This is a genomic window from Kitasatospora sp. NPDC029367 (assembly GCF_055569135.1).
This window is the reverse complement of sequence record NZ_JBVHYH010000013.1, coordinates 57,672-111,937: the sequence shown is the minus strand read 5'-3', so window position 1 is coordinate 111,937 and position 54,266 is coordinate 57,672. Positions and strand designations below refer to the sequence as shown.

Below are 54,266 nucleotides of genomic sequence, written 5' to 3'. Positions count from 1 at the left end.
ACCACCCCACAGAGAAACCTGGGGGGGGGCGGCGAGTGGGGGGGCAACAAAAACCCCCCCCACCCCCCCCCCCCCCCCCCCCCCCCCCCCCAGGGGGGGCACCCCCCCCCCCCCCCCCCCCCCCCCCTGCGGCGTGTGGGGGCTGTGGGGGTGGGGGGTTGGGGGTTGCGGGGGGTTCAGAGCCGTACGGGCAGCTCCCGCAGTGCGGGCAGCACCTCGGCGGCGAAGGTGCGCAGCGCGGCGAAGGCCGTGTCGGCGGGCAGGGTGCCGTACTCGAAGGCGGCGTTGACCCGGGTGACCCCGGCGGCGGCGAGTTCCGCGATCTGCTCGACGATCTGCTCGGGCGAGCCGGCCAGCAGCCGCTGGTAGGCGAGTTCCTCGTCGGCCGGGTCGACGGCGGCCGGGACCGGCGGCCGGCCGCCGGTCGGGTAGGCGCCCTCGGCCAGCGCCCGGGAGGTCTGGATCTGCCGGGCGACCTCGCGGGCGGCGGCCCGGCGCCCGGCCGGGTCGGTGCCGACGTGGACGAAGCGGTTGACGGCGTACTCCAGGCCCTGGGCCGCGACCCCCTCCTCGGCCGCCAGGGCGTTCACCGTCTGCCACTGGGCGGCGAGTTCGGCCGGGGTCGACAGGGCCAGTCCGAGCAGGTGGAAGCCGCGCCGGACGGCGAAGCGGGTGGACTCCGGCGACACCGCGGCGGCCCACACCGGCGGGTGCGGGGTCTGGTGGGCGGGCGGCAGGACGGTCACCGGGGCGTCGATCCGGTGGAACTCGCCCTTGTGGGTGACCTCGGTCTCGGTGAGCAGCCGCAGCACCAGGTCGGCGGACTCCTCGAAGGCCGCCCGGCTCCGGTCGAGGTCGCGGCCGAAGCCGAGGAACTCGTGCGGCTGGTAGCCGCGGCCGATGCCGAGGTCCAGGCGGCCGCCGGAGAGCTGGTCCAGGGTGTTGACGTCGGCGACCAGGCGGACCGGGTCCCACAGCGGCAGCACCAGGATGCCGGTGCCGATCCGCAGGTCGGGGGCGAGCGCGGCGGCCTGGCCGAGCAGCAGCAGCGGGGAGGAGCTGAGGCTGTAGCCGGAGAAGTGGTGCTCGGTGATCCAGATGCCGGAGAAGCCCCGGTCGTTGGCCCATTCGACCTGCCGGGCGAAGTCCAGGTACTTCTGCCGGGCGGAGGACCGGTCGACCGACGGGGAGATGCTGAGGTAGGTGATTCCGACGCGCATGACCGGGGTTCGCTCCTCTGGGAGGTTCGGCGGAGGGGTGGACGGAGGGGGCTGGACGGGCGTGGTGCCTCGGGCGGCGGTGCCTCGGGCGGTGGGTGCGTCAGACGGCGGTGCGTCAGGCGGCGGGCAGGACGGACTCGGCCAGCAGGCGGTCGAGGTGCGCGGCCAGCTCGGCCGGCGTGGGGTGGTCGAAGGCGACCACCGGCGGCAGGGTGAGCCCGGTGGCGTCGGCGAGCCGGTTGCGCAGGTCCAGGACGGTGAAGGAGGAGAAGCCGAGGTCCTGGAAGCGCTCCCGCTCGCCGATCCGCGCCGGGTCGGCGTAGCCGAGGACCTCGGCGGCCTGTTCCGTGACCAGGGCGAGCAGCACGGCGGTGCGGTGCCGGGGCCCGGCGTCCGTCCAGCGCCGCAGCAGGGCGGCCGGGTCCTCGGCGGGCGCCCGCTCCGCGGTGGTGGCCCCGGGCAGCGGCGCGGGTGCGGGGCCGGCGCCGGACGGACCGGGGGTGGCCAGCCAGTGGACCACCGGGGCGAAGGGATGGCCGGGCACGGTGTCGGGGTCGGCGGCGGGCGCCGGCCCGGTCGGCCCGCCGACCGGCAGCCCGTGCACCTCGGCCCCGGCCAGCGCGGCGGCGAGCGCCCTCGACTGGGGCCGTTCGCGCAGTTGCACGGCCAGTTGGACGGCCTCCGGGTGGATCGCGGCGGTCAGCGCGGCGAGCGTGCTGTGCGGGCCGAGTTCCAGGTAGGCGGTGACGCCGTGGTGCTCGCGCAGGGTGCGCACGCCCTGCTCGAAGCGGACGGTGGCACGGATCTGCTCGGTCCAGTACCGGGGGCCGGCGATCCGCTCGGGGTCGGCGGTCTCGCCGGTGACATTGCTGATCACCGGCAGGCTCGGGGCGCGGTAGCCGATCCGCTGCGCCTCGGCGTGGAAGCGCTCCAGCACCGGGTCCAGCTGGGCGGAGTGGAAGGCGTGCGAGACCCGCAGCCGGCGGGTGCGCAGGCCGAGGGCGGTGAGCTCGCGGTCGAGCCGGGCGATCGCCTCGGCGTCGCCGGAGACCACGGTGGAGGCCGGACCGTTGACGGCGGCCAGGCCGAGCGCCTCCCCGTACGGTGCGAGCAGTGCGGTGAGGCGCTCCTCGGGGGCCTGGACGGAGAGCATCGCGCCCACGCCGGCGGGCAGTTCGTCCATCAGCCGGGCCCGGGCGGCGACCAGCGCGGCCGCCGACTCCAGGCCGAACACCCCGGCCAGGTGGGCGGCGGACAGTTCGCCGATCGAGTGGCCGAGCACCGCGACCGGCGGGGGCAGCCGGGTGCCGAGCAGCCGGGCCAGCGCGGTCTGGTGGGCGAACAGGGCCGGCTGGGTGTAGCGGGTGCGGTCCAGCAGTGCGGCGTCGGCGGAGCCCGGCTCGGCGAACATCACGTCCCGCAGCGGGCGGTCCAGGTGGGGGTCGAGGGCGTCGCACACCTCGTCCAGGGCCTTGGCGAACTCCTGGTGCTCGGCGTGCAGTTCACGCCCCATGCCGGGCTGCTGGGAGCCCTGGCCGGTGAAGGTCCAGGCGGCCCTGGGGGCGGCGACGGCGGTGCCGCGCACGAGGGCGGGGTGGGTACGGCCGGCCGCCAGGGCGCGCAGGGCCGGGGCGATCTCCGCCGGGCGGTCGGTCAGCACGGCGGCCCGGTGCGGGAACCGTGCCCGGCCGTGGCCGAGCCAGTGGGCGGTGTCCCCGGCGCGGTCCGCGGCGCCGGCCTCGGCGTGCGCGGCCAGCGCCAGCGCGTGGTCGCGCAGCGCCTCGGGGGTGCGGGCGGTGAGCAGCCAGGGCCGGTCGGCGGGGCCGGCACCCGGTTCGGCGGGCGGCGGTTCCGGGGCCTCCTCCAGGACCAGGTGGGCGTTGGTGCCGCTGATCCCGAAGGAGGACACGGCGGCCCGGCGCGGGCGCTCCCCGCGCGGCCAGGGCGCGGCCTCGGCGAGCAGTTCGACGGCGCCCTCCGTCCAGTCGACGTGCGGGGTGGGCGCGTCCAGGTGGAGGCTGGCGGGCAGGGTCTCGTGCCGCAGGGAGAGGATCAGCTTGATCACCCCGGCGGCTCCGGCGGCGGCCTGGGTGTGCCCGATGTTGGACTTCAACGAGCCGAGCCGCAGCGGGCGTTCGCGCTCGACGCGGCCGTACACCGCGAGCAGGGCGCGGGCCTCGATCGGGTCGCCGAGCGTGGTGCCGGTGCCGTGCGCCTCGACCGCGTCGACCTGGTCGGGGGTGAGCCGGGCGTCGGCCAGCGCCTCCCGGATGACGGCCTCCTGGGCCGGTCCGCTGGGGGCGGTGAGCCCGTTGCTGGGGCCGTCCTGGTTGACGGCCGAACCGCGCAGCACGGCCAGCACCCGGTGGCCGTTGGCGCGGGCGTCGGAGAGGCGCTCCAGGAGCAGCAGGCCGACGCCCTCGGCGAGCCCGGTGCCGTCGGCGCCCGCCGCGAAGGCCTTGCACCGCCCGTCCGGGGCCAGTCCGCGCTGGCGGCTGAACTCCAGGAACACCCTCGGGTGGGCCAGCACGCAGGCCCCGCCGGCCAGGGCGAGGTCGCTCTCGCGCGAGCGCAGCGAGCGGGCGGCCAGGTGCAGCGCGACCAGCGAGGAGGAGCAGGCGGTGTCGACGGTCAGGGCCGGTCCGTGCAGGCCGAAGTGGTAGGCGAGCCGGCCGGAGGCGACGGAGCCGGCGTTGCCGGTCATGAAGTGGCCGTCGAGCTCGCCGGCCACCTCGTGCGGGCGCGGGGCGTAGTCCTGGCCGATCATGCCGACGTACACGCCGGTCCGGGTGCCGCGCAGGGCGGCCGGGTCGAGGGCGGCGGACTCGAAGGTCCGCCAGGCGGTCTCCAGCAGCAGCCGCTGCTGGGGGTCCATGGCGAGCGCCTCGCGCGGGCCGAGGCCGAAGAAGGCGGCGTCGAACTCGCCGGCGCCGTCCAGGAAGCCGCCCTGGCGGGCGTACGAGGTGCCGGGGGTGGCCGGGTCCTCGTCGAACAGCGTGTCGAGGTCCCAGCCGCGGTCGGCGGGGAAGTCGCCGACCGCGTCCCGGCCCTCGGCGAGCAGCCGCCACAGGTCCTCGGGGGTGCGCACGCCGCCGGGCAGCCGGCAGGCCATGCCGACGATCGCGACCGGCTCGTGCGCGCGCTCCTCCAGGGCCTCGATCCGGCGCCTGGCCTGGCGCAGGTCGGCGGTCGCGCGGCGCAGGTAGTCGCGCAGCCGTTCCTCGGTGCCGCCGGGGGTGGCGGTGGGTTCGGTCGTCCCGGGCATCTCAGACCTCCGTTCCGGGATGGTTGAGTTCGTCGTCGAGCGCGGCGAACAGTTCCTCGTCGCTGGCCGTCGCGAGGTCCTCGGCGCGCTCGCCGTCGTCCTCGGCCGGGGTGTCGTCCAGGCGCCAGAGCAGCTCGCGCAGCCTCCGGCCGACCGTCCCCCGGACGCCGTCCGCGGCGGCCAGCGCGGGCAGCAGGGACTCCAGCCGGTCGAGCTCGCGCAGGAACGGGTCCGGCGCGGCCTCGTCCTCGGGGGCCAGGGTCCGGTGCAGGTGGGCGGCCAGCGCCGAGGGGGTCGGGTGGTCGAACACCGTGGTCGGGGCGAGCCGCAGGCCGGTGGCCGCGCCCAGGCGGTTGCGCAGTTCGACGGCGGTGAGCGAGTCGAAGCCGATCTCCTTGAAGGCCTGGTCGGCGGCGACGGTCCCGGCGCCGCCGTGGCCCAGCACGGCGGCGGCCTGGCCGACCACCAGTTGGAGCAGGGCCTCGGCCCGCCCGGCCGGGTCGAGGCCGGCCAGCCGGTCCAGCAGTGGGGCCGGGGCCCCGGTGGCGGGCGCACCGGCGGCGCTGCGCCGGGCGGGGGCGCCCGCCAGGGAGCGCAGCAGCGCGGGCACGGTGCCGGCGGCCCGGCCCGCCCGCAGGTCGAACCGGGTGGTGACGACGGCCGCCCGGCCGGTGGCGCGGGCCGCGTCCAGCAGGGCGAGGCCCTCCCGATCGGTGAGCGGCACCAGGCCGCCCCGGGCCAGTCGGGCCCGGTCGCCGTCGGTGAGCTGCCCGGTCAGTGCGCTGGCCCGCTGCCACAGGCCCCAGGCGAGCGAGGTCGCGGGCAGGCCCTCGGCGGCGCGGCGCTGCGCGAGGCCGTCCAGGTAGGCGTTGGCCGCCGCGTAGTTGGCCTGCCCGCCGCCCCCGAGCACCCCGGAGACGGAGGAGAACAGCACCAGGTCGGCGAGGTCGGCGTGCCGGGTCAGCTCGTCCAGGTGGCGGGCGGCCCGGGCCTTGGGGGCGAGCACCGCCTCCAGCGCGGCCGGGTCGAGGGCCTCCAGGACGCCGTCCGCGAGGGCGCCGGCGGCGTGCACCACCAGCGTCAGCGGGTGCTCGGCGGGGACGGAGTCGAGCAGCGCGGCCAGCGCCGCCCGGTCGGCGACGTCCACCGCGGCGACGGTCACCTCGGCGCCCAGTCCGGTGAGTTCGGCGGCCAGCTCGGCGGCGCCCGCCGCCTCGGGGCCGCGCCGGCCGGCCAGCAGCAGGTGCCGCGCGCCGTGCTCGGTCACCAGGTGCCGGGCCGTCAGTGCGCCGAGGGTGCCGGTGCCGCCGGTGACCAGCACGGTGCCGGCCGGGTCGAGCGGCGCGGGGACGGTCACCACGACCTTGCCGGTGTGCCGGGCCTGGCCGAGGTGGCGCAGCGCCTCCCCGGCCCGGGCGACCGGCCAGGCGGTGATCGGCGGCAGGGTCAGCACCCCGCGCTCGAACAGCGCCAGCAGCTCGGTCAGCAGCTCGCCGATCCGCTGCGGACCGGCCTCCAGCAGGTCGAAGGAGCGGTAGCGCACGCCCGGGTACTGCTCGGCGATCCGGTCGGCGTCGCGCAGGTCGGCCTTGCCCATCTCGACGAAGCGGCCGCCGCGCGGCAGCAACCGCAGCGAGGCGTCGACGAAGTCCCCGGTGAAGGAGTTCAGCACCACGTCCACCCCCGCGCCGGCCGTCTCGGCCAGGAACAGCCCCTCGAAGTCGAGCGTGCGGGAGGAGGCGGTCCGGGCCGGGTCGACGCCGAGCGCCGCCAGGGTGTCCCACTTGCCGGGCCCGGCCGTCCCGTACACCTCGGCGCCCAGGTGGGTGGCGAGCTGGACGGCGGCGATGCCGACACCGCCGGCCGCCGAGTGCACCAGCAGCCGCTCGCCCGCGCGGAGCCCGGCCAGGTCGACCAGGGCGTAGTGGGCGGTCAGGTAGGCGGCAGGGACGGCGGCGGCCTGAGCGAAGCTCCAGCCGGCCGGGACGCGGGCCAGCAGCCGGTGGTCGGTGACCGCCACCGGGCCGATGCCCCCGGACACCAGGCCGGTGACCCGGTCGCCGGGCGCCAGGCCGGTCACCTCCGGGCCGACCTCGGTGACCACACCGGCCGCCTCGGTGCCCAGCAGGGCGCGGTCCGGGTAGACGCCGAGGGTGATCAGCACGTCCCGGAAGTTCAGTCCGGCGGCCCGCACGGCGATCCGCACCTCGCCGGGGGCGAGCGGGCGGGCGGCGTCCGGGGCGGGGAGCAGGGCCAGCGCGTCCAGGGTGTCCCCGGTGGGGGCGAGCCGCCAGGGGCCGTCCCCGGGGGCGGTGAGCTCGGGCCGGGCGGGCAGCGGGGCGAGCGCCGGGGCGAGCACCGTGCCACGGCGCAGGGCGAGTTGGGGCTCGTCCAGGGCGAGGGCGGTGGCCAGCGCCGCCCGGGAGTCGGGGTGCCCGTCGGTGTCCAGCAGGCGGAACCGGCCGGGGTGCTCGGTCTGGGCGCTGCGCAGCAGGCCCCAGAGGGCGGCCGCGACGGGCTGGACCGGGCGGTCGGCGGGGCCGGTGTGCTGGGCGTCGCGGGTCAGCACGGCGAGGCGGGTGTCGGCCAGGTGGTCCTGGGCGAGCCAGCGTTGGACGAAGGCGAGCAGGGCGGCGGTGGCGGCGCCCGGGTCCGGGTCCGGGTGCGGCTGCGAGTCCGGGTGCGGGTGCGGGTGCTCGGGGAGGGTGAGTGGCAGGACGGCGAGGGCGGGCGGGGTGGTGGTGAACAGGGTGGCGGGGTCGGGGAGTTCGGTGGTGGTGGCAGTGTCGGTGGGGTCGGCGGAGAGGTGGTGCTCGGGCAGTTCGACCACCGCCTGCCCGGCGGGGGCGGCCGTCGGCGGGGGCACGGGCATCCAGTCCAGGTGGTACAGGGCGTCGGCCCGCCCGACCGGGCGGGCGGCGGTGAGTGCGCCGGGGGCGAGCGGGCGCAGGGCGATCCGCTCGGCGGAGAGCACCGGCCCGCCGAGCGGGTCGGTGGCGGAGAGCGCGACCGAGTCGGCGCCGTGCCGGGTCAGCCGGACCCGCAGGCTGGTGGCGGCCGTGGCGTTGAGGGTGACGCCGGTCCAGGCGAAGGGGAGTGCCGTTCCCCGGTCGGCGTCCTCGGGGGTGCCGTCCTCGGGGGCGACGGACTCGGGGGTGCCGTCCTCGGGGGCGGTGAGGCCGGCGGCGAGGGGGTGCAGGGCGGCGTCCAGCAGGGCGGGGTGGATGCCGTAGCGGGCGGCGTCCGGGTGCGCGGCCTCGGGGAGTTCGACGGTCGCGTAGACGGCGTCACCGGCGCGCCACAGGGCGCGGACGCCCTGGAAGGCCGGGCCGTAGTCGTAGCCCCGGTCGGCGAGCCCGGGGTAGAGGTCGGCCGGGTCCACGGGTGTGGCGCCGGGCGGGGGCCAGGCCGCCGGCCGGTCCTCGGGGGCGGCGGCCGACCGGCGGTCGGGCAGGAGCAGGGCGGTGGCGTGCCTGGTCCACGGCTCCTGTGGGCCGGCGGCGGCCGGGCGGGAGTGGACGGCCAGGGCACGGGCTCCGTCGGCGTCCGGGGGCTGGACGGTGGTCTGCAGGTGCACGGCGCCGTCGTCGAGCAACAGCGGCGCCTCCAGCGTCAGTTCGGCCAGGGCCGGGACGGCGGCGCGGTGGCCGGCGTGCAGGGCGAGTTCGACCAGCGCGGTCGCGGGCAGCAGCGGGGTGCCGGTGACGGCGTGGTCGAGCAGCCAGGCGTGGGTACCGGTGGAGATCCGGCTGGTGTAGAGCGCGGTGCCGTCCGGCAGGTCGGTGGTGGCACCCAACAACGGGTGGTCGGCGCTCTGCAGGCCAAGGTGGCCCGGGTCGCTGATGTCCGGGGCGGGGTCGAGCCAGTAGTGGTCGTGCTGGAAGGGGTAGGTGGGGAGGCCGGGTGGGGTGGTGGGGGTGGTGAGGGGCCAGCTGAGGCGGTGGCCGTGGAGTTCGACGCTGGCCAGGGCCTGGAGCAGGGGCTGGTCGTCCTCGCGGTTGCGGCGCAGGGTGCCGGTGACCAGGATGTCGGTGGCCAGGGTTTCGGGGTGGTCGGCCAGGGTCTCCTGGATGCCGACGGTCAGTACGGGGTGGGCGCTGGCCTCCACGAAGGTGGTGAAACCCTCGGCGGCCAGGGTGCGGACGGTGTCCTCGAAGCGGACTCGGCTGCGCAGGTTGCGGAACCAGTAACCGGCGTCCAGGGCGCTGGTGTCCAGCGGCCCTGCGGTGACGGTGGAGTAGAACGGGATGTCCGAGGACTTGGGGTTGATGTGGCCCAGCAGGTCGAGGAGTTCGGACTTGAGGGGCTCGACCTGGGCGGAGTGCGAGGCGTAGTCCACCGGGACCCGCCGCACCCGTACCTCCTGCTGTTCGCCCCAGGTCACGAGCTCGCCGATCGCCGTCGCGGTACCGGAAACCACCGTCGAGGACGGGCCGTTGACCGCCGCGACCTCCAACGCGCCGTCCCAGCGGGCGATCAACGCCTCCACCTCTGCCACCGGCAGCGGCACCGACGCCATCCCGCCGTCACCCGCCACCGCCCGAATCGCCTTACTGCGCAAGGCCACCACCGCCGCAGCGTCCTCCAGACTCAACGCCCCCGACACCGCCGCCGCCGCGATCTCACCCTGCGAATGCCCCACCACCGCGTCGACCGGCAACCCGTACGAGCGCCACAACCCCGCGAGCGAGACCATCACCGCCCACAGCACCGGCTGCACCACATCCACCCGCTCCAACAGGACCGGATCCCGCAGCGCCTGCCCCAACTCCCACTCCACATAGGGATCCAGCGCCCGACCGGCATCCGCCAGGAGGGACGCGAACACCGGAGACGACTCGGCCAGCGCCACCCCCATCCCCACCCACTGCGAACCCTGACCCGGGAACACCAACGCCACCCGACCGGGCGAGGACGCCACCCGACCCGACACCACCGCCGGATGGTCGGTCAGCGCACGGAGTGCGGCCACCACCTCGGCGCGCTCGCCCGAGGCGACGGCGGCGCCGTACCCGTGCCGGGCTCCGCGCGTCAGCGTCCAGGCCGCCACCTCGGACAGGCCGACCTGGGCCCCCGGGCCTTCCAGCCAGTCCGCGAGCCGCTCGGCCGCCGCGCCCAACGCCGCTTCCGAGCGCGCCGAGAGCAGCACCGGGGCGAGCACCGGAACCGGCTCCGACTCCGATTCCGGCGCGGGCACGTCAGCGGCCGGGGCCTCCTCCAGGATCACGTGCGCATTGGTGCCGCTCATCCCGAAGGCCGAGACCCCCGCGCGACGCGGCCGCTCGCCCGGCGCCCACTCGACGGGTGCGCGCAGCAGCTCGACCGCACCGCTCCCCCATTCGACGGCGCCGGTCGGCTCGTCGACGTGCAGGGTGGCCGGCAGCACACCGTGCCGCAGCGCCTGCACCATCTTGATCACACCCGCCACCCCGGCCGCCGCCTGGGCGTGCCCGATGTTGGACTTCACCGACCCCAGCCACAACGGCCGTTCCGCAGGCCGGTCCTGGCCGTACGTCGCCAGCAGCGCCTGCGCCTCGATCGGGTCCCCCAGCCTGGTCCCCGTCCCGTGCGCCTCCACCGCGTCCACGTCCGCCGCACCCAGCCCGGCCGCCGCCAGCGCCGCCCGGATCACCCGCTCCTGCGAGGGCCCGTGCGGGGCGGTCAGACCGTTCGAGGCACCGTCCTGGTTGACGGCGGTACCGCGCACCACCGCGAGCACCGGGTGCCCGTTCGCCCGGGCGTCGGAGAGCCGTTCGACCAGCAGCAGGCCGACGCCCTCGGAGAAGCCGGTGCCGTCGGCGGCGGCCGCGAAGGCCCGGCACCGGCCGTCCGGCGACAGGCCGCGCTGGCGGCTGAACTCGATCAGGGTGTCCGGGGTGGACATCACGGTGGCGCCACCGACCAGGGCGAGGCTGCACTCGCCGGAGCGCAGCGCCTGGCCCGCGAGGTGCAGGGCGACCAGGGAGGAGGAGCAGGCGGTGTCCACCGTCACCGCCGGCCCCTCGAAGCCGTAGGTGTACGCGATCCGGCCGGAGGCCACGCTGCCCGCGCTGCCGGTGCCGAGGTAGCCCTCCGCCTCGGGGGCGGAGCCGCGCACCCGGCCGCCGTACTCGGTGTAGATCAGGCCGGTGAAGACGCCGACCGGGGTGGAGCGCAACGCGGCCGGGTCCAGGCCGGCGCTCTCCAGCGCCTCCCAGGAGGTCTCCAGCAGCAGCCGCTGCTGCGGGTCCATCGCGACGGCCTCGCGCGGGTTGATGCCGAAGAACGCCGGGTCGAAGTCGGCGGCGCCGGTGAGGAAGCCGCCGTGCCGGGTGTACGAGGTGCCGGTGCGCTCCGGGTCCGGGTCGTACAGCGCGTCCAGGTCCCAGCCCCGGTCGGCCGGGAACTCCGAGATCGTCTCCCGGCCCTCGGCGACCAGCCGCCACAGCTCCTCCGGCGACCCGACCCCGCCCGGGTAGCGGCACGCCATCCCGATGATCGCGAGGGGTTCGTCGGCGGCGGCCCGGGTACGGGCGGGCGCGGCGGCCGGTGCACTGCCGCTGCGGCGCAGCAGCTCGCCGAGGTGCTCGGCGAGGGCGCGCGGGCTGGGGTGGTTGAACACCAGGGTCGGCGGCAGCTTGAGGCCGGTGGCGGCGGCGATCCGGTCGCGCAGTTGGACGGCGGTGAGGGACTCGAAGCCGAGGTCGCGGAAGGCCCGGTCGGGGTCGAGCTCGGCGGGGGTGGCGTAGCCCAGGACGGCGGCGACCTCGCCCCGCACCAGCTCGCGCAACTGCCGCTCCCGGTCGGGGCCGGACAGCCGGCGCAGGCGCTCGACGGCGCCGCCCTCCCCCGCCGTACGCCCGGCGGCCCGGCGGGCCGGGGTGCGGGTGGGCCGGGCCGGGCCCCGGGGGGCGGGGGCGGTCAGCCGGTCGGCGGCCACCGGGCGCAGCACCAGGGTGTCGACGGTGAGGACGGGGGCGCCCTCGGGGTCGACGGCCAGGACCCTGAGGGTGTCCTGGTCCAGGCGGTCCAGCCGCACCCGCAGCGCGGTGGCGCCGACGGCGTGCAGGCCGAGGCCGTTCCAGGCGAACGGCAGCCGCAGTTCGGCGGGGCGGTCGGGGCCGTCGGGGCCGTCGGCCGCCGCCTCGGCCTGGAGGGCGGCGTCCAGCAGGGCGGGGTGGATGCCATAGCGGGCGGCGTCCGGGTGTGCGGCCTCGGGGAGTTCGACGGTCGCGTAGAGCACGTCGCCGTGCTGCCAGGCTGCGCGCAGGCCCTGGTAGGTCGGGCCGTAGCCGACCTCGGCGGCGGCGAACCGCGCGGCAGCGGTGGCCAGTTCGAGGGGGACGGCCTCGACCGGGGGCCAGTCGGCGGGGAACTCCTCGATGGGGGTTGCCGGTTCGGCCGACGCGGCGGCCAGGGTGCCGGTCGCATGGTGGGTCCAGTCGCCCGCGCCGCCGTGCTCGGGGCGGGAGTAGACGTCGAAGGTCCGGCGGCCGTCCTGGTCGGCGGCCGGGACGAGGACCTGGAGATCGAGCACCACCTCGCCGAGGGTCAGCGGCGAGAGCAGCACCAGCTCGTCCACGGCGGAGGACCCGACGGACTCGGCGGCGGCCAGGGCGAGTTCGGCGAAGCCCGTACCCGGGAACAGGACCGTCCCCGCGACGGTGTGCTCGGCCGACCAAGGGTGGCTGCGCGGGGAGAGGCGGCCGGTGAGCACCAGCCCGCCGTCGTCGGCGCGTTCGACGGTCGCGCCGAGCAGGGGGTGGGCGGAGACGTCCGGGCCGCCCGCGTGGGTGGGGGCGTCGAGCCAGTGGCGGCGGTGCTGGAAGGGGTAGGTGGGCAGGCCGGGTGGGGTGGTGGGGGCGGTGAGGGGCCAGCTGAGGCGGTGACCGTGGAGTTCGACGGCGGCCAGGGCCTGGAGCAGGGGTTGGTCGTCCTCGCGGTTGCGGCGCAGGGTGCCGGTGACCAGGGTGTCGGGATTCTCCGTCAGGGTCTCCTGGATGCCGACGGTCAGCACCGGGTGGGCGCTGGCCTCCACGAAGGTGGTGAAACCGTCCTCGGCCAGGACGCGGACGGTGTCCTCGAAGCGGACCCGGCTGCGCAGGTTACGGAACCAGTACCCGGCGTCCAGGGCACTGGTGTCCAGCAGGGTTCCCGTGACGGTGGAGTAGAACGGGATGTCGGAGGACTTGGGGTTGATGTGGCCCAGCAGGTCGAGGAGTTCGGACTGGAGGGGTTCGACCTGGGCCGAGTGCGAGGCGTAGTCCACCGGGACCCGCCGCACCCGTACCTCCTGCTGTTCACCCCAGGCCACCAGTTCGCCGATCGCCGTAGCCGTTCCGGAAACCACTGTCGAGGACGGGCCGTTGACCGCCGCGACCTCCAACGCGCCGTCCCAGCGGGCGATCAGGGACTCCACCTCGACCACCGGAAGCGGCACCGACGCCATCCCGCCGTCACCCGCCACTGCCCGAATCGCCTTACTGCGCAAGGCGACCACCGCCGCAGCGTCCTCCAGGCTCAACGCCCCGGACACCGCAGCCGCCGCGATCTCGCCCTGCGAGTGACCCACCACGGCGTCCACCGGCAGTCCGTACGAGCGCCACAGCCCCGCGAGCGAGACCATCACCGCCCACAGCACCGGCTGCACCACATCCACCCGCTCCAACAGGACCGGATCCCGCAGAGCCTGCCCCAACTCCCAGTCCACATAGGGTTCCAGCGCCCGACCGGCCTCGGCCAGGAGGGACGCGAACACCGGCGAGGACTCGGCCAGCGCCACCCCCATCCCCACCCACTGCGAACCCTGACCCGGGAACACCAACGCCACCCGACCGGGCGAGGACGCCACCCGACCCGACACCACCGCCGGGTGCGCGGACTGCCCGGCCAACGCCCGTAGTCCGCCGATCAGTTCGGCCCGGTCCGAGGCGACCACGGCGGCCCCGATCCGGTGCCGGGCGCTCCGGGTGAGCGTCCAGGCCGCGACCTCCGCGAGCCCGACCTGCGCGCCCTCACCGTTCTCCAGCCAGTCCGCGAGCCGCTCGGCCGCCGCGCCCAACGCCGCCTCCGAGCGCGCCGAGAGCAGCACCGGGGCAGCCGCGGGGCCTTCGATCGGAGCCGCCTCCGCCGCAGCGGCGGCCGGGGCCTCCTCCAGGATCACGTGCGCGTTGGTCCCGCTGATCCCGAAGGCGGAGACCCCCGCACGGCGCGGCCGCTCGCCCGGCGCCCAGTCCACCGGTGCGCGCAGCAGCTCCACCCCGCCGGTGGACCAGTCCACCTCCCCGGTCGGCTCGTCGACGTGCAGGGTGGCCGGCAGCACACCGTGCCGCAGCGCCTGCACCATCTTGATCACACCAGCCACCCCGGCCGCCGCCTGGGCGTGCCCGATGTTGGACTTCACCGACCCCAGCCACAACGGCCGTTCGGCCGAACGGCCCTTCCCGTACGTGGCGAGCAGCGCCTGCGCCTCGATCGGGTCCCCCAGCCTGGTCCCCGTCCCGTGCGCCTCCACCACGTCCACATCCGCCGTACCCAGTCCGGCCGCCGCCAGCGCCGCCCGGATGACCCGCTCCTGCGAAGGCCCGTGCGGGGCGGAGAGCTGGCTGCTGGTGCCGTCCTGGTTGACGGCCGAGCCGCGCACCACCGCGAGCACCGGGTGCCCGTTCGCCTTGGCGTCGGAGAGCCGTTCCAGGAGCAGCAGGGCCACCCCCTCGCCCCAGCCGGTGCCGTCCGCGCCCGCCGAGAACGCCTTGCAGCGGCCGTCCGGCGACAGCCCGCGCTGGCGGCTGAACTCGACGAAGGTGTTGGGGGTGGCCATCACGGTGGCCCCGCCCGCGAGCGCCAGCGTGCACTCGCCCGAGCGCAGGGCCTGCGCGGCCAGGTGCAGGGCGACCAGCGAGGAGGAGCAGGCGGTGTCCACCGTCACCGCCGGCCCCTCGAAGCCGTAGGTGTACGCGATCCGCCCCGAGGCGACGCTGGGCGCGCTGCCGATGCCGACCTGTCCCTCGACGGCGGCCGGCAGCGGGTTGAGCCGCGAGCCGTAGTCGTTGTACATGATCCCGGTGAAGACGCCGACCGGGGTGGAGCGCAGCGCGGCCGGGTCCAGGCCAGCGCTCTCCAGCGCCTCCCAGGTGGTCTCCAGCAGCAGCCGCTGCTGGGGGTCGATGGTGCTGCTCTCGCGGGGGCTGATGCCGAAGAACTCGCCGTCGAAGCCGGCCGCCTCGGCCAGGAAGCCGCCGTGCCGGGTGTAGGAGGTGCCGGTGCGCTCCGGGTCCGGGTCGTACAGCCCGTCCAGGTCCCAACCCCGGTCGGCCGGGAACTCCGAGATCGCGTCCCGGCCCTCGGCGACCAGCCGCCACAGCTCCTCCGGCGACCCGACCCCGCCCGGGTAGCGGCACGCCATCCCGACGATGGCGATCGGCTCCGTGTACCTGGCCTCGGCCTCCTGCAGCCGCAGGCGGCTGTCCTGGAGGCTGGCGCTGACCCGCTTGAGGTAGTCGCGGAGCTTCTCGTCGTTCGACATGCGTGCTCTGCCCTTCGATGGTTCGGGGTGCGGCGGGGCTGGAGAGGTGCGGCGGGGCCGGACGGGTGGGACGGTCCGGACGGGTGGGACGGTCCGGACGGGGCGGGGCCGGGAGGCGGCGGGTTGGGCCGGGAGGGGTCAGACGTGTTCCAGGGCGAACCCGGACTTGATCCACTTGCTGGACTCGACCGCGATCGCGGCGGCCCGGTCACCCGGGGAGAGCTTCGGCAGGACCTGTTCGAGCTGGAAGAAGACCAGCGCGTTGCCGGTGTTGGCGGTCTCGCCGACGCAGCTGATCTCCTCGGCGCCGGTCAGCCCGAGGCGCTCCACGATCCGGGCGGTCATCCGGGTGGACAGCTGCGGCGGCAGCAGGTGGGTCACCTCGCCCTCCTGCCAGCCGGCCTCGGCGAGCAGCCGGTGCAGGATCTGCTCGGCGAACAGCGGGACGGTCTCCTCGATCGCCTTGTAGTCCTCCCGGGCCGTCGGCCGCCCGCTGTGCCGGTCGACCGGGCCGAACCATTCCAGTACCTGGCCCGGTTCCCGTCCCCGGCCGGCCAGTTGGACGAAGGAGGCCCGGACGGCGGTCGGGCCGGCGGCCGGGTCGGCGCTCAGCACGGCGGCCCCGGCGGCGTCGCCGAACAGCACGTAGTTGACCAGTTCGGCCGGGGGGACGGCGCGCAGGTCGGCCGTCAGGTCGTAGTGCTTGGCGATGACGTCGCCGCCCAGCACCAGGGCGGTGCGGTGCCGGCCGGTGGAGAGCAGTTGGCGGGCGACGTCGATCGCCTGGACGGCGCCGGAGCAGCCGGACTGCAACTGGTAGGTGGCCACGCCGTCGATACCGAGCCGGTCGGCGATCAGGTTGACGGTGGCGGGCATCAGGGTGTCCGGGGTGGCGGTGCCGAGTACCACGAGGTCGACGTCGGCGGGGTCGGTGCCGGCTGCGGCCAGCGCGCGCCCGCCGGCGGTGGTGCCGAGGTCGGCCAGGGTGTCGCGCTGCTCACCGGTCTCCAGGTCGAGGGCGAGGTGCCGGGTGCGGGTGCCGATGAAGGCGTCCACCCACTGCTCCCAGAGCGCGTCCATGCCGAACCGGCGGCCCAGGGCGGCGTTGTCGATGGGCGGGCCCGGCAACGCGGTGCCGGCCGCCAGGAGGCGGATCTCTGCGGGGTCCATCTGCGGTCTACTCCCAGCCGGGTCGGAGTGCGCGTCGGGGCGAACGGCGGCCCGGCGCAAGGGTGTTCAGCGGGGCTGTTCAGCGGCGGTGTTCAGCGGTAGAGGACGATCGCCGAGGCGTACGACTTGTGGGTCTCCACCGGCCGGAACTGGCGGAAGCCGATCGCCCCGCGCAGCGGGCCGGCCACCGCGACGGCCTTGATGGTCTGCTGCTCGCCGAGGGTCAGCCGGGCGTCGTCGACGATGCCGCCGGTGCGGATGACGTTGCCGTCGATCAGCCGGATCTCCTCCGAGAAGTAGCCCAGGAAGTTGCCCTCCGGGCCCTTGCGCAGCATCCGTCCGATCCCCCTGGTCGTCCCGACCAGCGCGCCCTGCTGGTCGCGCAGCTCGTAGCGAACGTGGGCGAGGTCGTCCAGCGTCGGGGTGGCCCCGCTGAAATCGGAGTTGGTGGACTCGTAGCTGATCAGGGTCTCGGCGAGGTCGGTCAGGTGGAGCAGGTTGTCGGGGTCGCCGACCGGCGGGTTCGGCCCGGTGGGGCCGAGCGGCGGCACCGCCAGCCAGGCCAGCAGCCGGCCCCGCAGGGCCGCTGCGGCGGGGGCCAGCGGGCCGGGGAGGGAAATCGATGCCATGCGACAACTCCGATCAGCACAAGGACGGGGACGGCGCCGGTGGAACGGCGCACCGATCACGCTAGGCAACGGAGCTAAACCGGCCCGGCGCGTCTGCTGAACCGCCCCCCAGCGCCCGGCGAATGCGCCGCTGAATCCGCGACAAACGCTCATTGAATTACCGTTGATTCCCGTCGGAACTGCCGTGGCCCGCGCCCGGGGAGCGGAACTAGCATGCGCCGGAGCAACCAGAATTCCCCCCGGAAAACCGTTCCGGGAAATCCGACCGGGAGGCCGCGTTGTCCGCCAGTTCCGTCGAAGCACCGTCGTTCCCGGTGCGCCGCACCTGCCCCTACCAGCCACCGGACGTCTACCGGGAGATCAGCGCACGGGGCCCGATCAACCAGGTCACGCTGTGGGACGACCGCCGGGTGTGGCTGATCACCGGCTACGCGGAGGCCCGCCGGCTGCTCGCCGACGAGCGGCTGTCCTCCGACCGCAGCTACGACGCCTACCCCACCATGGCCCCGCACCTGGGCGCGCCGGCCGCCCGCAAACTGGTGCTGGTGGGCGAGGACCCGCCGGTCCACCACCACCACCGACGGCTGCTCAACCCGGAGTTCAGCCTCAAGCACGCGCGGGCGCTGCGCCCCGACATCGAGCGGATCGTCAACGGACTGATCGACCGGATCGAGGAACTCGGCTCCCCCGCCGACCTGGTGGAGCACTTCGCGGCGCCGATCCCGTCGCTCGTCATGTCGGCGCTGCTGGGCATCCCGTACGAGGACCACGCCTTCTTCCAGACCGCCACCGCCGGCGTCATGCAGGGCCGGGACCCGGAGCACACCGAGGCCTCCGCCGCCGAACTGGTCCGCTACCTGGACCGGTTGGTGACGGCCCAGGAGCGCAAGCCGGACGAGAACCTGGTGGGCCGGCTGGTGGCCCACGTGGAGAGCGGCGAGCTGACCCACGACGAGGTGGTGCAGCTGACCATGGTGCTGCTGATCGCGGGCCTGGAGACCACCTCCTCGATGATCCCGATCAGCGTGCTGGCCCTGCTGGAGCACCCGGAGCAGCTGGCGGCGCTGCGCGACGGCGTGGTGCCGGCCGCCACCGCGATCGAGGAGCTGCTGCGGATCACCGCGGTGACGGACTTCGCCGGGGTGCGCTGGATCACGGACGACATCGAGATCGACGGCCTGGTGTTGAAGGCCGGGGACGGCCTGGTGGTCTCCTCCACCATGACCAACCGGGACGACCGGGTGCACGCCGAGCCGTACGAGGTCGACCTGGCCCGGGCCAGCCGGCAGCACCTGACCTTCGGTTACGGCATCCACCAGTGCCTGGGGCAGAACCTGGCCCGGCTGCAACTGGAGATCGCCTTCGAGACGCTGGTCCGCCGACTGCCCGGGCTGCGGCTGGCGGTGCCGGCCGAGGAGCTGGTGATGCGCCGCACCGGCACCATGCAGAGCGTCGAGCGCCTGCCGGTGGCCTGGTGAGCGGGGCCGGGGTGCGGATCTCCACCGACCGGGACCGCTGCATCGGCGCGGGCCTGTGCGTGCTGACCGCGCCGGACGTCTTCGAACACGACGACGACGGACTGGTGACCCTGCTGGAGCCGGAGCCCCCGGCCGAGCGGGAGCAGGACGTCCGGCTCGCCCACCAGCTCTGCCCGGCCCGGGCCCTGACCGTGGAGGCCGCCCGACCGGACCCGGCCTGAGGGGAGCGATCCTAAAGCCGCCGGGAACCCTCCCGACCCCCGGCCGGCGGGGCGTATCCGCAGGTCACCGATGCCCGACCGGCGGCCGGGCGCCCCGCCGGAGGCCGTCGACCCGCATTCCGGGCCGACGGCCTTAACGGTGTCTAAGGGACGATGGCCGCCGGGCCTGACTTGTTTATACGCTCTTTCAGCACGCCGGTTCTCGGAACGCCCCTTCTCCGGATTCGCCGGAAATCCCCCACCGCATTCCGCGGCCACGGGGCGCCACGCGGTTCGCGACCGCCCCCTCCTCCGTTTTCTCCTCCCCTGCTATCGCTAAGGACTGAAATGACGCAATCGGCCGAGAATCGGCTGGACGGTCCGCTGGTCAAGCTGATCGTCGTCATGGCGCTCGCATCGGTCACCGCGACGCTGAACGCCACCATCGTCGGCGTCGGACTGAGCCCGCTGGCCGACAACTTCCACACCACACTCACCACCGCCGAATGGGTCATCACCGGTTACCTGCTGGCGGTGGCCGCGACCATCCCGGTGACCGGCTGGGCGGTGGACCACTTCGGCGGCAAGAAGGTCTGGCTGTTCGGCCTGGTGCTCTACACCGTGACGGCCGTCGCCTCGGCGCTGTCCTGGAACATCGGCGCGCTGGTGACCTTCCGCATCCTCCAGGGGGTGGCGGCCGGCATCATCGAGCCGGTCATGATGACGCTCACCGCCCGCGCCGCCGGCCCGGCCCGGCTCGGCCGGGTGATGGGCCTGCTGGCGCTGCCGATGACCCTCGGCCCGGTGATCGGCCCGATCCTCGGCGGGGTCATCGCGGACAACCTGCACTGGAGTTGGCTGTTCCTGGTGAACGTGCCGATCGTGCTGGCGGCGCTGGTGTTCTCGTTCAAGGTGGTGCCCGCCGACGCCCCCGCCGAGGGCGAGCGCGCGACCTTCGACGTGCTCGGCACCGTGCTGCTGAGCCCCGGCTTCGCCGTCCTGGTGTACGGGCTGTCGCAGACCGCCCACAAGGGCTTCGGCTCCCCCACCGTGCTGGTGTCGCTGCTCATCGGGGTGGCGCTGGTGGCCGGCTTCGTGGTGCACGCGCTCACCACCCGCCGCACCCCGCTGATCGACGTGCGCCTGCTCGCCAACAAGGGCTTCACGGGCGCGGTGGTCGCGATGGCGCTCACCGGCGCGGCGGTGTTCTCGCTGTACGTGCTGCTGCCGCTGTACCAGCAGCAGGTGCACGGGCAGAGCCTGATGGCCAGTGGGCTGCTGCTGGCGCCCTTCGGGGTCGGCACCTTCCTCGGGATGCCGCTGGCCGGGCGGCTCAGCGACAGGCTCGGCGCCAACCTGCTGGTGCCGGTCGGCGCCGCGCTGGTGGTGCTCGGCACCCTGGGCAACGCGCTGTCCGACGGGGCCACCAGCCAACTGGTGCTCGGCCTCTACGCGCTGGTCTCGGGCCTCGGCCTCGGCTGCGTCGGTGCGCCCACGCTCGCCTCGCTCTACCGGACCGTGCCGCTGGAGAAGACCTCGGGGGCGACCAGCACCATGCTGTCGCTGAACCAGGTCGGCGGCTCCTTCGGCGTGGCCCTGGTCGCGCTGCTGGTCCAGCGCGGGGTCGCCGACGGCCACTCGGTCCGGGACGCGTACTCCTCCGCCTTCTGGTGGGAGCTGGCGATGACCGCGGTCATCGTGGCCGTCGGCCTGCTCCTCCCGGGCCGGCCCAAGGCCTTCGCGGCCGAACCGGTGCTGGAGGAGGTCAGCCCGCAGGACAGCGGTGAGCCGGTGACCTCCTGACCGGCGGACAGCAGCGCGCACCGGACGGGCCCGAGGGTCCGTCCGGTGCGCGCGGTGGGTGCGGAGCAAGTGCGGTGCGTGCGGTGCGTGCCGCGCGTACGGTGCGTGCCGTGCGTACGGTGCGGGTGCGGTGCGTGCCGTACGTACGGTCGGCCGCCGATCAGCGGTCGACGAACTGCCGGCTGAACTCGGTGAGCCGGTCACCGGCGACCTGCTCGGCGGGCACCGCGGCCTCGATCGCCGCCAGTTCCTCGGCACCGAGCGCCAGCGTCGCGGCGGCGAGGTTCTCCTCCAGGTGGTCGATCCGTCGGGTACCCGGGATCGGGACCACGTCCTCGCCCCGGTGGTGCACCCAGGCCAGCGCCAACTGGCCAACGGAGACGCCGAGTTCGATGGAGAGCGGCTCCAGCCGGTCGACCAGCGCGAGATTGCCCGGGAAGTTCTCCGGAGTGAACCTCGGCTGGGCGACGGTCCGGAAGTCGCTCGGCCCGAACACCTCGGTGGCCCGGTAGCGCCCGGTGAGCAGGCCCCGGCCGAGCGGCGCGTTCGGCACGATGCCGATGCCCAACTCGCGCGCCAGCGGCACGACTTCGCTCTCCAGCTCGCGGGAGAACAGCGACCACTCGGTCTGCACGGCGGCCAGCGGGTGCACGGCGTGGGCCCGGCGGATGGTCGCCGGGGCGGCCTCGGAGAGCCCGATGTACCGGACCTTCCCGGCCCGGACGAGCTCGGCCAGCGCGCCGACCGTCTCCTCGATCGGCACCGAGGGGTCGACCCGGGCCGGGTAGAGGAGGTCGATGTGGTCCAGCCCGAGCCGCTTGAGCGAGGCGTCGGCGGCCTCCCGCACGTAGGCGGCGTCGCCGCGCACCGCCTGCCCGATCCCGTCGCCGGTGCGCAGCACCCCGAACTTGGTGGCCACCACCGCCTCATCGCGCCGGCCGGCCACCGCCCGGCCGACCAACTCCTCGCTCAGGCCGTGCCCGTAGACGTCGGCGGTGTCGATCAGGGTGACCCCCAGGTCGAGCGCCCGACGAATGGTGGCGACGGCCTGTTCGGGGTCGGTCGGGCCGTAGAACTCGCTCAGGCCGAGGGCGCCGAGCCCCTGGGCACCGACTTCCAGACCGCCCAGGCGGCGGGTGGGGACATCGTTCACTCGAATCGCTCCGTCATCGCTCGGGGTTCCGGTACTGCCTCCCCAAGGGTGCCAAAGGGGCCTAAACCGCACCCAAACGGTCGCGGAGCGGCGGCGGTGGCGGCGGGGCGGCGGCGGTGGCGGAGCGCCGTCAGGCCCGTACGGCCGCGGGCGTCCGCCGGGCGGGGCCCTCGCCGCGCACCTCCAGGATGGTGCGCTGCAGGTTGCGCAGCCAGCAGCCCGGCTCCAGGCCGAGTTCCCGGTTGAGCGTGTCGCGCGCGGAGTGGTAGACGCCCAGGGCCTCGGCCTGCCGGCCGGAGCGCCACAGGGCCAGCATCAGCTGGGCGTAGAAGCTCTCCTGCAACGGGTGCTCGCGGATCAGGCAGCGCAGCTGGGAGACCACCTCGCGGTCCCGGGAGAGCATCAGCTTGGACTCCACCAGCAGTTCGCTGCACTCCAGTTGGAGCTCCTGGAGCCAGGCCGCGAAGGTGTTGACCACCGGGCCGGCCTGCAGCCCGGCCAGCACCGGGCCGCGCCACAGGGCGACGATCTCCTCCAGCAGCTCGCAGGCCTCCTCGTACCGCCGCTCCCGCATCATCGCCCGGGCGGTGGGCAGTTGCTCCTGGAGGGCCTGGAAGTCGACGGCCCGGGGCGGCGTCCACAGGACGTAGCCGGGCGCCCGGGTGATGACCGGATCGGGTTCGCCTGGGCGGGTCAGCAGCTTGCGCAGCTGCGAGACGTACACGTAGACGGCGTCCCGGGCGCGCTGCGGCGGACCGGCGGGCCACAGCTCACTCACCAGGTCGTCCACCGAGACCACCTGGCCCATCCGGGCGAGCAGGACGGCCAGCACCGTCTCGGTCTTGCGGGACGTGATCACGACCTGGCCGTCCGCGTCGCTGACCCTGAGCGGGCCGAGTACCTCGTACCTCACCGGTGCTCCTCCTCCGCGCTCACCCTGCCGCCCTCCCCGCCGCGCACCCGGGCGCACAGGCCGGCGCACCACGGTCGTCGGCGGCCGTCGCGGCCGTCCAGCGCCTCAACAGTCCTCGGCGGACGGCTATTCCCGCCGCGCGGCCGTTCCGCAGGACGGCTTCCGGTGCGGTTGCGGGACCGCCCTGAGGCCGGGCCGGGCCGGTCCGGGTCCCGGCCGGTGTCCGACCCCCGGGCAGGCCCGGACCGGCTCCGGTCACGACGGTCACGACGCCCGGCGGTGCTCCTCGACCACCAGCCGGACCAGCGCGGCGCGGGAGCCGATGCCCAACTTCCGGTAGGTACGGGCGATGTGCACCTCGACGGTACGGGCGCTCAGCCCGAGCCGGTCGGCGATCTCGCGGCTGCGCAGGCCGGTGCCGGCGAGTTCGGCGATCTCCCGCTCCCGCCCGGTGAGCAGGTCCAGGGTCGGTCCGCCGTACGGACCGGCCCCGGTCGGCTCGCCGGGCGCGGGCGGCTGGGCGGCGGCCGACGCGCGGGTGGGACGGGCCCGGGCGGCTTCACCCCGGCTCCGCGGCTTCGCGCCCGGCGGGCGGCCGGCCGCAGCCCCGTCGGGGCGGTCCTCGCCACCCAGCCGCACGGTGGCCTCGGTGAGCAGGGCGCGCGATCCGGTGCGGGCCGCCACCTCGTCCGCCGCGGCCAGCAGTTGACGGGCCACCCGGTCGTCGGCCGGGCCCCGGCGGCCGAGCGCGGTGAGGGCGGCGCCCAGCCAGTGCCCGGCCAGCTCGGTGTCCCCGGTGCGCAGCGCCGTCCGGGCGGCCGCGGTGAGCACGGCCGCGTCCTGCGGATCCTGCCCGGGGGTGGCCCGTTCGATGTGCGGGGCGAGCCGGTCGGCCGGGGCACCCCGGGCCGCGAGGACCTCGATGGCCCGGCGGTGGGCGTCGGCGCGCCAGCAGCTGTCGGCGCCGTCGTAGACCAGCCACCGCACCAACGGGTGCCGGAAGCCGCTGTGCGGGCTGCCGGGGAGCGGTCGCAGCAGGTCGAGCCGGCGCAGTTCGTCGAGGATCCGGCAGGCCTCGTCCTGGGTCGTACCGGCGACCGCGGCGACCCCGTGCGGGTCCAGTTCGGTGCCGAGCACCGAGGCGGCCGCGAGGACGAGCCGCTGGCGCGGGCCGAGAACGGCGAGCTCGGTCACCAGGTGACGGACCAGCCGGTCCGGCAGGGCGGCGTCCGGCGGCAGGCCCCGCAGGTCCGCGAGCGAGCCCTCGGGGCGGCCGGAGAGCCGGCCGGGGCAGACCCTGGCGAGGGCCAGCAGGTAGAGCGGGTTCCCGTGGGCGTCCCGGTGCAGGGCACGCATCCGGGGGTCCGTGGCGGGCAGGTCGAGCAGTTCGGCGGCCCGGGCCAGGTCGAGCCGGCCGAGCTCGATCCGCCGGGTGGTGCCGAGCTGGCTGCCGCGGGCCAGGGTGGCGAGCAGCCCCTGCGGGGCCTGCCGGGGCCGGTGGGCGACCACCAGCGCGAGCGGGGCGCGGACCGGCCAGCGGATCAGCCGGTCGAGCAGCGCGAGCGAGCCGGGGTCGGCCGCGTGGACGTCGTCCAGGACGATCAACAGGCCCCGGCAGGTGTGCTGTTCGAGCAGGGCGCAGAGGCGCTCCGGGACCGGGCAGCCGCTCGCCGGATCACCCACGGACCCGGCGATCCGGCGGATCACCGCGAGCAGTTCGTCGCGCAGCCCGGCCCGGTCGGCGAGGCCGATCCAGGCGCGCAGGACCTGCACGAACAGGCTGCCGGCCATGCCCTGCTCGGCCGGGTCGGCCAGCGCGCGCAGCACGGTGAAGCCGCGGGCGGCGGCCTCCTCGGCGAGCGCGGTGAGCAGGCGGGACTTGCCGCTGCCCGGGTCTCCGGCGAGCTCCACCACCTGCTGGCGGCCGTTGGTCACTTCGTCGAGGACGGACTGGAGTTGGCTCAGTTCGGCGCGTCTGACGGTGTCCGTGCGGGCACGGTCACGGGTCACGACGCGGGTTTCCCGGGTTTCTCGATCGTCTCTGGCGTCCTGGGCTTCTCTGGCGTCTCGGGTTTCTCGGATGTCTCGGGTCTGCCGGACTGCGATCACGGTTGCTGTCCCTTCCCCCTCCCCCGTGGCGGGCGGAACTGGCGGATCCCCCCAACCTCGGCCGATCGTAGCTTCGACCACCGATCAACTGGCCGGACGTAACAAGGATTTCACGAACCCGGGGACCGCTCCGTTCAGAGCCTGTTTGGCCCCGTGCGCCACGCTCGACCCCTCCACCGGTCCGACCCGTGACCACCGACCGACCCGTGACCACCGGTCCGACCCGTGACCACCGACCGACCGGACCGATCCGACCCGAGGGGCCCGTCATGACCAGTCCGAGCGGAGCCGATCCGCGGCTCGCACCGCCGCCGCGCGAGCGGCGGCACACCCTGTACTTCCTGGAGGCGATCCGGGACTTCTCCCCGGTCTTCCTGGACACCGAGGTGGACGCCACCCGACTGCTCGCCGACCGGGCCGCGGCCCGCGCGGCCGGACAGCGCCGCTCGGTGGTCGGCTACCTGCTGGTGGCGGCGGGCGGGGTGCTGGCCCGCCACCCGGAGGCCAACTCCGCCTACCGGGGCGGCCCGCGCCCCCGGGTGGCCACCTTCCCGACGGTGTCCGGCAAGGTCACCCTGGACCGCACCCTGGGCGGCACCCGGGTGGTGCTGTCCACCGTCGTCCCCGAGCCGCACACCGCCGGCCTCGCCGAGGTGCAGCGCCGACTGGACCGGGTGCTGGACGGCGACCCGGCCGAGCTGCCCGAGTTCGCCGGCATCCGGGCCCTGCACCGGCTGTCCTGGCTGCGCGGCCGGCTGCGGTTCGCCCGCGCGGCCCGCGACCTGCGGCTGCGCCCGCTGATCACCGGCACCTTCGCGGTCACCTCGCTCGGCCACCGGCCGGTCGACGGCTTCCACTCCGTGGGCGGCACCACCGTCACCCTGGGCGTCGGCCGGATCGTCGAACGGCCGGTGGTCCGGGACGGCGCGATCGTCGCCGCGCCGGTGTTCCGGCTCAGCCTGGCCTTCGACCACCGGGTCATCGACGGCGCGGAGGCGGCGGACGTCCTGACCGAGATCCGGGCCGCGCTGGAGGAGTGGCCCGCTCCCGGGGAGGACGGAACGACCACCGGTGCGGCGGCCGGAGCGCCCGCCCCCGTCCGATCGGAGGCGACGGCATGACCGGCCGCGCCCCGGCGAACGACCTCGCCGAACTCAAGCAGTTCGTGGTCGCCCAGGCGACCTCCCAGGGCATCACCCCCGCCCAGTACGGCGCGGTGCTGGACGGTGTCGTGGACGACGGCGACGGCGGCCCCGGCTCCTGGGTGCGCCGCTGGACCGAGGCGGGCGACCGGCTGGAACGCGAGGGCCGGCTGCTGGAGGCCGGCCGCTACTACACGATGGCCCGCTTCCCCTACCCGTCCGGCTCGGCCCGGCGGGAGGCCGAGGAGCGCGCCCGGGACGTGTTCGCCCGCTGGGCCGCCGACTTCCCCGGCATCGAACGGATCGAGGTGCCCACCGCGGCCGGCCCGGTCGCCGCCTGGGCGGGCGGGCTGACGGCGGGCGGGCCGTCGGCGGGCGGGCTGACGGCGGGCGGGCTGACGGCGGAACGGCCGTCGGCGGGCGGGCCGTCGGCGGAGCGGCCGAAGCCGCTGCTGCTGATGTCCGGCGGGATCATCAGCCTCAAGGAGCAGTGGGCGCCGGTCCTGCTCCAGCTGGCCGAGTTCGGCCTGGCCGGCGTGGTCACCGAGATGCCCGGCGTCGGCGAGAACCCGCTGCCGTACGACCTGACGGCGCCCGCACTGCTGCCCGCCGTCCTGGACGCCGTCGCCGACCGCGCCGACACCGCGCGGACGTACGCGCTGGCGCTCAGTTTCAGCGGCAACCTGGCGCTGCACGCCGCGCTCACCGATCCGCGCATCCGCGGGGTGGTCGGCGCCGGCCTGCCGGTGCACGACTTCTTCACCGACCGGGCGTGGCACGCCACCGTTCCCCGGGTCACCGTGGACACCCTCGCCCACCTCGCCCGCACCGACGCCGGCTCGGTGTTCGACGCCCTCGCCCCGCTCGCCCTGGACCCGGACCGGCTGAGCAAAGTCGACGTACCGGTCGGCCTGGTCGCCAGCGCCCGGGACGAGATCATCCCGCCCTCCGACACCGACCGGCTGCGGCGCTCGCTGCGCAGCCTGCGCCTGCGGGTGCACGACGACGTGCACGGCTCGCCCCGGTTCTTCCCGCAGACCCGGCTGTGGACGCTGCTCACGGTGCTGCGGATGAGCGGCGGCCCGCTGGACCGCCGGCTCGCCCTCGGCGCCGAACTGCGCGCGCTGGACCGGCGGTAGAGCGGAGCGGAGCCGCGGCACCGGGGCCGTCCGTACGTAGTTCCGCTGATGCGCGGACGGCCCCCCGTGGGACACCCTGAGCCGGACGACCCGCCCTCAGGAGGCCCACTGTGAGATACCAGTTGCTCGGAAGCCTGCGCGTCACCACGGAGCGCGGCACCTCGGCCGTCAAGGCCCGGAACATGGAGGTGCTGCTGGCGACCCTGCTGGTCCGCGCCAACGAGGTGGTGCCCGTCCCGCAGCTCGGCTTCGAGATCTGGGGCGACGCCCCGCCACGACGCCATCTGGCGGCGATCCACGTCTACATCTCGCGGCTGCGCAAGCTGCTCGCGGACAGCCGGCCGGAGAGCGCCATCGTCACCCAGTCCCCCGGGTACGTACTGCGCCTCGGCCCGGAGGACCGGCTGGACTCCGACGAGTTCCAGCAACTGATGCAGACCGGACGGGCCGCCGCCCGGGACGGCCGCACCGAGCAGGCCGCCGCCGCCTTCGAGGAGGCCCTCGCCCTGTGGCGCGGCCCCGCGCTCGGCGACCTGCGCTCCGGGCCGATCCTGGAGGGCTTCACCACCTGGGCCGAGGAGGCCCGGCTGGAGTGCCTCGGCATGCACGTCGAGACCGGCCTGGCCACCGGGCGCCACCGCGAACTCATCGGCAGGCTCTACTCGCTGGTCGCCGAGCACCCGCTGCACGAGGCCTTCCACCGGCAGCTGATGATCGCCCTCTACCGCTCGGAGCGGCAGGCCGACGCCCTGCGGGTGTACCGCGCGGCGCACCGCACCATCACCGCCGAACTCGGCATCGAGCCCGGGCGGGCGCTGCGCGAGGTGCAGCGGGCGATCCTGCTGTCCGACCGGCGGCTCGACCTGCTCCGCCCGCAGTGGGGCGAGCGATCCGGGGCCGCCGAGCCGGCCGACCGCTCGGAGCGGCCGGAGCGGCCGGACCGGGCCGAGCGTTCGGACCGGATCGAGCGGCAGGCGGCGGCATGAGCACCGCGAGCGCCACCTCCGTCGACAGCTCCCTGTGGGTACGCCGGTTCGGCGCCCCCGGGGCGCCTCGCAACCCCGACCCGGCCGGCTCGGCCGACCCGCCGTTGCGCCTGCTCTGCCTGCCCCACGCCGGCGGCTCGGCCTCGGTCTTCCGGCCCTGGGCCGCCGCGGCCGGGCCGGACGTCGAAGTGCTGGCCCTGCAGTACCCGGGCCGTCAGGACCGCTACCGGGAGCCCGCCGTCGCGGACCTCACCCGGCTCGCCGAGCTGGCCGCGCCCGCCGTCCGGGCCGCGGTGGGCGACGGCCGCTACGCCCTGTTCGGCCACAGCATGGGCGCCCTGCTCGCCTTCGAACTCACCCGCCGGCTGGAACGCGACGGCCGCGCCCCGGAGTTGCTCACCGTCTCCGGCCGGCGCGCCCCCTCCACCCGGCGCGACGGCGAGTACGCCCACCTCACCGACGACCGCTCCCTCGCCGCCCACCTGCGGGACCTCAGCGGCACCGACCCGCGGCTGCTCGCTGACGAGGAGGCCCTGCAGATGATCCTGCCGGCCGTCCGCGCCGACCTGACCGCCGTGGGCGGCTACTTCGCCGGCCCGGAGGTCACCGTGGGAACGCCGCTCCTCGCCCTGATCGGCGACGCCGACCCCTGGGTCACCCCCGCCGAGGCCGCCGCCTGGCAGCGCCACACCACGGCCGGCTTCGAACTCGGCATCCACCGCGGCGGCCACTTCTACCTCGACGGACGACAGCAGGAACTGCTCGCCCTCCTCGACGCCCACCTCGCCACAGCCCGTCGCTGACCACGCCACAACACCCGCCCAGGGCACCCCGCACACCCCCGGAGTGGGGAGTCGACCCTGCCGACTTCCCACTCCGCCCCCCGTCGCGGCCCCGGCCCCGGCCTACGGGCGCCTCCCGCGGGCCCCGCCGACCCGGCCCGCAGCATCGGGGCTCGCATCGCAAGCCATAGGTCCGCGTCCCGGTGTGGCAGGGCGGCCATGGCAAGGGCTGAGCAAATCAGCTCACGACGCGACTCCGGTAGAAGTCGAACCGCGCAGTGCCCTCCTCGACGATCTCCGCGATGTCGAGTGCGTGATGCGCCGACACACTCCGCGGCTCGGCTGCCAGCAGCTCCCGGTAGACGGTCCACAGACCCTCCCGAACCGTCTCGAAGCACTGCTCGTACAGACTCGTCTCCTCGGCGGCGACGCAGCTGAGCACGCCCCAGAGCACGCCCCTCGTCTGGTCGACCGGAATTCCGTCAGCAAGCATCGCCATGAAGACCGAACAGACGGCCGGGGCAGGCGGCATGAGGTTGGACTGAATGAAGACGTGATTGTCGAGACTGTGGATCGCTGCGGCGGACCGGGTCTCGGTGATCGAGCGAAGAAGCGGCACGAGATGCTCGGCCGACTTCCCGCAGCCACATTCTATGGCTGACCAGTTGTGCCGGTCGATCTCGGCAACTGCCAGATTCACACGTGGACCTTCCGTCGAGGGACTTCACTGCACAGGATTTCGGTGACAGACATCGGTGAGACCTGGGCCGGACGACGCGCCACTGTAAGCTGACCGGTCTCCTCGTGGACGCCTGCCGCAAATGCCCGCTTGGCATTTTTCCGATCCGGTTGGCGATCGATGCGTCGGCGGCGAGCCGGTTTCCCCGCTCCAGTTGGCCGTCGACAGTCCAGCCCTCCGATGCCGCTTCGAAGTCTCGGTAGGCCAGCCTCTTGCCGGCGGGCCCTCGGTGCGTCGGCCCGGTGGGTTCGGCCCTCGGGGCCCTCGCGCAGGCAACTCACCTTGACCAGGTCGTAACAGCCGACCTCGGTGACCAGCGGCCACAGTTCGCCACGGACCAGCATCTCAGTGAGGTCCGAGAGCCATTCGTGACCGATGATTCCGACTCGCATGCGCGCATCCCTCGCCGAACTTGGGACTTACTCGTCTAGGCTGCCCGGATGCGCTACCTGGTCGAGTCCTTCGCTGTCGGTGCCCTGACCCGCGGTCGATCGGTCGAGCAGTTCCTCGGCCCTGCCGGTGATGCCCATGCTCCTGGGATCCGTTGGGTCGAGGTTGTTCCGGCCGGCTCTCAGTTCAAGGTCGTTCTCCACACGTCGGCGGACGTCGGGAGTGAGAACTTCTGCGACCTCGTCGAGTTCCCGTCGCTGGACCCCGAGAACGAGGACGACGAGTTCGGCCTGGAGATCGCCACGGCAACGGCGGCACATGACGCCCTCACCCTCGCGGAGCACCGAACTGGAGCCGTTCGTGGCCGCTGGGTCAATGAGGGAATGGCTCAGGACGAGTACCGCGACTTCGTGCTCGCCGGCCGGCCGCGACAAGCGTCACCAAGGTAACGACCGCTCACACGTTGAGCCGGCGGTCATGACACCCCTCGCGGGCCGGGGTGTCGGTGGCATCGGGTTGGATGAGCAGGTGACTGTCCATGACGTAGCCCGCCGGCTCCCCGCCATCGCCGACCTGCGGGACCTGTGCCGTTCACTGGCGATGCTCGATGCGATCCTGAGCCCCGACTGGGCGGACCGGTACCACTCCTTCAACGCCGGTTGGGCCGACGGCGAGGAGATGGCCTCGATGCGCAACGGGTCGGGAGACGAGTACTCGATCGTGTTCTCGGCGGCCGGGGCCTATGTGCGCGGCTTCGATCACGAATCGCCGATGAGCCCCTTCGGCAACGATGGCGAGCCCTGGCCGGGAGTGGTCGACGAGGTCCCCGAGCTCTTCAAGCCCTTCGTCGAGGAGCCGGCGTTCACCGATCAGAACGGTGTGCCGGTGGTGACGGCCTGCCTGTGGCGGGGGCCGACGGACGAGCGGTGGCACCACGGAACGATCGACTTCCCCGAGGGCACCGTCGATCCTGACGGCGCGACGAGCCTGTTCAGCCTCCTGGTCGACCGTTCCCCGGAAGCGTTCCAGCGTTTCGCCGAGGACTACTACGAGGTGTCCATCGACCTGGCAGCGGTGAGCCGGGTTCATGCCTTGCAGCCGCTGAACCAGGAACTCGTCTCGTCGCTGAACCCTGAGGTCAGCTTGGCAGACCTGGCCCAGGACATCTCCGAGATCGGCTATCCGCGGCTGGACCAGGAGTCGGAGGAACCCCCGCACCCGCTGCCCTGGGCCCCACCGGAGTAGGAAGTCGGCGGGGCCGACTTCCTACTCCGGTGGGCCGGGGAGGCACGGGTGGATGGGGGCGGCGCGGTGGGGGGTTGGTACGGGGTGGAGGGGTGGGGGTGGGGAAGGGCCCGGGGGTGCCGGGCCCTTCGCCTTGGGGTTACAGGCCGAGTTGGCGGTCGATCAGGTCGAAGAGGTCGTCGCCGTCGGCCTCCTCCAGCTGGTCGGCGAAGCCGGTGTCCGGCTCTGCGGCGCGCGCGGCGCGGACTTGGTCCAGGGCTGTCTGGAGGCGGGCGGCCAGCTGGTCCAGCTCGGCCGGGTCGGCTGCCCCGGCTGCCAGTCCGGCCAGTACTGCCTCGAACTGGGCGAGGTCGGCCGGGCCGGGGTGGTCCTCCGCCGGGGTCACCAGGGTGGTGAGGTGGCGGGCCAGGGCCGCGGCGGTGGGGTGGTCGAACAGCAGGGTGCTGGGCAGCCGCAGCCCGAGCAGGGTGCCCAGGCGGCCGCGCAGTTCCACCGCCGTCAGCGAGTCCAGGCCCAGGTCCAGCAGCCCCCGGTCCACCGGTACGGCGCCCGGGTCGGCGTGGCCGAGGACCTCGCCGACCGAACGGCGCACCAGGTCCAGGACGGCCCGGCCGCGTTCCTGCGGGTCGAGCCCGGCGAGCGCGTCCCGCTGCTCCGGCGGGGCGGGGGCCGCCGGGGCGGCGCCCGCCGGGCGGGAGCCGAGCAGCTCGCGCAGGGCGGCCGCCGGTCCGGTGCCGGGCCCGCCTGCCCCGGGCGCCGCCAGTCGGGCGGCGACCGCCACCGGACGGCCGGCCGCCAGCGCCTCGTCCAGCAGTGCGAGGGCGCTTCCGGCGGGCAGCGGGGTGATCCCGGTCCGGGCGATCCGGGCCCGGTCGGCCGCGCTCAGGCCCTCCCCCATGCCCTCGCCCTCCCACAGTCCCCACGGGAGGGACAGCGCGGGCAGGCCGAGTGCGTGGCGGTGCCCGGCGAGGGCGTCCAGGAAGGAGTTGGCGGCCGCGTACGAGCCCTGCCCCGCCGTCCCGAGCACCCCGGCGACCGAGGAGAAGAGGACGAAGGCGTGCAGCGGCAGTTCCGCGGTCGCCTCGTGCAGCGCCCAGGCGCCGTCGACCTTCGGCCGCAGCACGGCGGCGATCCGCTCCGCCGTCAGGCCCTCGACCAGCCCGTCGTCCAGGACGCCGGCGGCGTGCACCACCCCGGTGACCGGGAGGCCGTCCGGCGCCTGGGCCAGCGCGGCCCGTACGGCCTGCGGATCGGCCACGTCGCCCGCGACCGGCACCGTCACGGCCCCCAGGGCCGCCAGCTCCTCCGCCAGCCCGGGCGCCACCCGCCCGCTCCGGCTCATCAGCACCAGCCCGCGCACCCCGTGCGCCTCCACCAGGTGCCGCACCAGCACCGCCGCCAGCGCCCCGGACGCGCCGGTCACCAGGACGCTCCCGGGGCCGAACGCCCCGGTCGCACCGCCCCCTGCGGCAACGGCCGCCGTCAGGCGCGGGGCGAGCACCCGCCCGGACCGCACCAGGAGGTGCGGTTCGTCGTCCGGCCAGGCCACGGCGGGGAGCTCCGCAAGCCGGTCCGCCGGGAGGTCGGTGTCCAACAGCAGGACGCGGCCCGGGTGTTCGGCCGCGGCGGAGCGGACCAGCCCGCCGGCCGCCGCCGCGGCGAGCGCCGCCGGGCCGCCCTCGGCCGTGGCGGGCAGGACGACGACGAGGCGGGAGGCCTCGTACCGGCGCCCGGTCAGCCAGGTCCGCAGGGCGGTCAGGGCCCAGCCGGTCGCGTGGGCCACCTGCTCGGGGACGGGACGGTCCGCCGGGAGGGGCGGCAGCGGCAGTAGGACGACCGGCGGCACCGGAGCGGTCAGCCCGGCCAGGCTCGCCACCGGGGCGGCCGGGCGCGGGGCGGCCGGGAGGGCCAGCGGGCGGGTGCCGGGGAGGAGCAGCGGGTCGGCGGGGCGGGCCGCGCTGAACCGCCCGGCCGGCACCTCGGCGAGTTCGAGGGCGGCCGCGTGCAGCAGCGGGGCGCCGTCGGCGTCGTAGAGGGTCACGGCGGCGCGGTGCTCGCCGTCCGGCGCGATCCGGGCCCGCAGCGGTCCGGCGGGGACCACCCCGTACGTACGGACCTCGCGCCAGGCGGCGGGCAGCCGCAGGGTGGTGCGGCCGTCGGACGGCAGTCCGGCGTGGGCCCAGGGGTGGAGGGCGGCGTCCAGGGCGGCGGGCGGCACGGCGAAGCGCCGGTCGCCGTCCCGGGCCCCTTCGGTGGGGCCCGCCAGTTCGGCCCAGAGGGTGCCGTCGGGCTGCTGCCAGGCGGCGGTGACGGTGCGGAAGGCGCCGCCGTACCCGAGGCCGTGGGCGTCGAGGGCGGTGTACAGCTCCTCGGCGCCGACCGGGCGGGCGCCGGACGGCGGCCAGGTGTCCGGCAGGGGCGAGGTGCCCGGCAGGGGCGAGGTGCCCGGCAGGGGCCGGTCGCTCGGGGACGGGGCCGCCGCCGTCGGGGCGGGCGCCGTCGGGGCGGGCGCCGTCGGGGCGGGCGCCGTCGGGGCGGGCGCGAGCACGCCGGTGGCGTACCTGGTCCAGGGCTCCTCGGTGGCGCCGTCGGGCCGGGCGTGGATCCGTACGGCCCGTTCGCCGGCGGCGTCCGCCCGGTCCAGCGCGACCTGGAGCCGCAGCGCTCCGTCGGCCGGGATCAGCAGCGGGGCCTCCAGGTCGAGGGCGGCGACCACGGGCAGCCCGGCGGTGCGGCCCGCGTGCAGGGCGAGGTCGAGCAGGGCGGTCGCGGGCAGCACGGCCGTGCCGGCCACGGTGTGCCCGGCGAGCCAGGGGTGCTCGCGCCGGTCCAGGCGGCCGGTGAGGACCGTCCCGGCGCCGTCGGCGAGGTCGACGGCGGCGCCGAGGAAGGGGTGGCCGGCGGTGCTGAGCCCGGCGGCCCGCACGTCGCCCACGGTGGCCGGGGCGTCGAGCCAGTGCCGGGTGCGCTGGAAGGGGTAGGTCGGCAGCCCGGGGTACGGGGCCCCGGCCGCGCCCAGCACGGCGGGCCAGTCGACGCTGCCGCCCGCCGTGTGCACGGTGGCGACGGCCCGCAGCAGGGTGGCCGCCTCGCCGCGTTCGCGCCGCAGCACCGCCGCCGTGACGGCGGGCGGGTCCTGCGGGCCCTGGGCAACCTGGGCGACCTGCGGGTCCTGCGGCCCTTCGGCCAGCACGTCCTCGACCAGGGTGGTCAGCAGGGTGTCCGGCCCGATCTCCAGGTAGCGCACGGTGCCGAGCTCGCGCAGGGCCCGGACGCCGTCGGCGAAGCGGACGGTCCCGCGCACGTGGCGGGCCCAGTAGTCGGGCGAGGCGGTGTCCTCCGGACCGGCCGGGCGGCCGGTCAGGTCGGAGACGAACGGGATGGTCGGACGGCCGAAGGCGAGACCGCCGAGGGCGGCGCGGAAGTCGTCCAGCATCGGGTCCATCAGCGGGGAGTGGAAGGCGTGGCTGACGGTCAGCCGACGGGCCTTGGCGCCCGTGGCGGCGAGCCGGGCGGCGACCGCGAGCACGGCGTCCTCCTCGCCGGAGACGACGGTGGCCCGCGGACCGTTGACGGCGGCCACCGAGGCCCGGTCGGTGTGCCCCTCCAGGGCGGCGAGGACCTCCGGCTCGGACGCCCGGAAGGAGAGCATGACGCCCTCGGCGGGCAGCGCGTCCATCAGCCGGCTGCGTGCCGCGACCAGGGCGACGGCGTCCGCCAGGGTGAGCACCCCGGCGGTGTGGGCCGCGGCGACGGCGCCGATCGAGTGCCCGAGCACGGCGTCCGGCCGCACCCCCCAGTGGGCGAGCAGCCGCACCAGGGCGAACTCCACGGCGAACAGGACTGGTTGGGTGTAGGCGGTGCGGTCCAGCAGGCCGGTGTCCTCGAACAGGACCTCGCGCAGCGGCCGTTCCAGGTACGGGGCGAAGGCCGCGCACACCTCGTCGAGGGCGGCCGCGAACTCCGGGTAAGTCTCGGACAGTTCCCTGGCCATGCCGACGCGCTGGCTGCCCTGGCCGGTGAAGACGAAGGCCGTCCGGCCGCTCCGGGCGGCGCCGCGCAGCAGCTGCGGGGAGTCCGTTCCGGCGGCCAGCGCCCGCAGCCCGTCGAGCAGTTCGGCGCGCGAGCCGCCGAGCACCGCCGCGCGCTGCTCGAAGGCCGTCCGGGTGGTGGCCAGGGCGGCTCCCGCACCGGCCAGTCGCTCCTCGGGCAGGTCGGCGGCGAAGGCGAGCAGCCGCTGCGCCTGCTCCCGGAGCGCGGCTTCGGTGCGCGCCGAGACCGGCCAGACCACCGGCGCGGCCGGAGCCGGCGCGGCGGGCTCGGTCACGGCGGGCGCCGGGGCTGCGGGCTCGGTAGAAGCAGGCGCCGGCTCGGCGACGTCCGGCGCCTGCTCCAGGATCACGTGCGCATTGGTGCCGCTGATCCCGAAGGAGGACACGCCCGCCCGGCGCGGCCGGTCCAGCTCCGGCCACTCCCGCGCCTCGGCGAGCAGCTCCACCGCGCCGGCCGTCCAGTCCACGTGCGGCGAGGGCTCGTCCAGGTGCAGGGTCGCCGGCAGCCGGCCACGCCGGAGGGCCTCGACCATCTTGATCACGCCCGCCACCCCCGCCGCCGCCTGGCTGTGGCCGATGTTCGACTTGATCGAGCCCAGCCACAGCGGGCGCCCGGCCGGACGCCCCTGCCCGTACGTCGCCAGCAGGGCCTGGGCCTCGATCGGGTCGCCGAGGCGGGTGCCCGTCCCGTGCGCCTCGACCGCGTCCACGCCGTCCGCCGTCAGCCGGGCGGCGGCCAGCGCGGCCCGGATCACCCGCTGCTGGGCAGGGCCGTTCGGCGCCGTCAGGCCGTTCGAGGCACCGTCCTGGTTGACGGCGGTGCCGCGCACCAGGGCCAGCACCGGATGCCCGTTGCGCCGGGCGTCGGAGAGCCGCTCCAGGACCAGCACGCCCGCGCCCTCGGCCCAGCCGGTGCCGTCGGCACCGGCCGCGAAGGGCTTGCAGCGCCCGTCCGGGGCCAGCCCGCGCTGCCGGCTGAACTCCACGAAGGTGGCGGGGGTGGCCATCACGGTGACGCCACCGGCCAGGGCGAGGGTGGCCTCGCCGCTGCGCAGCGCCTGTGCGGCCAGGTGCAGCGCGACCAGCGAGGAGGAGCAGGCGGTGTCCACGGTGACGGCCGGGCCCTCCAGTCCGAGCGCGTAGGAGACCCGCCCGGAGGCGACGCTGCCGGCGCTGCCGCTGACCAGGTAGCCCTCGTAGCCCTCCGGCGCCTCGGGTGCCTGGCTGAGCCGGGAGCCGTAGTCGTCGTACATCACGCCGACGAAGACGCCGGTCCGGCTGCCGCGCAGCGTCCCCGGGTCGATGCCCGCCCGCTCGACGGCCTCCCAGGCCGTCTCCAGCAGGATCCGCTGCTGCGGGTCGGTGGCCAGCGCCTCGCGCGGGCTCATGCCGAAGAAGGCGGGGTCGAAGTCGGCGGCGTCGTAGAGGAATCCGCCCTCGCGGGCGGCGGACGTGCCGGGCCGCTCCGGGTCCGGGTGGAAGAGCCGGTCCAGGCGCCAGCCCCGGTCCTCGGGGAACGGGCCGACCGCGTCGACCCGGTCGGCGACCAGCTGCCACAGCTCCTCGGCGGAGCGCACCCCGCCGGGGTAGCGGCAGCCGATGCCGACGATGGCGATCGGGTCGTCGGCGACCCCGACCGGCGGCTCCGCCGACCGGTGCGCCCGCTGGTCCGTGCGCTGGTCTGCCCGCTGGTCCACCCGCTGGTCCGTGCGCTGGTCCTCCGGTCGGGCCTCGCTCACACCGGGGACCGACGGCAGCAGCGCCTCGCCCAGGTGGGCGGCCAGCGCCGCCGGGCTCGGGTGGTCGAAGACCAGGGTGCTGGGGAGCGCCAGGCCGGTGGTCGCGTTCAGCCGGTTGCGCAGGTCGACGGCGGCCAGCGAGTCGAAGCCCTGCTCGGTGAAGGAGCGGTCCTGCTCGACGGCCTGCGGCCCGCCGTGCCCGAGCACGGCGGCGGTAGCCGTGCGGACCAACTCGACCAGCAGCAGGGCGCGTTCGGACTCGGACAGGGCCGCGAGCCGGTCCGCGAGCGGAGTCGCGCCGGGCCCCGCCGCCGCTGGGGCCTGCGCCGCACGGCGCGGGGCCGGGCGGGCCAGGCCGCGCAGCGGCGCGGGCAGGGCGGTGCCGCTCGCCGTGGCCGTGGCGAGGTCCAGCCGGACCGGCGCGAGCAGCGGGAGCGGCGAGCCGAGCGAGTCGTCCAGCAGGGCGAGCGCCTCGGCCGGGGGCAGCGGGGCGATGCCGGTACGGGCCAGCCGCGCCAGGTCGGCGGCGGACAGCCGGCTCCCCATGCCCTCGCCGTCCCACAGCCCCCAGGCCAAGGAGAGCCCGGGCAGGCCGAGTTGACGCCGGTGGGCGGCGAGCCCGTCCAGGAAGGAGTTGGCGGCCGCGTACGGGCCCTGGCCTGCGGTGCCGAGCAGTCCGGCGACCGAGGAGAAGAGCACGAAGGCGTGCAGCGGCAGTTCCACGGTCGCCTCGTGCAGCGCCCAGGCGCCGTCGGCCTTGGGCCGCAGCACGGCGGCGACCCGCTCGGCGGTGAGCCCCTCGGTCACACCGTCGTCCACCACGCCGGCCGCGTGCAGCACGGCGGTCACCGGCAGCCCGGCGGGCGCCCGGTCCAGCGCGGCCCGTACGGCCCGGGGGTCGGCGACGTCGGCGGCCACGGTCGCCACGGCGGCCCCGGCCGCCGTCAACTCCTCGACCAGGCCCGGCTCCACGCTGCCACGGCGGCTGAGCAGGAGCAGGCCCCGGACGCCGTGGGCGTGCACCAGATGGCGGGCCACCGACGCGCCGAGTGCCCCGGAGGCCCCGGTGAGCAGGACGGTTCCGGCGCCGAGGTCCGGCCGCCGGTCGGAGTCCTCGGCCTTGTCGGCCCTGGCCAGCCTGGGGCGGAGGAGCCGTCCTTGACGGATCGTCAGTTCCGCTTCCTCGTCGAAGCGGAGGAGGTCCGACGTCACCCGCTCGCCCTCTCCGGCGTCCAACAGGACCACCCGGCCCGGGTGTTCGGCGGCCGCCGAGCGGAACAGGCCCCGCACGGAGGCGGCGGCGAGGTCGCGCACCGGGTCGTCCGCGCCGGTCGTGACGGCGCCCCGGGTGAGCAGGACCAGCCGGGAGCCGGCGGTGCGCGGCTCGGCCAGCCACTCCTGGAGCACCGGCAGCAGGAGCCGGACGGCGGCGTGGGCGGCCTCCGCCGGATCCCCGGCATCGGCCGGGGTGGCGTACGGGAGCAGGACGGTCGACGGCACCGGCTCCGGGAGCTCGGCGAGCGCGGCCACCGGGGTGGCGTACGGGAGCAGGTCGAGGTCCGGCTGCTGCCCGGCCGGGACGAGGACGGCGACCGCAGCGGCGGCCGGGTCCGTCGGCGGCGCGGGCGGTACGGACGGTGACGCGGGCACAGGCGGTACGGACGGTGAGGCGGGCACGGGCTCCCAGGAGAGCGCGTACAGCGAGCGGTCGGCGACGGTCCGCAGGCTGCGGGCCAGCACCTCCCGGGTGACCGGGCGCAGGTCGAGCCGGGCGACCTCGGCCAGCGGCCCGCCCTGGGCGTCGGCCAGGACCAGCCGGTAGCCGCCCTCGGTCGGCCGGAGCGCGACCCGGGCCGCCGTGGCGCCCGTGGCGTGCACGGAGACGCCGTGCCAGGCGAAGGGCAGCAGCAGTGCGGACTCCGCGTCCGCGGCGCGGCCGTACCGGGCGAGCAGGTGGAGGGCGGCGTCCAGCAGCGCCGGGTGCAGCCCGTACGCGCCGGCCTCGGCCGCCGGGCCCTCGGGCAGCTCGACCTCCGCGTAGAGCGTGCCGTCCGCGGCCCGCCAGGCGGAGCGCAGGCCCTGGAAGGCGGGGCCGTAGCGGTAGCCGTCGGCTGCGAGTTCCGGGTACAGCGCGTCGGTGTCCAGCGGCGCGGCGCCGGCCGGGGGCCAAACCTGCACTGCGGCGAAGTCGGCGGAGCCCGCAGCATCGACGGCTTCCGGGGCCGCCTGGGCTTCCGGGGCGAGGGTTCCGGTGGCGTGCCGGGTCCAGGGGGCGTCCCCGTCCCCGGCCGGCCGGGTGTGCACGGCGAGGGCGCGCAGGCCGTTCGGGTCGGAGGGGTCGGACGGGTCGGATAGACCGACCGCGAGCTGGAGTTGCAGGGCGCCCTCGGCGGGCAGCGGCAGCGGGGACTCCAGGGTCAGCTCGACCAGGTGCGGGGCGCCGACGCGCTGACCCGCCCGGAGTGCGAGCTCGACCAGGGCGGCTCCGGGCAGCAGCGGGGTGCCCAGGATCTCGTGGTCGGCGAGCCAGGGCAGCGCGGCCGGGGACAACCGGCCGGTGAGCACCAGGCCGCCGCTGTCGGGGAGTTGCAGTTCCGCGCCGAGCAGCGGGTGGTCGGCCTGGTCGAGGCCCACCTCACGCGGGTCCGCCGGGATGGCGTCGGCGTCGAGCCAGTAGCGCCGGTGCTCGAACGGATAGCCGGGCAGTTCCGGCGCGTCGGCGATGCGGCCGGTCACTCCGGTCAGGGCCGGCCAGTCGACGGCCGTCCCGGTGACGGCCAGCCGGGCCAGGGCGGTCGCCACGGCCTGCGCTTCGGGGCGGCCCCGGCGCAGGGTGGCCGCTGCGGCCACGGGCGCGTCCGCGCCGAGCGCCGCCTCGACCAGCGGGGTGAGGACGGCGTCGGGGCCGAGTTCCAGATAGCGGGTGACACCCTGCTCGTGCAGGGTGCGCACGACATCGTGGAAGCGCACCGCCGAACGGATGTGCCGCGCCCAGTACGCCGGTTCGGCGAGCTCCTCCGCCGTGGCGACGCGGCCGGTCAGGTCGGAGACCACCGGCAGCAACGGCTCGGCGAACTCCACCCCGCCCGCCACCCGCGTGAACTCCGTTAGCACACCATCCATGTGCGGCGAATGGAAGGCATGACTGACCGTCAACTGCTTCACTCTGCGCCCGCGTTCACGCCAATGACCGGCCAGCGCCAGCACCGCGTCCTCGTCCCCGGAGAGCACCACCGAACGCGGCCCGTTCACCGCCGCCAGCGACACCGACCCCTCCAGGCCCGCCAGTTCGGCCAGCACCTCCTCCTCGGCGGCCTCCACCGCCACCATCGCGCCACCCGAGGGCGCCGACCCCATCAACCGACCCCGGGCCGCCACCAGCACCGCCGCATCCCGCAGCGAGAACGCACCCGCCACGAACGCCGCCACCACCCCACCGATCGAATGCCCGGCCACCACATCCGCCGTCACACCCGCCGACACCACCAACCGGTACAGCGCCACCTCCACCGCGAACAGCGCCGGCTGGGTGAACTCCGTACGGTCCAGCAGCTCCCCGCCCTCGAACACCACCTCCCGCAACGACCGCCCCAACAACGGATCGAACGCCGCGCACACCTCGTCGAACGCCGCCGCGAACACCGGGAACGCCCCGTACAACCCACGCCCCATGCCCAACCACTGACTACCCTGCCCCGTAAACACGAACGCCGTACGACCACCGGGTACGACCCGGCCGTGCAGCACGGCCGCGCTCTCCTCGCCCGACGCGAACTGCCGTAGTGCATCGAGGAGTTCCGCACGGTCCGAGCCGAGCAGGACGGCCCGGCGCTCCAGCGCACCGCGCGTCCGGGCGAGCGCGAGGCCGAGGCGAGCCGGGTGCAGCTCCGGTCGATCCTGGGCGAAGGCCAGCAGGCGTACGGCCTGGGCGCGCAGCGCCGTGTCGGTGCGCGCGGACAGCGGCCAGGCCACCACCTCCGACGGCAGCGCGACCTCCTCCGACGGCAGAGCAACCTCCGGCGCCTGCTCCAGGATCACGTGCGCGTTCGTCCCACTGATCCCGAACGAGGACACCCCCGCCCGACGCGGACGACCCACCTCCGGCCACTCCCGAGCCTCAGCCAGCAACTCCACCCCACCCGAGGCCCAGTCCACCAACGGCGAAGGCTCCCCCGCGTACAACGACCCCGGCAACACCCCCTCCGCCAACGCACGCACCATCTTGATCACACCACCCACACCCGCAGCCGCCTGCGCATGCCCGATGTTCGACTTCAACGACCCCAACCACAAAGGCCGTTCAGCAGAACGGTCCTTCCCGTACGTGGCCAGCAGCGCCTGCGCCTCGATCGGATCCCCGAGCCGGGTCCCCGTCCCGTGCGCCTCCACCACATCAACGTCCGCCGTGCCCAACCCGGCCGCCGACAACGCCGCCCGGATCACCCGCTCCTGCGAAGGCCCGTTCGGCGCCGTCAAACCGTTCGACGCACCGTCCTGATTCACCGCCGAACCCCGCACCACCGCCAACACCCGATGCCCGCGACGGAGCGCGTCCGACAACCGCTCCACCACCAGCACCCCCACCCCCTCACTCCACCCCGTCCCATCCGCACCCGCCGCGAACGACCGGCACCGACCGTCCACCGACAACCCCCGCTGCCGACTGAACTCCACGAAGGTGTCCGGCCGGGCCATCACGGTGACGCCGCCGGCCAGCGCGAGGTCCGCCTCGCCGCTGCGCAGGGCCTGTGCGGCCAGGTGGAGCGCGACCAGGGAGGAGGAGCAGGCCGTGTCCACCGTCACCGCCGGGCCCTCCAGCCCGAAGGTGTAGGCGATCCGGCCCGAGATCACGCTGGAGGTGTTGCCGGTCAGCAGGTACCCCTCGTAGCCCTCGGGGGCGCGCTGGAGCCGGGAGCCGTAGTCGTTGTACATCACCCCGGCGAAGACTCCGGTCCGGCTGCCGCGCAGTTCGGCCGGGTCGATCCCGGCCGACTCCAGCGCCTCCCATGACGACTCCAGCAGCAGCCGCTGCTGCGGATCCATCGCCGCCGCCTCACGCGGCGAGATCCCGAAGAACTCCGCGTCGAAGTCGGCGGCGTGGTGCAGGAAGCCGCCCTCGCGGGCGTAGGAGGTGCCGTGGTGGTCGGGGTCGGGGTGGTAGAGCGCGTCGAGGTCCCAGCCCCGGTCCGAGGGGAACGGCGAGATCGCGTCCCGCCCCTCCACCACCAACCGCCACAACTCCTCCGGCGACCCCACCCCACCCGGATACCGGCACGCCATCCCCACGATCGCCACCGGCTCGTCCGCCGCCACCGCCCGCACCACCGACGCCTCCCGGCCCACCGCCCGGGTGCCGTCCAGCTCGGCGAGCAGGCGCCGGGCCAGCGCGGCCGGCGAGGGCTGGTCGAAGACGACGGTGGCGGGCAGTCGCAGGCCGGTCGCGGTGTTCAGGCGGTTGCGCAGTTCCACGGCGGTCAGCGAGTCCAGGCCGAGGTCCTTGAAGGCGCGGTCCGGGTCGACGGTGTCCGCGCCGTCGTGCCCGAGCACGGCGGCCACCGCACCGCGCACCAACTCCTCGGCCGCCCGGGCGCGTTCGGCCTCGGGCAGGGCAGCGGTGCGCTCGGCCCAGCCGGTGCCGCCCGCCGGTCCGCCGGCGCGCGCGGCGGCACTGCGGCGCAGCGGCGTGCGGACCAGGCCGCGCAGCGGGGCCGGCAGCGGCCCCTCGGCGGCGCGGGCCCGCAGGGCGGCCCGGTCGATCCTGGCCGGCACCAGCAGCGGGTCGGATCCGGCAAGCGGGTCGGATCCGGCGAGCGAAGTGGATCCGGCGAGCGGGACGGATCCGGCGAGCGCCGCGTCGAACAGCTCCAGTCCGGCCGTGGTCTCCAGCGGCGGCAGACCACTGCGACTCCAGCGGCGGAGGGCCTCGGCGTCCAGGGCGCCGGCCATGCCGTCCTGGTCGGCCCAGAGCGACCAGGCCAGCGAGAGGGCGGGCAGGCCAAGCGCCCGGCGGTGCTGGGCGAGCGCGTCCAGGAAGCTGTTGGCCGCCGCGTAACCGCCCTGGCCGGCGGTGCCGGTGATGCCGGAGACGGAGGAGAACAGGACGAAGGCGGCCAGGTCGAGATCGGCGGTGAGCTCGTGCAGGTGCCAGGCGGCGTCCGCCTTGGGCCGCAGCACCCGGGCGATCCGGTCGGCGTCGAGCCCGGTGAGGGTGGCGTCGTCCACGATTCCGGCGAGGTGGAGGACCGCGCACAGCGGACGGTCGGCCGGCAGCTCGGCGAGGAGGGCGGCCAGCGCGGCCCGGTCTCCGGTGTCGGCGGCGGCGAGGACCACCTCCGCGCCCCGGGCGGTCAGTTCGGCGGCGGCCTCGGCCGCTCCGGGGGCTGCCGGGCCACGGCGGCTGACCAGCAGCAGCCGTCGGACGCCGTGCCGCTCCACCAGGTGGCGGGCGAGCAGGACGCCCAGGCCGCCGGTGCCGCCGGTGATCAGGACGGTGCCACCGGTCAGGTCCGGCGCGGCGCCGTCGGCCGGTCGGGCCGGGACGGCTGGCGGCACGGGCTTGAGCACGGGCTGGAGCACCGGCTGGAGCACCGCGCCCGCGCGCAGGGCGAGTTGGGGCAGGCCGGTGGCCAGGGCCGCCGGTAGCGCGGCGGCCGAGGCCGGGTCGTCGTCCAGATCGACGAGCCGGAAACGGTCGGGCTGCTCGCTCTGGGCGCTGCGCAGCAGCCCCCAGACGGCGGCCGCGGCCGGGTCGGGCGCGGGGCCGTCGGCCGTGGCGGCGACCGCGTGCCGGGTGAGAACGGCGAGGACGGTGTCCGCCAGCCGTTCGTCGGCCAGCCAGTCCTGGGCGAGCCGCAGCGCCTCGCGGGTGAGCTCGCGCGCCGCGGCGGGCCGGTCGGCGCCGGTGTCCGGCAGGACGGCGAGGACGGTCCCGGGCGCGGGCTGCCCCGCGTCGAGCGCGGCGCGCAGCGCGGCCGGGTCCGGGAGGGCGGGCAGCGCGGACAGGCCCTGCGGTGCGGGCCCGAGCAGCAGGGTCCGCCCGGGGGCGGGCCGGGCGTCGACCGGCACCGGGCGCCAGTCGAGGCGGTGCAGGGCCCCGCGCTCGGCGGCCCGGTCGGCGGCGTCGGCGGGTGTCGCGGTACGCAGGGCGAGCGAGCCGACGGACAGTACGGGCCGGCCCTCGACGTCGTAGGCCTCGAGGGCGGCTCCTGCGGCGCCCGGTGTCCAGCGGACCCGCAGCAGGGCCGCTCCCTGGGCGTGCAGCCGGACGGCGCCGAAGGAGAACGGCAGCGGCAGGCCGCCCCCGGCCTCCCGGTCGGCGGTCTCGGCGTCCCGATCGGCGGTCTCCGCGTCCACCAGCGGGTGCAGCGCGGCGTCCAGCAGAGCCGGATGGACGCCGAACGCCTCGGCGGAGAGCGCCTGTTCGTCGCCCAGCGCGAGTTCGGCGAACAGCTCAGGGCCGAGCCGCCAGGCCGCGCGCACGCCCTGGAAGGCGGGGCCGTACGCGTAGCCCCGGGCGAGCAGCCGGGCGTACAGGGCGTCCGGGTCCAGCGGTTCGGCGCCAGCCGGGGGCCAGGCGGCGAGCTGCGGCGCGGGCGCCGGAACCGCCCCCGACAGGCCCTCGATGAGCAGGCCCTCGGCGTGCCTGGTCCAGTCCTCGGTGTCCTCCTGGCCGGGGCGCTGGGGGCGGGCGTGGACGGCCAGGGTCCGGCGCCCGCTCCCGTCCGACGGGCCGACCGCGAGCTGGAGTTGGACGGCACCGCCGACGGGCAGCGGCAGCGGTGCGTGCAGGGTCAGTTCCTCGACGCCGTCGGCACCGATGCGGGCGGCGGCGGTCAGCGCCAGTTCCAGGAAGGCGGTGCCGGGCAGCAGCGGGGTGCCGAGGATCTCGTGGTCGGCGAGCCAGGCCTGCCCGGCCGACGAGATCCGGCCGGTGAGCAGCAGTCCGCCGTCCTCGGCGGTTCCGACGGCGGCGGCCAGCAGGGGGTGGCCGGCCTCGGCCAGCCCGAGGGCGGCGGCATCGGTGACCGGGCGGGGCGCCGACCAGTAGTGGGTGTGCTGGAAGGGGTAGGTGGGCAGGTCCAGTCGGACCGCCGAGCCGGGCAGCAGCGGCCGCAGCACCTCGGCCGGAGCCCCGGCGGCGTGCAGCCGGGCGAGCGCGTCCGCCAGGGCGCGGACCTCCGGGCGGCCGCGACGGGCGAGCGGGAGGACGACGGGGTCGGCGTCGGCGCCGAGCGCTGCCTCGACCAGCGGGGTGAGGACGGCGTCGGGGCCGAGTTCCAGGTAGCGGGTGACGCCCTGCTCGTGCAGGGTGCGCACGACATCGTGGAAGCGCACCGCCGAACGGATGTGCCGCGCCCAGTACGCCGGTTCGGCGAGCTCCTCCGCCGTGGCGACGCGGCCGGTCAGGTCGGAGACCACCGGCAGCAACGGCTCGGCGAACTCCACCCCGCCCGCCACCCGCGTGAACTCCTCCAGCACACCGTCCATGTGCGGCGAATGGAAGGCATGACTGACCGTCAACTGCCTTACTCTGCGCCCACGCTCGCGCCAACGCCCGGCCAACTCCAGCACCACGTCCTCGTCCCCGGAGAGCACCACCGAGCGCGGCCCGTTCACCGCCGCCAGCGACACCGAGCCCTCCAGGACCGCCAGTTCGGCCAGCACCTCCTCCTCGGCGGCCTCCACCGCCACCATCGCCCCACCCGAACGCGCCGACCCCATCAACCGACCCCGGGCCGCCACCAACACCGCCGCATCCCGCAGCGAGAACGCACCCGCCACGAACGCCGCCACCACCCCACCGATCGAATGCCCGGCCACCACATCCGCCGTCACACCCGCCGACACCACCAACCGGTACAGCGCCACCTCCACCGCGAACAACGCCGGCTGGGTGAACTCCGTACGGTCCAACAGCTCCCCGCCCTCGAAAACCACCTCCCGCAACGACCGCTCCAACAACGGATCGAACGCCGCGCACACCTCGTCGAACGCCGCCGCGAACACCGGGAACGCCCCGTACAACCCACGCCCCATGCCCAACCACTGACTGCCCTGCCCCGTGAACACGAACGCCGTACGACCACCGTCACGGGCGGAGCCGGTGACCGGGCCCGTGGAACCGGAGGCAGCCGTGCCAGACGCCAACGCCCGCAGGCCGTCCAGCAGTTCGGCACGCTCCGAGCCCAGCACCACCGCCCGCCGCTCGAAGGCGGACCGGGTGGAGACCAGGGCCCGGCCCAACGTGCCCGGGTCCACCTCAGGGTGCTGCTCGGTGTAGGCCAGCAGGCGTACGGCCTGGGCGCGCAGCGCCGTCTCGGTACGCGCGGACAGCGGCCAGGCCACCAGCTCCGACGGCAGCGCGACCTCCTCCAACGGCTGCGCGGCCTCGGGCGCCTGCTCCAGGATCACGTGCGCGTTCGTCCCGCTGATCCCGAACGAGGACACCCCCGCCCGACGCGGACGACCCACCTCCGGCCACTCCCGCGCCTCGGCCAGCAACTCCACCCCACCCGAGGCCCAGTCCACCAACGGCGACGGCTCCCCCGCGTACAACGACCCCGGCAACACCCCCTCCGCCAAAGCACGCACCATCTTGATCACACCACCCACACCCGCAGCCGCCTGCGCATGCCCGATGTTCGACTTCAACGACCCCAACCACAACGGCCGTTCAGCCGAACGCCCCCGACCGTACGTGGCGAGCAGCGCCTGCGCCTCGATCGGGTCCCCCAGCCTGGTCCCCGTCCCGTGCGCCTCCACCACATCAACGTCACCCGCACCCAACCCGGCCGCCGACAACGCCGCCCGGATCACCCGCTCCTGCGAAGGCCCGTTAGGCGCCGTCAAACCGTTCGACGCACCATCCTGATTCACCGCCGAACCCCGCACCACCGCCAACACCCGATGCCCACGGCGAAGCGCGTCCGACAGACGCTCCACCACCAGCACCCCCACCCCCTCACTCCACCCCGTCCCATCCGCACCCGCCGCGAACGACCGGCACCGACCGTCCACCGACAACCCCCGCTGCCGACTGAACTCCACGAACATGCCGGGGCTCGACATCACCGTCACCCCACCGGCCAGGGCCAGGTCGCAGTCCCCGGTGCGCAGCGCGGCGGCGGCCTGGTGCAGCGCGACCAGGGAGGAGGAGCAGGCGGTGTCCACCGTCACCGCCGGGCCCTCCAGCCCGAAGGTGTACGCGACCCGGCCGGAGATCACGCTGGTCGTGCTGCCGGTGAGCACGAAGCCGTCCGCGCCGTCGGAGCCCTCGGAGAGCCGCGGCCCGTACTCCATCGCGGTCGCGCCGACGTAAACGCCGGTCCGGCTGCCGCGCAGTCCGGCCGGGTCGATCCCGGCCGACTCCAGCGCCTCCCAGGACGACTCCAGGACCAGCCGCTGCTGCGGATCCATCGCCGCCGCCTCACGCGGCGAGATCCCGAAGAACTCCGCGTCGAACCCGCCCGCGCCGGTGAGGAATCCGCCGTGCCGGGCGTAGCTGGTGCCCGGGCGGTCGGGGTCCGGGTCGTACAGTGCGTCGAGGTCCCAGCCCCGGTCCGAGGGGAACGGCGAGATCGCGTCCCGACCCTCCACCACCAACCGCCACAACTCCTCCGGCGACCCCACCCCACCCGGATACCGGCACGCCATCCCCACGATCGCCACCGGCTCGTCCACCACCACCGCCCGCACCACCGCCGCCTCCCGCTCGTCACCGCGCAGGTGCCGGGCCAGGGCCTCCGGGGTCGGGTGGTCGTAGACGGCGGACGCGGACAGGCCGAGCCCGGTGGCGGCGGCCAGGCGGTCGGCCAGTTCGGCGGCGCCCAGCGAGTCCAGGCCGAGGTCCTTGAAGGTCCGTCGGCCGTCCAGGGTGTGCGGGGTCGGGTGTCCCAGCACCACGGCGGCCTGGGCCCGGACGAGGTCCAGCAGCTCGCCGTCCGGCCGCCGCACCGGCGCCGCCGGAACGGGCTCGGGCTCGGCTGCACCAACGGGCCCGGCGGCACCAACCGGCCCGGCCGCGCCAACGCGCTCGGCGCCGCCAACGGGCTCGGCAGCCGGGGCCGGTCCGCCCGGGAGGGCGTCCGCGCCCGCCAGCCAGTACCGCTCCCGCTGGAACGCGTACGTCGGCAGCCCAACCGCCCGGGCCGCCGCCGGAGCACCCGCGCCCGCGCCCGGCCCGAAGTACCGGGCCCAGTCGACCTCGCCGCCCCGGGCGTGCAGCAGCCCGACCGCGCCGAGCAGGCTCGCTGGCTCCGGCCGCCCCCGCCGCAGCAGCGCGGCCCCCGCGACCTCGGCGCCCAGCCCGTCGGCCGCCGCCGTGTCCCGGGCGAGCGCGGTGAGCACCGCGTCCGGACCGAGTTCGAGGTGGGTGCGCACGCCGAGGCCGTGCAGGGCGCGCACCCCGTCGGCGAAGCGGACGGCCTCGCGGGCGTGCCGCACCCAGTGCTCGGGGTCGGCCAGGGTGTCCGCCGCGACCGGCCGCCCGGTGAGGGTGGAGACCAGGGGCAGCCGGGGCGGCGCGTACGTCAGCCGGGCGGCGACCGCGCGGAAGCGCTCCAGCGCCGGGTCCATCAGCGGGGAGTGGAAGGCGTGGCTGACCCGCAGCCGGCGGGTGCGCCGCCCGAGCGCGGCGAGTTCGGCGGCCACCGCCAGGACGGCCGGTTCGGCTCCGGACAGCACGACGGCGCGCGGGCCGTTGACGGCGGCGATGCCCACCTCGCCCTCCCGGCCGGCCAGTCGGCCCAGCACCTCCTCCTCGGCGGCCTCCACCGCCACCATCGCCCCACCCGAGGGCAGTTCGGCCATCAGCCGGCCCCGGGCGGTGATCAGGACGGCGGCGTCGGCCAGGGTGAGCACCCCGGCGGCGTGGGCGGCGGCGATCTCGCCGATGGAGTGCCCGGCCACGGCGTCCGGGGTCACGCCCCAGGAGCGCAGCAGGGCGTGCAGGGCGCTGCCGAGGGCGAACAGGGCCGGCTGGGTGTACTCGGTGCGGTCCAGCAACTCGCCCTCGGGGCTTCCCGGTTCGGCGAACAGCAGGCTGCCGAGCGGCCGGTCGAGGTGCGGGTCGAGGGCGGCCAGGGCCTCGTCCAGGGCGGCCGCGAACGCCGGGAAGCGCTCGTACAGTCCGCGTCCGGCGCCGGGGCGCTGGCTGCCCTGGCCGGGGAACAGGAAGGCGGTGCCGCCGACGGTGCCGGCCGTGCCGGTGACCGCCCCGGGCGCCTCCTGGCCGGCGGCCAGCGCGTCCAGTGCGGCGAGCAGCCCGGCCCGGTCCTCGGCCACCAGGACGGCGCGGTCCTCGAAGGTGGTCCGGGCGACGGCGAGCGGGCCCGCGAGTTCGGCCGGCCCGAGGTCGGGGTGCGCGGCCAGGTGCGCGCGCAGGGCGGCGGCCTGTCCGCGCAGCGCCGGGCGGCCGCGGCCGGAGAGCAGCACCGGCGCGGGGAGGTCGGCCGGGACGGGGGCGGGCGCGGGCGCCGGCGGGGCGCCGGTCAGCACGACGTGGACGTCCGTACCGCCCATGCCGAAGGAGCTGACCCCGGCCAGCCGGGCCGCCGTCCCGCCGCCGGGCCAGGGGGTGCGCTCGGTGGCGACCCGCAGCCGCAGCTCCGTCAGGTCGACGGCCGGGTTGGGGGTGCGGTGGTGCAGGGTCGGCGGCAGCTCGCCGTGGTGCAGCGCGAGCACCGTCTTCACCAGGCCGACCAGGCCGGCCGCCCCTTCCAGGTGGCCGACGTTGCTCTTGGCCGAACCGACCAGCAGCGGGGCGTCCGCGGCCCGGCCGGCCCCCAGCACCCGGCCGAGGGCGGTGGCCTCCACCGGGTCGCCGACGGCCGTACCGGTGCCGTGCAGCTCGACGTACTGGACGGCCGCCGGGTCCACCCCGGCCCGGCGGTAGGCGGCCGCCAGGACAGCGGCTTGGCCGTCGGCGCCGGGCACGGTCAGGCCGTCGGTGGCCCCGTCGTTGCCGATGGCGCTGCCCAGCAGCACGCCGTACACCGGGTCGCCGTCCGCCAGTGCCGCGGCCAGCGGCCTGAGCAGCACCGCGACGCCGCCCTCGCCGCGCGCGTAGCCGTCGGCGGCCGCGTCGAGCGGACGGCTGCGCCCGTGCGGGGAGAGGCCGCCGAAGCGGGCCGCGCCGAGTGTGCTGTCCGGCGCGGCGATCAGGTTCACCCCGAGGGCCAGGGCGAGGTCGGACTCGCCGCGGCGCAGGCTCTCGACGGCCAGGTGGACGGCGGCCAGGGAGGAGGACTGCGCGGTGTCCACGGTCAGGCTCGGACCGCGCAGGCCCAGCTGGTAGGAGAGCCGGTTGGCGATCATGCCCCGGTTGAGGCCGGTCAGCACGTGCCGGTCCACCGCGTCCGGGCCCTGCCGATGCACCAGTGCCGCGTAGTCGTCCAGGAAGGCGCCGACGAACACCCCGGTACGGCTGTCGCGCAGTTGGGCGGGCAGCCGGCCGGCGTCCTCCAGCACCTCCCAGCCGAGTTCCAGCACCAGCCGCTGCTGCGGGTCCATCGTGGTGGCCTCGCGCGGCGAGATCCCGAAGAAGGCGGCGTCGAAGGTGTCGATCCGCTCCAGGAAGGCACCCGCGCGCGGCACACCGGGGGTGTCCGCCGGCCAGCGGTCGACGGGGGGCTCGCCGACGGCGTCCCGGCCCTCGCGCAGCAGCTCCCAGAACGCCGCCGGGTCGGGCGCACCGGGGAGCCGGCAGGCCAGGCCGACCACGGCGACGGCGCCGGGCGGCACCTCGACGGCGGGGGCGGCGGTGCGGGCGGCAACGGCGGCAGGGGTCTCGGGCTTGGCGGTCATCGCGGGGTGTGTGCTCCTCGTCGAGGCGGTGCGGGGCATCAGGTGTCAGGGCGTAAGGGCGTCAGGGGCGGTGGACGTCAGGGCGTCGGGCCAGGCGCCGGGCCGGGGCAGCGGGGAGACGGGGGCGCCGGCCGGATGTCGCGGCGGCAGCGCCGTGGCTGCCGGGGTGCGCCGGCACCGGCCGGCCCCGGCGGTCATGCTCGGCCGGGCGGCTAAACCACCCCTGAACGTCGGCACGCCGCCCGCTCAGCCCGGCCGGGTCAGGCCCGCCCACAGCTCCCGCTCGACTGGCGTGGGCGGCACCCCGACCAGCAGCCGCTCGGGGTGCCCGGCCGGCGGGCCGACCGGCGACGACGGAAACAACGGCGACGGCGACGACGACCACCGCGACGACGGTGAACCGGGCTGCGGCGGCAGGCCGGCCCACGCCGAGCCGTCGCAGCCCGGCAGCGGCGCCCAGCCGACGGCGAACCACCTCATCGGCAGCAGGATCCGGCGCAGGGCCCAGTCGGCGGCCCTGTACCGGCGCGCCGACCGGGGATGCAGTACGTCCAACCCGGTACCTCCCGGGGTCTCGGGGTCGAGGGAGCCACCCACTCTCCGGGTGCCGCGAAAACGGGCCCTGAACCGGCCCTGAACCGGCCCGCGCCCGGCCGGGATTCAGGCCCGGTTCAGTCCGCCCGGCCACGATGGCCCGGCACCGCTCCACGGCCCCACGCCCCGGAGCAGACCGATCGGAGAGCCCCCGATGGAAACGACCGCCGACCCGGCCCACGCCCTGCTCGACCTCCGCCGTCAGGGCCGCCTCGCCGCCGAGTACCCCGGCGTCCGGGCCCTGCTCGCGGAGGCCGACCCGGCCCGGACGGCGCACGCGGGCCGGATCCTGGCCGGGCTGGACCCGACGGAGGTGCTGGCCGCCCACCCGGGCACCCCCGTGCTCACCGTCGCCGTCCTCGGGCACGGCACCGTGGCCCCGCTGATCGCCCCGCTGACCGGTGAACTCGCCCGGCACGGACTGCTGTTGCGCCCGTACCGGGGCGACTTCGACAGCTGGGTGTTCGAGCTGTCCGACCCCGGCAGCGCGCTCTACGCCGCCGATCCGGACCTGACGCTCTGCCTGCTCGACCCGGCCGTGGTCTTCGACGAGGTCCCGCTGCCCTGGCGGCCGGAGGACGCGGCCCGGGTGCTGGACGGCAAGGTCGAGCTGATCACCGCGCTGGCGGCCCGCTTCGCGGCCTCGGCACGCGGCGTCCTGGTCCTCAACACCGTTCCGCTCCCGAGGCGTTGGACCCACCAGCTGGTCGACCACCAGTCCCGGGCCCGACTCGGCGCACTCTGGCGGGAGGCCAACGCCCGGCTGCTGCGGCTGGGCGAGGAGAACCCCTCGGTGGTGGTCCTCGACCTCGACCCGCTGCTCGCCGAGGGCGTCCCGGTCACCGACGCCCGACTCGACGTCTACGCGAAGGCCCACCTCTCCGAGCCGCTGCTCGCCGCCTACGCCCGTGAGGCCGGGCACCTGGCCCGCCACCTGGCCGGGCTGACCCGCAAGGTGCTCGTCCTGGACCTGGACCAGACGGTGTGGGGCGGCATCCTCGGGGACGACGGCCCGGAGGGCGTCGAGGCGGGCGGGACGCCGCGCGGCGAGGCGTTCCGCGGGTTCCAGCGGGTGGTCAAACAGCTCGGCTCCCAGGGCGTGCTGCTCGCCGCCGTCAGCAAGAACGACCGCGAGCCGGTCCTGACGGTCCTGCGGGAGCACCCCGAGATGACGCTGCGCGAGGCGGACTTCGTCCGGGTGACGGCCGACTGGCGCCCCAAGCCGGCCGGGATCACGGACCTCGCCGAGGCGCTCAACCTGGGCACCTCCGGCTTCGTCTTCGTCGACGACTCGCCCTACGAACGCGGCCTGGTCAGACGGGAGTTGCCCGAGGTCGCGGTGGTGGCGCTGGACGAGGAACCGGCGCTGCACGTCGAACGGCTGCTGTCCGACGGCTGGTTCGACGTCCGCCGGCTGACCGGCGAGGACCGCAAGCGCGCCGAGCTCTACCGGGGCGAGGTCGCCCGCAGCGACTTCCTCCAGGGCTTCGACTCGCTCACCGACTACCTCAACGAGCTGGGCGTCGAGGTCAGACTGCGCCCGCTGGCCGCCGAGGAACTCCCCCGGGTCTCCCAACTCACCCTGCGGACCAACCAGTTCAACCTGACCACCCGCCGCCTCCAGCCCGCCGAGGTGGCCGCCTTCGCGGCCGCCGAGGGCTCCGGGGTGCTCACCGTGCGCTCCGCCGACCGCTTCGGCGACAACGGCCTGGTCGGCGCGGTCTTCCTGGCCCGCGAGGGCGAGGAGCTGCGGATCGACAACTTCCTGCTGAGCTGCCGGGTGTTCTCCCGCGGCATCGAGCAGGCGGTGCTCTCCGCTGTCCTCGGCCTGGCCGCCGACACCGGCCTGCGCGCGGTCACCGGCCGCTACCGGCCCGGCCCGCGCAACGGCACGGTCAAGGACCTGCTGCCCCGGTACGGCTTCGTCCCCGCCGAGGGCTCGGCCGGGCCGGACGGCGGCCTCGCCTTCCGCCACGACCTCGACACCGAACTGCCCCCGCCCGGCCACCTGCGGCTCGACGCCGAGCTGACCGGCCTCCTGGAAGGACACCCCGTATGACCGCCCCCGACGGCCTCGCCGAACTGATCACCGTGGCCGCCACCGAACTGGGCCTGCCGCTCGGGCCAGAGGACGCCGAGGTCGACTTCGACGACCTCCCCGGCTGGGACTCGCTCCACCTGCTGAGCCTGCTCACCGCCCTGGAACGCCTCAGCGGCCGCCGGCTGTCGCTGCCCGACCTGCTGGACGCCCGCACCCTCGCCGAGATCCACCGGATCGCCACCGTCTGACACTGGCCCGCAGGCCGTACGACGACCGACCCGCGCACCGTACGACGACCCACCCGCACGCCGCCTCACGACCCACCCGCCCACCGCACCACCCGATCGAGGTTCCCATGGCCCGCATCCTCACCCTCTCCGGCAGCCCGTCCCCCGTCTCCCGCACCACCCGCCTGCTCGGGGCGGCCGCCCAGCGCCTCGAAGCCCGCGGCCACCACGTCACCCCGCTGGAGGTGCGCCGACTGCCCGCGGAGGTGCTCACCGGCGCGGACGTCTCCCACCCCGCCGTCGTCGAGGTCGCCGAGCTGCTGCGGCAGTCCGACGGCGTCGTGGTGGGCACGCCCGTCTACAAGGCCGCCTACTCGGGCCTGCTCAAGTGCCTGCTGGACCTGCTGCCGCAGTACGCCCTCGCGGGCCGGACGGTGCTGCCGCTGGCCACCGGCGGCTCCCCGGCCCACGTCCTGGCGGTGGACTACGCCCTACGGCCGGTGCTCACCAGCATGGGCGCCGCGCACGTCACCCAGGGCTGGTTCGTCCTCGACCGCGACATCCTGACCGCGCCGGACGGCAGCACCGAGCTCTCCCCCGCCGCCGCCACCGCCCTGGACGAGGTGGTCGGCCGGTTCGCCGACGCCCTGCCGACCCCCGTGGGCTGACCCGCCACCGCCTGCTCACCGCCTCCCCCGTCGGCGTGTTCCGGTGAGCGGCACCGGTCAGCAGGCCGCCTCCTGGGGCGCCCCCTCGCCCGGGGCCGTCGAGCGGCGGATCAGTCCCGCTTCGATCGCCTTGACCCCGGCCTGGAAGCGGCTGGAGACCTCCAGTTCGTCCATCATCTCGGCGATGTGGCGGCGGCAGGTCCGGACCGAGATGCTCAGCCGGCGGGAGATCAGGTCGTCCTTGGCGCCCGCGGCGAGCATCCGCAGGATCGCGC

General features: G+C 75.7%; 24 protein-coding genes (1 of these 24 only partly in view). 12 read left to right on the top strand and 12 right to left on the bottom strand.

Annotation, left to right across the window (positions count from 1 at the left end):
• Window positions 1–176: 176 nt before the first annotated feature.
• From ACZ4W5_RS10130 to ACZ4W5_RS10110, 5 genes are all read right to left on the bottom strand, one after another.
• Complete coding sequence (locus ACZ4W5_RS10130; protein WP_465653829.1) at window positions 177–1,220, bottom strand: LLM class flavin-dependent oxidoreductase; 1,044 nt, start codon at window positions 1,218–1,220, stop codon at window positions 177–179.
• A gap of 115 nt (window positions 1,221–1,335) precedes the next feature.
• The gene (locus ACZ4W5_RS10125) at window positions 1,336–4,434 is read right to left on the bottom strand and encodes a type I polyketide synthase (protein WP_465653846.1); all 3,099 of its coding nucleotides are present in this window, start codon (window positions 4,432–4,434) and stop codon (window positions 1,336–1,338) included.
• A 52-nt stretch (window positions 4,435–4,486) separates the two neighbouring features.
• Complete coding sequence (locus tag ACZ4W5_RS10120; protein ID WP_465653828.1) at window positions 4,487–14,989, bottom strand: SDR family NAD(P)-dependent oxidoreductase; 10,503 nt, start codon at window positions 14,987–14,989, stop codon at window positions 4,487–4,489.
• Between the two features lie 138 nt (window positions 14,990–15,127).
• Window positions 15,128–16,159, bottom strand: a complete 1,032-nt coding sequence (locus tag ACZ4W5_RS10115; protein ID WP_465653827.1) for a 3-oxoacyl-ACP synthase III family protein — start codon at window positions 16,157–16,159, stop codon at window positions 15,128–15,130.
• 92 nt (window positions 16,160–16,251) lie between these two features.
• Window positions 16,252–16,788, bottom strand: a complete 537-nt coding sequence (locus ACZ4W5_RS10110; RefSeq protein WP_360236522.1) for an allene oxide cyclase barrel-like domain-containing protein — start codon at window positions 16,786–16,788, stop codon at window positions 16,252–16,254.
• A 278-nt stretch (window positions 16,789–17,066) separates the two neighbouring features.
• On the opposite strand from ACZ4W5_RS10110, the gene ACZ4W5_RS10105 reads away from it, so the two are divergent.
• The 3 genes from ACZ4W5_RS10105 (at window position 17,067) to ACZ4W5_RS10095 (ending at window position 20,269) form a co-directional block, all read left to right on the top strand.
• Complete coding sequence (locus ACZ4W5_RS10105; protein ID WP_360236519.1) at window positions 17,067–18,266, top strand: cytochrome P450; 1,200 nt, start codon at window positions 17,067–17,069, stop codon at window positions 18,264–18,266.
• Window positions 18,263–18,487 (top strand): ferredoxin, encoded by a 225-nt coding sequence (locus ACZ4W5_RS10100; RefSeq protein WP_465653826.1) that lies wholly within the window; start codon window positions 18,263–18,265, stop codon window positions 18,485–18,487. The genes ACZ4W5_RS10105 and ACZ4W5_RS10100 overlap by 4 nt, the downstream gene beginning before the upstream one ends.
• 327 nt (window positions 18,488–18,814) lie before the next feature.
• A complete protein-coding gene (locus ACZ4W5_RS10095) occupies window positions 18,815–20,269 on the top strand; it encodes a DHA2 family efflux MFS transporter permease subunit (RefSeq protein WP_465653825.1) in 1,455 nt (484 codons plus the stop codon).
• Between the two features lie 160 nt (window positions 20,270–20,429).
• Here the strand turns inward: ACZ4W5_RS10095 and ACZ4W5_RS10090 are convergent, their stop codons facing one another.
• The 3 genes from ACZ4W5_RS10090 to ACZ4W5_RS10080 form a co-directional block, all read right to left on the bottom strand.
• On the bottom strand, window positions 20,430–21,422 hold the full coding sequence (locus tag ACZ4W5_RS10090) for an aldo/keto reductase (RefSeq protein ID WP_465653824.1): 993 nt from the start codon (window positions 21,420–21,422) through the stop codon (window positions 20,430–20,432).
• A gap of 130 nt (window positions 21,423–21,552) precedes the next feature.
• The gene (locus ACZ4W5_RS10085; protein WP_465653823.1) at window positions 21,553–22,335 is read right to left on the bottom strand and encodes an AfsR/SARP family transcriptional regulator; all 783 of its coding nucleotides are present in this window, start codon (window positions 22,333–22,335) and stop codon (window positions 21,553–21,555) included.
• Window positions 22,336–22,599: 264 nt separating this feature from the next.
• A complete protein-coding gene (locus ACZ4W5_RS10080) occupies window positions 22,600–24,345 on the bottom strand; it encodes a helix-turn-helix transcriptional regulator (protein WP_465653822.1) in 1,746 nt (581 codons plus the stop codon).
• Window positions 24,346–24,713: 368 nt separating this feature from the next.
• Between ACZ4W5_RS10080 and ACZ4W5_RS10075 the strand changes: the two genes are divergently transcribed.
• From ACZ4W5_RS10075 to ACZ4W5_RS10060, 4 genes are all read left to right on the top strand, one after another.
• Window positions 24,714–25,565: a 2-oxo acid dehydrogenase subunit E2 gene (locus tag ACZ4W5_RS10075; protein WP_465653821.1), complete on the top strand. Its 852-nt coding sequence runs from the start codon at window positions 24,714–24,716 to the stop codon at window positions 25,563–25,565.
• Window positions 25,562–26,725 (top strand): alpha/beta hydrolase, encoded by a 1,164-nt coding sequence (locus tag ACZ4W5_RS10070; RefSeq protein WP_465653820.1) that lies wholly within the window; start codon window positions 25,562–25,564, stop codon window positions 26,723–26,725. The genes ACZ4W5_RS10075 and ACZ4W5_RS10070 overlap by 4 nt, the downstream gene beginning before the upstream one ends.
• 110 nt (window positions 26,726–26,835) lie before the next feature.
• Window positions 26,836–27,711, top strand: coding sequence for an AfsR/SARP family transcriptional regulator (locus ACZ4W5_RS10065; RefSeq protein ID WP_465653819.1), 876 nt, complete (start codon window positions 26,836–26,838; stop codon window positions 27,709–27,711).
• Window positions 27,708–28,514 carry a thioesterase II family protein gene (locus ACZ4W5_RS10060; RefSeq protein WP_465653818.1) on the top strand — a complete coding sequence of 269 codons (807 nt, stop codon included), beginning with the start codon at window positions 27,708–27,710 and terminating at the stop codon, window positions 28,512–28,514. Before ACZ4W5_RS10065 ends, ACZ4W5_RS10060 begins: the two co-directional genes overlap by 4 nt.
• Window positions 28,515–28,731: 217 nt before the next feature.
• Here ACZ4W5_RS10060 and ACZ4W5_RS10055 read toward each other — a convergent pair whose 3' ends face one another.
• Window positions 28,732–29,193, bottom strand: a complete 462-nt coding sequence (locus tag ACZ4W5_RS10055; RefSeq protein WP_465653817.1) for a hypothetical protein — start codon at window positions 29,191–29,193, stop codon at window positions 28,732–28,734.
• Between the two features lie 479 nt (window positions 29,194–29,672).
• On the opposite strand from ACZ4W5_RS10055, the gene ACZ4W5_RS10050 reads away from it, so the two are divergent.
• Both ACZ4W5_RS10050 and ACZ4W5_RS10045 read left to right on the top strand, forming a co-directional pair.
• Window positions 29,673–30,071 carry a hypothetical protein gene (locus ACZ4W5_RS10050; protein WP_465653816.1) on the top strand — a complete coding sequence of 133 codons (399 nt, stop codon included), beginning with the start codon at window positions 29,673–29,675 and terminating at the stop codon, window positions 30,069–30,071.
• 28 nt (window positions 30,072–30,099) lie between these two features.
• On the top strand, window positions 30,100–30,867 hold the full coding sequence (locus ACZ4W5_RS10045; RefSeq protein ID WP_465653815.1) for a hypothetical protein: 768 nt from the start codon (window positions 30,100–30,102) through the stop codon (window positions 30,865–30,867).
• A gap of 139 nt (window positions 30,868–31,006) precedes the next feature.
• On the opposite strand, the gene ACZ4W5_RS10040 is transcribed toward ACZ4W5_RS10045, so the two are convergent.
• Window positions 31,007–50,461, bottom strand: a complete 19,455-nt coding sequence (locus ACZ4W5_RS10040) for a type I polyketide synthase (protein WP_465653814.1) — start codon at window positions 50,459–50,461, stop codon at window positions 31,007–31,009.
• A 246-nt stretch (window positions 50,462–50,707) separates the two neighbouring features.
• On the bottom strand, window positions 50,708–50,941 hold the full coding sequence (locus tag ACZ4W5_RS10035) for a DUF6059 family protein (RefSeq protein ID WP_465653813.1): 234 nt from the start codon (window positions 50,939–50,941) through the stop codon (window positions 50,708–50,710).
• A gap of 268 nt (window positions 50,942–51,209) precedes the next feature.
• Between ACZ4W5_RS10035 and ACZ4W5_RS10030 the strand changes: the two genes are divergently transcribed.
• The 3 genes from ACZ4W5_RS10030 to ssuE all read left to right on the top strand — a co-directional run bounded on the left by ACZ4W5_RS10030 (window position 51,210) and on the right by ssuE (window position 53,991).
• Entirely contained in the window at window positions 51,210–53,114 is a 1,905-nt protein-coding gene (locus tag ACZ4W5_RS10030) for an HAD-IIIC family phosphatase (RefSeq protein ID WP_465653812.1), read from the top strand.
• On the top strand, window positions 53,111–53,344 hold the full coding sequence (locus ACZ4W5_RS10025; RefSeq protein ID WP_380402165.1) for a phosphopantetheine-binding protein: 234 nt from the start codon (window positions 53,111–53,113) through the stop codon (window positions 53,342–53,344). The genes ACZ4W5_RS10030 and ACZ4W5_RS10025 overlap by 4 nt, the downstream gene beginning before the upstream one ends.
• Window positions 53,345–53,451: 107 nt before the next feature.
• The gene (gene ssuE, locus ACZ4W5_RS10020) at window positions 53,452–53,991 is read left to right on the top strand and encodes an NADPH-dependent FMN reductase (RefSeq protein WP_465653811.1); all 540 of its coding nucleotides are present in this window, start codon (window positions 53,452–53,454) and stop codon (window positions 53,989–53,991) included.
• A gap of 57 nt (window positions 53,992–54,048) precedes the next feature.
• Here ssuE and ACZ4W5_RS10015 read toward each other — a convergent pair whose 3' ends face one another.
• Window positions 54,049–54,266, bottom strand: the final stretch of a protein-coding gene (locus tag ACZ4W5_RS10015) for a helix-turn-helix transcriptional regulator (RefSeq protein WP_465653810.1). It continues 874 nt past the right edge of the window; the window shows 218 of its 1,092 coding nt (coding positions 875–1,092); the start codon falls outside the window, past its right edge; its stop codon occupies window positions 54,049–54,051.

Excerpts from the sequence above, each read along its gene's own strand:
- ACZ4W5_RS10115 (WP_465653827.1), bottom strand. The coding sequence starts at position 16,159 with ATGGACCCCGCAGAGATCCGCCTCCTGGCGGCCGGCACCGCGTTGCCG.
- ACZ4W5_RS10040 (WP_465653814.1), bottom strand. The coding sequence starts at position 50,461 with ATGACCGCCAAGCCCGAGACCCCTGCCGCCGTTGCCGCCCGCACCGCC.
- ACZ4W5_RS10070 (WP_465653820.1), top strand. The coding sequence starts at position 25,562 with ATGACCGGCCGCGCCCCGGCGAACGACCTCGCCGAACTCAAGCAGTTC.
- ACZ4W5_RS10025 (WP_380402165.1), top strand. The coding sequence starts at position 53,111 with ATGACCGCCCCCGACGGCCTCGCCGAACTGATCACCGTGGCCGCCACC.
- ACZ4W5_RS10050 (WP_465653816.1), top strand. The coding sequence starts at position 29,673 with ATGCGCTACCTGGTCGAGTCCTTCGCTGTCGGTGCCCTGACCCGCGGT.
- ACZ4W5_RS10035 (WP_465653813.1), bottom strand. The coding sequence starts at position 50,941 with ATGAGGTGGTTCGCCGTCGGCTGGGCGCCGCTGCCGGGCTGCGACGGC.
- ACZ4W5_RS10120 (WP_465653828.1), bottom strand. The coding sequence starts at position 14,989 with ATGTCGAACGACGAGAAGCTCCGCGACTACCTCAAGCGGGTCAGCGCC.
- ACZ4W5_RS10130 (WP_465653829.1), bottom strand. The coding sequence starts at position 1,220 with ATGCGCGTCGGAATCACCTACCTCAGCATCTCCCCGTCGGTCGACCGG.
- ACZ4W5_RS10075 (WP_465653821.1), top strand. The coding sequence starts at position 24,714 with ATGACCAGTCCGAGCGGAGCCGATCCGCGGCTCGCACCGCCGCCGCGC.
- ACZ4W5_RS10110 (WP_360236522.1), bottom strand. The coding sequence starts at position 16,788 with ATGGCATCGATTTCCCTCCCCGGCCCGCTGGCCCCCGCCGCAGCGGCC.
- ssuE (WP_465653811.1), top strand. The coding sequence starts at position 53,452 with ATGGCCCGCATCCTCACCCTCTCCGGCAGCCCGTCCCCCGTCTCCCGC.
- ACZ4W5_RS10030 (WP_465653812.1), top strand. The coding sequence starts at position 51,210 with ATGGAAACGACCGCCGACCCGGCCCACGCCCTGCTCGACCTCCGCCGT.
- ACZ4W5_RS10095 (WP_465653825.1), top strand. The coding sequence starts at position 18,815 with ATGACGCAATCGGCCGAGAATCGGCTGGACGGTCCGCTGGTCAAGCTG.
- ACZ4W5_RS10045 (WP_465653815.1), top strand. The coding sequence starts at position 30,100 with ATGACACCCCTCGCGGGCCGGGGTGTCGGTGGCATCGGGTTGGATGAG.
- ACZ4W5_RS10060 (WP_465653818.1), top strand. The coding sequence starts at position 27,708 with ATGAGCACCGCGAGCGCCACCTCCGTCGACAGCTCCCTGTGGGTACGC.